Consider the following 57,671-nt stretch of genomic DNA (forward strand, 5'->3'; position numbering starts at 1 on the left):
CAAAAATGGTATAATAATTGACCCCGTAGGGGTCAAATTAAAGTTAATATAGACCAAAAATTGCTTAAAATTTGAAAAGGCATTTCGAATTAAGTTTATTCGGAATGCCTTTTGTCTACAATCTGAAACCTGTAATGAAACAGGTTTTTGTTTTAACATTATCCAATGAATTTATTTTTTATCAACCAGGCAGCACCTAAAACGCCTGCATCATTTCCCAATGTTGCAAGAGCAAGTTTAGTAGAATTTTTTACAGGAGGAAATGCGAACTTATCGAAATAGTCTTGAACGGAATCCAAAAGAATTTTACCAGCCTTTGAAACGCCGCCTCCAAGAACGATTTTTTCCGGATTCAGTGTATTTGCAATATTAGCTAAGGCCAATCCCAAATGGAAAGCCACCTCATTTAAAACTTTGACCGCTATTGGATCCCCTTTTCTAGCTGAATCAATTACATCCTTTGCCGTTATTTTTTTGTTTCGATTGAAAATATTTGTCAATTCCCCTTTTGAATTAGGTTTATTCATTTCTTCTACCGCTAAACGAACGATCCCCGTCGCAGAAGCAATCGTTTCTAGACAGCCTGTTTTTCCACAATTGCAAGGAGCCCCGCCAACTGGAAGGGTTGTAATATGACCAATTTCCCCAGCTGCACCATTTACTCCAGTGACAATGTTTCCATTTGCGATCACTCCCCCGCCAACGCCAGTGCCTAATGTGACACAAACAAGGTTTTTTGCACCATTTCCTGCTCCTTGCCACATTTCGCCCAATGCTGCACAATTAGCGTCATTTTCAACAGCTGCTGGTAGTGACAGTACTGACTCAAGGCTGTCCCTTAGTGGAAAATTATCACTCCATCCTAAGTTTACAGCATTTAAGATGACACCTGTTTCATAATCAATCGGACCAGGAGCTCCCATTCCGACGCCAGCTAAAACAGTCTTGGATTGACCTAATTCCTCTAATTTCTCCATGATAGATGTTGCAATATTAGATGTAATATACTGGCCTTCATTTGAATGATCAGTCGGTATTTCCCATTTATGAAGGATATCCCCATCCATTGAAATAAATGCGATTTTAGTGGTTGTACCGCCTAAATCTACCCCAGCAATCCATTGATTTGACATTCTCCTCACCCAATCTTTAAATTTTTCTCATTTCTTTTAGTGCTTGTATTTCTTGTCGTAAAATTAGCAATGCCGTTTGATAGTCCTTTGTTTCAATTAGCTGTGATTTGTATAATTCCTTTAACTCTTCCTCCATCAATTCAAGGTCAGCCACTCGGTCTCCAATATAAATAACCGTTCCGAATCTTTTTAATAATTGTTGGATATCATAAATCGTTTTCATTTTTTAATCCCCTTAATTCTATTAATGGAGAATGTAACTGATTACATCAAAAGTATAACGTATGCTAAAAACGTCCTCAAGGTAATCTTTTTTGTCAAAAAAAAACCATCTGTGGTATTACCATTCAGATGGTCCTCCAAAAACCGATTGCATCATTTTTCTCCTTATAACAGGAAATTTCATTACTGAACTAACTGCAAGACGGCGCATCCAAACAGATGCGAGCAACAGATTCAGTAAACGATATCTGTAACGGAATACCAAATATACTATTGAACCAATCATCATAATAGTAGTTAAGATTCGTGACATAATCATCCCTCCTAACTTTATTTTGTGATGATGGTCATTTTTTATCCAAAAAACAATGGATTTTACGATGGGATAACTAATATAGCAATGATAGACACTAGTAAGCCCGATAGAAAATTAACCATATCATTATCTATTAAGCAGAATCCTTTTATCCTCTTAGTGGGCCTTTGGCAATGCCACGTTTTTTCAGTTTCGAGCCCACATTGACTGCAACGATAAACCTGCTGAAAATAAGCACCAATAATGGTATCGATTAAATTACCAACATAACCAAAAAGAAATATCAATAAACCAACGATTATGTCTAGCCGAAAAAACCAAAAGCTCATTGCTGCCATAAGCAGTGATCCCATAAGAGCCGCTGTATTCCCTAATAAACTAACCGCACCTGAAGTACCTTTTTCAACCCGTTTAAATGTTCGAATAAATACTGGATTCTTTTTGCTTAGACTTCCAATTTCGGAGGCCCAAGTATCTGAATTGGCACTTGCTAGAGAACATGCAAAGCCAATTAACCAGGCGTTATCTTGGTAAAAATAAAATAGCAAACTAAAAAGACCAGCCGCTCCACCATTTGCTAGTACTTGGCGCCAATCCCTTGTTGCACCCTTTGCTAATTTCTTCTCTACTGATTGTTTGACTGATCTTTTATATGCAGACCAAAAGCTTGATGTAATAAAGAAAATACCTAACAGAAGTAAGCCCTTAATCCCTACTCCTATAAATACCGCTAAACCTACAGCTATCGCAGCTAGTGAACCAGAACTATTTAATAACTTAAATAAATAACCTACAAAGCCTGTAAGGAAGATCATTAATATTATGAAAATAGGTTCCATCATAAAGGTTTTATAACCTCATCAATCGTAATGATTTTTCCTACAGGATAATCGAATGGCTCGACAGGGAAATCGGGAATGATCTGCTCATTAAATGCGAGAGAAATAGTTTTCCCATGATAATTTGTTAAAAATCGATCATAATATCCACCACCAAACCCAATCCGATAACCAGCTTTTGTAAAGGCTAAACCCGGAACAATTAATAAATCAATCTCATTCGGACCTACCTCTTCTGTCTTTTCCACAATGGGCTCCAATAAGCCATAATAAACTGATTCCAACTGAGAAAATTCAGTTAATATCCGAAAAGATAATTTTTTCTCTTTTGGATAGCATTTTGGAACAACGACTTGTTTCCCTTGTTCCCATGCTTTACGAATAATTTGATATGTATCCACCTCTGGCATTCTTGAAACCGTAACACCCACAGTTTGTGCCTGTACCCATTCTTCCTCTTTATACAATTTAGAGGCAATTTTATAAGAATAATCTTCATAAAGAGGTTTAGAAATTTTGGAGAGTGTTTCCTTCATTTTGTTTCTGATAGAGTGTTTATCAAACATCGTTTTTTACCTCCTAATATACAAAAAAACAGCAGGAAAGCCCTGCTGTTTATTTTGTTTCACGGTGTAAAGTTGTGCGCTTTTCTCTTGGGCAATATTTCTTAAGCTCAAGACGATCTGGGTTATTGCGCTTATTTTTAGTTGAAATATAGTTACGCTCTCCACATTCAGTGCAAGCTAAAGTAATATTTACACGCATGTTTATTTCCCTCCAAACGATTAAGCTAGTTCGTTCATACGACTTTTCTATAATATCATTTTTCAAAAGGAAATGCTAGTGGGTTTTTTAAAAGAGCTTGCTCCATGGAGAGTAATTCATTTTTATTTGAACCACTGATGGCCCAACTATTCAATTTGCAAGTTTCTCTTGAATGTATAGTCATTTTTACAGCTAGTATACTGGCGGCTGGCCCTTTTGCCATGGGCTGATATTTAAGAGTTCCAGCTGGAACAGAGCTCCAAATTTGATCCGTATACGCACTCCATACCGGAACTGTTGTATACTCTTTTAGCAGCTCCCCTTTAAACTGTGCATTCACTAGAAATATATTATTTTTGCTAATATGAAAAATCTTTTTGCCAGTAGGTGAAATAAATGCTAAATGATCCTGATTTACATTAGAAAAATAATACATCCCCAAAACCTTTATCTCTTTTGGGTGCACTGAATGACTACTAACATAGATACTTGAAAAACGAATTTTTGAATGGATTAATTCGAGTTTCACTTTTATTATTAACTCTTCTTCGAATATAACTTTCTCCGAACTATTATGCATCCAATAATATTTTCCATTCACCCAAATACCTGGAACGAACTCGAGTTGATCAATTGCGGACTGGCGACTAAGAGGATATATATTTTGTGGTACTTTTAAATTCATCTTCATCCACCTTATTTTCAATGATTTGAACTAACGCTCTTTTATGCGGCTATTCAAAACTGTGTCTTCCATCACTCTACTCGTATCAGCTGCAATCCGATTCCATCTGTACAAACTTTCAACCATTTCCATTCCTTTAGCGCCTATTTGATTAGCGATATGTAGATGTTTACTTAAAAAATGGATTTGTTCCAATAAGCTTTTTTCATCGCCGGGATTCATCAACAAGCCAGTTTGTAAATGCTTTATAATACCTTTCAATCCTCCAGTATTTGCAACAATCGTCGGTTTTCCTTGAATCAATGTTTCGAGTGCCACAATACCAAATGGTTCATAAAGACTTGGAAAAACAGCCGCCATACATCCTGAAATCAGTGCATTTTTTTGCTCTTCTGTAATATAACCAATAAATGAAACATGATTTTCCAACCCTCTTTCTACTGTCACCCGACGAAATGTATCAAGCATTGGTCCCTTACCAGCGATGATGAACGTGTAGTCAAACCCTTGTTCTTTCGCCAAAGCTGCTGCTTCAATTATAGTTTCGAATCCCTTTTCCTTTACCATCCTCCCGATTGAAAAAATATACTTCTTATTTTTGAGTTTCGGAATCCAATCTTCTATTTTCAAAAACGTTTCCGGAGGTTCCACACCATTTGGAATAATGATGATATTTTCTTCAGTTGCCTGAAAAACGGTAAGAAGTTGTTCTTTCATATATTGACTACAAACAATAAGTTGATCTGAACCGATAATTAAATCTCGTTCTTTTTCATGAATAAATTTTTGCATTTCTGTATAGATCCCGTTATTTCTACCATGTTCAGTGGCATGAATAGTACTCAAAAGAGGAATGGATAAAACATCCTTCAATACTAAAGCCGCTGCCCCTACTAACCAATCATGGGCATGTATCAAGTCAAAAGTGAATTCCTTTACGAGACTTTCCGCTTTAAATGCCATTGCTAAGTTTAATCCACCAATCCACGATAAAAAACAATCATCTTGATAGTTAAGTGGAGTCACTCGATGAACCTTAACACCATTTATCTCTTCAAAAGATGGCAAATGTCGGTTTCCCGCAGTCAAAACATGAATTTCATGACCAAGCTTGGCCAATTGAACGGCTAAACTACTAACATGCTTAGAAAGACCACCAACAATATTAGGAGGATATTCCCAGCTAAGCATTAGAATTTTTAATTGCCATCCCTCCATAAGTTTTGACTGAGTATCAGCTTGATGAGCGACTAATTTAGGCATTGTTCTCCTCCGGCCTATTTTTTTCCACATAATAACTATAGGTGCTTACGTAATCTCTCCACTTAGGTGGTTCTTCTTCATAGCGCTTAAATTGCAAAACATCTTGATAGAGTTCATTAGAGAGGGGAATATCCGCTGAGGGCGTGTGAATACAGGTAGATCTAAATATTGGAAAAAATGATGTTTCAGAAACATATACCCCCAGTTCAGCGACATAACTTCTGTTAGCCGTCAATCCTTTAATAAACCAAAATCCTTGTTGATAAGAAATGGAAACCTCATAAAAATGATGAGCATTTTTTCCGTTAAAAATAATTTCGGTTACATCATAAATCCTTACAATAGGAACTAACTTATCGAAATTTAAATGAAAAAATGATTGAATAATCTTTTTTGGAATGTCCGAAGCATCCCAGTAGAGAAACATTTTTTGCGGTGTTACCAGTTTCGCCTTCAGTTCACCCTTTATTGGCATTTCTTGGATCATAACTTCCTCCCATTCTGCAAACAATCAGTATATGCTATAAAGAACAAATTATTCCACTAACTATTAATTTAATCGTACCATCAGATGATGATGTTCACAATAAACGCAAATTGTCGGATTTTGCTAATTACGATAGCATCATTGTTTAACTACAAATAAATTTTTTAAAGTCACTTATATCAAATTATTTATTACAGAAATCGACAATTGCCATGATACGAAAAAAAAGATGATCCAAAGTGGATCATTTTCTGAAAAAAATTGTCTAAGCATTTAAATTTTTTCGTTCACCAGTCTCAAGAAAAATAACATTTTCAGCAATATTCGTGGAATGGTCAGCAATTCTTTCAATGAATCTGCACACAAAAGCTAATTGAATGATCTGATTCATCCCGTTTGGGTCTTGTGGAGTATAACTAAGGAACTTCTGAACTAATTTCCCAAATGTTTGATCAACCTCATCATCCTTTTCAGCACATTGATAGGCAATGCTAATATCTTCCGTATAATAGGCTGTTAAAGCATCCCTAACCATATCTAAAGATAATTCCATCATCTTCAGAATATCCCCAAATTCTTTTACAGGCTTTTCCTTCCCGATCTGAATGACCGATTTTGCAATATTTACCGCCATATCCCCAATACGCTCGATTTCAGAAGAAACTTTGATGGCAACATTAATTTTGCGAAGATCTTTAGCCACAGGAGATTCTCTGGTTATGAGCTGAAGTGCTTTATTATGAATTTCCTGTTCCATTTCATCAATTTCATAATCACGGGCAATGACCTGTTTTGCCTTTTTCATATCCTGATTAAAAAATGAGAACATAGCCTCTTTAATCGCATTTTCGGACTGGGAAGCCATATCTACTAACATTTGTTTTAATTGGGCTAAATTTTTGTCAAAATGAGATCGTATAGACATACCCTCACCCCATTATCCAAATCTCCCTGTAATATAATCTTCTGTTCTCTTATCCTTAGGATTAGAAAATATTTTACTTGTTGGGGCAAATTCAATGACTTCGCCATTTAAAAAGAAAGCTGTTTTATTTGAAATACGGGCAGCTTGCTGCATGTTATGAGTTACAATAATAATGCTATATTCCTTCTTTAATTCCTTGACAAGCTCTTCTATTTTTAAGGTTGAAATTGGATCTAGTGCCGAAGTTGGTTCATCCATTAAAATCACATCCGGTTCAATCGCAAGACAGCGGGCAATGCATAGACGTTGCTGCTGTCCACCAGATAAACTATACGCATTTTGATTTAAACGATCTTTTACTTCATCCCAAAGAGCCGCACTTCTTAAGCTCTTTTCAACGATTTGCTCCAATACTTTTTTATCACGAATACCATGAATTTTAGGTCCGTAAGCCACGTTTTCATATATGGATTTTGGAAATGGATTAGGTTTTTGAAATACCATTCCAACCTTTGTACGCAGTTCTTCAACTTGATAAGATCGATCAAGGATATTTCTGTTACGGTAAAGAATTTCACCAGTGATTTTCACACCTTGAACTAATTCAATCATTCGATTTAATATTTTTAAATATGTCGATTTCCCACAGCCGGATGGCCCAATTATGGCTGTTACTTCATTTTCCAGAATATCGAGATTGATATTTTTTAGAGCATGTTTTTCACCATACCATAAATTTAATTGACTTGTTTGATACACAATATTTTTTTCTTGTATAGAATCCATTTTCATCACTTCTATCTGTGGAGAAACCAGAGTGATCGTCATATAAAGGCCTCCTTGTTGAGTAACAATTAATATCGCTTTTGAAATTTATTTCTTATTAATACCGCTAGGAAATTCATAAACAATAATAGAATCAGTAATACAATAATTCCTGCTGCCGCAAGTGAATGAAATTCTTCTTGCGGACGACCGGTCCAGTTATAAATTTGCATCGGTAAAACAGTAAACAAATCAAATATCGATTTTGGTAAATAGGCAAGAAATAATGGTAATCCAAGTACGACCAGTGGTGCCGTTTCACCAATTGCACGGGATAAGGCCAATATCCCTCCTGTCAAGATTCCAGGTATTGCTACAGGAAGCACAATTCTTACAATCGTTTGCCATTTAGTAGCCCCCATAGCATAGGATGCTTCCCTTAATGAAGCAGGTACAGCTTTTAGTGCTTCCTGAGCCGCAACAATAATAATAGGTAAAACTAGCAAACTCATTGTAAGACCCGCTGCAAGGACACTTGTCCCTAGTGCTAAAGCACGAACAAAAACGGTTAGCCCCAGTAAACCGAAAACAATGGATGGCACACCTGCTAAATTTGATATATTTACTTTAATAAATGCAGTGAAACGATTGTCCTTTGCATATTCTTCAAGATAAATGGCTGTTGCTACCCCCAACAATAACGAAACAGGTGCTACCACTGCCATTAACAAAACTGAACCTATCAAGGCCGTATATACACCTGCTTGCTCTGGCTTTCTAGAGGGAAGACTTTGTAAAAACTGTAAATCTAAGTAACCTATCCCCTGTGAAACAATTCGATATAATAGTACTCCTAAAATGAATAGTCCGAACATCATTGCCGCAAAAAATATAATTTTGGCAAATAAGTTAACTATTACTCTTATTTTCATTCGTGCATTTATTGACTTATGATCAAAAAAATTCATTCGTATTCCTCCCTAAACCGGCGAGAGATATATTGAGCAATCAAGTTCATAATTAGTGTAAAGATAAATAATGTCATCCCGACAGCATAGATGCTGTAATAAATAGTCGTCCCATAACCAGCATCCCCTTGACTAACTTGTACAATATAAGCAGTCATCGTTTGGATCGAGTTTGTTACATTCCAATCAACGTTTGGTGTAGACCCTCCAGCTATCGCTACAATCATTGTTTCACCAATTGCACGTGAAATGGCCAATACAATTGAAGAAATAATGCCAGAGATCGCAGCCGGAAGAACCACTTTTAAAGCTACTTCAAATTTTGTGGCTCCAAGGGCAAAAGCTCCTTCACGCATAGAATTTGGGACGGAAACTAACGCATCTTCAGAAAGTGACGCAATCATTGGTGTAATCATAATTCCAATAACAATTCCCGGGCTCAACGCATTAAATAATTCAAGTCCAGGTATGATTTCCCTTAATAATGGAGTTACAAATGTAAGAGCAAAAAAACCATAAACGATCGTTGGAATTCCAGCTAACACTTCCAATATTGGTTTAATTATCCTGCGAGTGCGTTCGGTAGCATACTCACTTAAATAGATAGCGGATGTCAATCCAATTGGAATGGATACAATTATTGCAATAAAAGTAACCTTCAATGTTCCTAAAACCAAGGGTAGGATGCCAAAAGTCCCTTCAGTCTCAGAAAATGGATACCATTTTTTTGTCGTTAAGAATTCCAGAATGGAAACCGTTTGAAAGAATGTGATTGTTTCAAAAATCAAAGTTAGAACAGTCCCAATTGTTGTTAATACAGATACCACTGCTGCCAATAATAAAATCATTGGTATAAATTTCTCAATAATGCCTGCAGTATTATGATTTTTCTTCTTCTCTTCAATTAATTTCTGGATGGAAAGAGAATTCACATTTTGAATAGCCAATTCAATAACCCCCATTCGAAAACATAACAATATGAGAAGCACGAATTGGCCTCTCATATTGTATCGGGTATGAACTCCAACTTATTATTTTAGCTCCTCTAATGTTTTCAGCTGTTTGTTGTATTCATCTTTAGGCAATTTCACGTAGCCCACATCCTCAGATAAATCTGCGCAATTTTCTAAAACAAATTTCACAAAATGATAAACTTCTTCTTTGTCTTTAACTGCTATATTTTTCACATAGGTGAATAATGGGCGTGAAAGTGGTGCATATTCACTAGATTCAATAGTTTTATTATTTGGCTCAACCGGACCATTTCCTCCATCAATAGGGACCACCTTTAGATTATTTTTATTTTCTAAATAATAAGCATATCCAAAGTAACCAATCGCATTCTTTTCTCCTTTTACGCCTTGAACTAAAATATTATCATCTTCAGAAAGAGCTGCTTTTTCTGCTAATGGTTTTCCTTCCAGAACTACTTCATCAAAATAGTCGTATGTTCCTGAATCTGTTCCAGGAGAGAAAAGCTTGATTTCCTCATCCGGCCATTCTGGTCGAATGTCAGACCATTTCTTCACAGTTCCATCTTCAACCCAAATTTTCTTTAATTCGTCAATCGTAAGGTAATCTACCCAATCATTTTCTTTATTTACAACAACAGTAAGCCCGTCAAATGCTAATTTTAATTCAGTATAATCAATGCCTTTTTCTTCAAGTTTGGCCTTTTCTTCATCTTTAATTGGCCTTGAAGCGTTGCTTAGGTCTGTTTCACCAGCAATAAATGCTTCAAATCCTCCACCTGTCCCAGAAGATGCTACAGACACCTTCACGCCAGGTTGCTCCATTCCATACTCTTCAACAACTGCCTCCATAATTGGGAATACTGTGGAAGAACCATCTATTTTAATTTCACCTTGCAACTGCTTTGTTTCTTCTTCTACTTTTTTACTATTATTGTTCTGGGTTTCTTGTGCATTGCAGGCTGTGGTGAATGCTAGCACTCCGACCATGATGGCTGTTAGTGCTAATTTCTTAAAGCTTTTCATTCCTTCATTCCCCCTAATAGCTCCGTTTTATTTGTTGGCATATTTGGCCTACAAGACTAAGAATAAAGTATGACTGTTAACCTTGTTTGAAACTAGTGTTAAACATTTGTAAATGGATGTTGAAAATTTGTAAATTTTTCATCGAACAGATAAAATTCTAATATTTTTAGCACAAAAAAACTTGCCTCATATTGAGACAAGTTTTTAAATGAACCATGGAATTGTATATATTGTTCTATATTTGAACTCTTTTAATTCTCAGTAGCAGTTTCAGTTGTATTTTCGCCACCCTTTTTTAATTCAAAATAAGCATCCATTACACGACGGCCAATTAAGTGATTGATACTTGGTCCACTATGCCCCTGGTAGGCCCACGGAACAACTACAGCCATTGCTATTTCCGGATTATCATATGGTGCATAGGCAACAAGACTTAAGTTCGTCACTTCGGTTCCACGTTTTGATTTGTCAGAACCATCGTAAAAAGCTTCAGCAGTCCCCGTTTTCCCTGCTGGATTATAAGAGGCGCTTTTCCAGTGACCCACACCAGTACCGTCACCAACCTGCATTACCATACGGAATCCTTCTTGTACCCGTTTAATCCATTCATCTTTCATATCAATACGATTTAAAACCTTTGGTTGCATTTCTTCAATAATAGGTCCTAATTCATTATTTTCCATTAACGGTTCTCGAATTTCCTTAACAATATGTGGCTGAACCCGATAACCGCCATTTGCAATTGTTGAAACATATTGAGCAACCTGGATTGGCGTATAGGTGTCATACTGGCCGATAGCCAAGTCCAAAAGCAAACCAGGAGTCTTTGCTGAACCTGGGAAACCGGTCATTTCATTTGGAAGATCAATTCCAGTTCGAATACCAAGTCCAAATTGACTATAGTATTTTCTTAGTGTGTCAAATGCTGAATAATCAATAGGAAGCCCTTTATTAGGGATATATTGTCCACCAGCCATTTTAATCACTGTTTTCCACATATAAACGTTAGATGATACTTGTAAAGCTCTTAAATCATTAATGGAGCCAAAGGTTTTCCATGAAGATTTAACTGGTGTACCTGCTATTCTTAATGGTTCATCCAATATAACTGTTCCTGGCGTTATGGCACCAGAATGGTATCCTGCCAAAATGGTTGCACCTTTAACAACGGAACCGACGTTATAGGAACTGGTAAAAGTACCTTGGGCATAGTCTCTCATTTCAAGTTTTCCTGTTTCTTTATCCTTGACCAATTGTCTGCCAGCCAGTGACAGGATTTCACCTGTTCGAGGATCCATTAAAACAACAAATGCTCGGTCTAAAAGACCGGTATTAGGGCTTTTTTTCGCATTCCACATTTCTTCCTCAATAATTTTTTCAACCTGGGACTGTAGCTCCATATCAATGGTTAAAACTAGATCTTTTCCTCTCTTACCTTCTGAAATAACTTCGGTAGATAATACTTTTCCTGATTTATCTGTAATGTTTTTTACCTTCGCCTTTTCTCCACGAAGGACATCTTCATATTTTAATTCAAGATAACTTTTTCCAACCCGATCATTTCGACTATAATCACGTGCCAGATATTTATCAAGCTGTTCCTTTGGTAAGCCTGATTCCGATGAAGATACATCCCCGAGGATAGACTTTAACGTTTTACCAAACACGTATTCCCGTTCCCAATCCGTTGTTGTATCAACACCTGGAAGATTCTCTAAATTTTCACTTACTGCTGCAAACTCTTCTGGAGTAACATCTTTATTTTTTACAATTTGCGGGGTTAATGCATAACCACTATTAAAAGTCATATAAATAGCCCATGTTTCCAAATCGTCATAGGTTAATCTGGCTAAATCCTTATCATTAATTCTTTCGAGTTGCAGCTTATATATATCTTTATCATCTAATTTTTTTTCTTTGAATAAAGCCCACTCTTTGTCCTTAATTTTTGCTTTCGCCTCTTCTGGATAGAGAGTAATCCAAAGGTCTTTTTTATCACGTTCACGAACTTTGGATATATCTTTATCAATCAATTTTGCTAATTTTTTGGCTGTATCAAGCATTTCTTTTTTCGTTGTATCTTTTGATTTTGTATAAATTATCGCGTTTAATGGAGTATTATCTACGATAACATTGCCGTTTCTATCAATGATTTTTCCTCGCGGTACAGGGTTACTTACCGTAATATCCTCTGTCCTTTCAATCTCACGTTTAAAATCCTCGCCAAATACAATCTGTAGTTCTCCCAGACGTAAAACGAGAATTGAAAATAATAAAAATACTACAAAAAATAACATATTTAGCCGAAACGGAAGCTGTGGCTTCTTCTTTTTATTTCGATTCATGGTAAAATCCACCTTCCCCTACACTTAACCTTTTCTATTTTAAAGGAATAAGATGTTTTTTTCCACGAGGAACTCTTGCCAGTTTCACAAAACTTGAACTCCCTAAATCTACATAGAAAAATGCGATGAGCAAAGATGCACATCGCATTATGTAACTGGCAGCTGCACTCTTTTTATAAATAAATATATCAATGTATGTCCGGCACCAAGTAGCAATAATAAGATTGGTATACTTTTTTCCTCATTAAATAATGTAACCGCCACTAAAAAGGCGAGGATCGAAACAATCCTTCCTGAATTTAAAAATATTTCCCGGACAACAATATACTCTATTCTCATTTCAGCAGCTTTCCAACCAATTCCAATTACATCATATGTAGTTGAATTATATGGGACGAGTAGGAGCGGGTAGGCGATAGCAATTGTTCCAGCATAAATTAACAGTTTAACATAACTTACATCCCAAACAATTAACAAAACAGCAGCGTAAAGTAAAATTCCACCAATAAGAATTGCTTTTTTTCGAAAAGATTTCTTAATATATCTTGAAGCAAAATAATAAGCGATGAACGATATTCCTGAATTTAATAATCCAAAGGTTCCTAAAGCCATTTCACTACCAGTTGCAATATATACAAATACAGAAATAACAAACAAAAACGTTCCTTCTCTAAGCCCTTGAAAAAAATGAGCATTTGTCACTAGACGCCAATTTTCATTTTGTTTTCTTTCTTCAATAATCCGCTTAAAACAATACTTTCCTTTTGCTGGCCTTCGCTTTAACGAAAAGCTTAACAATACGGCAAGTGCAAATAATCCTAGTGATAAACCAAAGATAATTGTATAACCAGTAAACTTTTCAAATTTTGTAATAATAATGCCAGCAGCAATTGGGCCAATCATTCCTCCAAAAGAAGAAAGAATCCCTAAAAAGCCATTAAAAAAATCTCTTGTCTCTGGCTCAGTTATTTCAAAAGTTAGGACATTATAGGCAAGCCAATAAAAACCGTAGCCTATTCCCAATAAACTTCCTAGGAGGAGTAAATAGGATGAGGCATTTGTTCCAGTTATGAGGACAGCAGCGTAAAACAGAGCTAAAAATATGACTCCAATCCTTAATACAATTACCCTATCGATTTTTTTAGCCCAGCGACCTGCTAAAATAAACGTTAACGGTTGCAGAACAACAATCGATAGGTTATAAAGCGCAAGATCAGTAAATTCACCCGTTTGTTTCCATAAATAAATGTTAACAAATGTGTTAGATAGGGCCACACTCAAAGAGTATAAACCGCCAATAATCAACAATAATGTTAAATCCTTTGTAATTTCAACGTCCCCTAAAAACTTAAATTTTTTCGCCATACAGAACTCCCCTTTTTCTTAAAAAGTAGTCTTCAACAAGAGAAGAGTTCTTATTCAATTTTAGAGGAAATAAAAGAGGGTATCCCTAAAGTAAAACTTTTAGAACACCCTTGTTGTTTAATTTTGTGTTATTCAAAAATAAAAAAGTAAAGTATGGTCTTCTACCTATATTTAATAAAAAACTAAAAAAAGGCTGATCCCCAAAAAGTCCTTTATAGACCTTTTGGGCAGCCTCTTTTTGTTTAAATTTTATAATTATTTTGCAGCGCTGTAACGCTTAGCCACTTCATCCCAATTAACTACATTCCAGAATGCAGCAATGTAATCTGGACGTTTATTTTGATATTTTAAATAGTAAGCATGCTCCCATACATCCAAACCAAGAATCGGAGTTTTACCTTCCATTAATGGAGAATCTTGATTTGGTGTGCTGGAAATCTCTAACTCACCATTGTTTACAGATAACCAAGCCCAGCCAGAGCCGAAGCGAGTAGTAGCGGCTTTTGTAAACTCTTCTTTAAATTTTTCAAAGCTACCAAATTTATTATTAATGGCTTCTGCTAATTCACCTGTTGGTTCACCGCCTCCGTTAGGAGAAAGAATTTGCCAGAACAATGAATGGTTCGCATGGCCACCACCATTATTACGAACGGCAGTACGAATTGCTTCAGGCACTGCATCCAAATTAGAAATTAGTTCTTCCACAGTTTTGGAAAGCAATTCTTCATTACCAGCAAGTGCATTATTTAAATTAGTAACATATGTGTTATGGTGTCTTGTGTGGTGAATATTCATTGTTTCTTTGTCAAAATGTGGTTCAAGAGCATCTTCTGCATAAGGTAATTTTGGTAATTCAAAAGCCATGAAAAATTCCTCCTATGTATTATTTTAATCACAGCTTTAGTAGCCTAAAAAACCCTTTTGGAGTTTTAGAAAATTCTAAAGCTTCTTCTTAAGATTACCAAAGACCGGTAATCGATTTCAAATAAAATGCTCCCATTAAACAAATTTAAAATCCCTCAAAATCCTATTTATTATACCAAGGAAGCATGAAGACTTCATCTCTTAATTACCACCATTCTAAGAACAATAGATGATTCTTGTGCAGAATTGCTTCAACAGATACAATAGAGTGATGAATACTATTTAAAGGTGGTTTTATATGAATATTTTTAAGCAATTTATGAAAAGCATTTATTCTCCAAAGGATATTGCTTTATTTCGGTTACAAGGAATCGGAAAAACCATTATGTATGTCTTCCTATTAACTCTCATTTCCATTATTCCTTCCATAATTTATTTTAGTTCAGCATTTACTACAGGACTTGAAATGACGAAAACATACATGAATAAAACACCTGACTTTTCTATTAGCAATGGGGAACTTACTGCGGACACGAAAGTACCGGTCATAATCAAAGAAAATTCATTAACATTCATACTGGACCCAACAGGAGCCATTTCCGATGCGGATATTGCCAATGAAGGAGATGCCATCGGACTTTTAAAAAATGAATTTGTTATTTCCGCAGGAGGGCAAACAAAAACCTCTTCTTATTCAATGATGCCAGGGCTTGAATTGTCTAAAGATGAAGTTAACAATCTTATTACCAATATCATAAGCCTAAAAAATATCATCATTCCCTTAACGGGAGCAATCATGTATTTAATGGCAATTGTATCCATGTTTATTGAGATAACTATTGTCGCTTTAATCGGCTTGGCATTAGCAAACATTTTAGGGAGAAAACTTAGTTATTCTCACCTTTGGAGAATGGCTACATACAGCGAAACTTTGCCAACATTATTTTTTACGATCATGGCTGCACTAAAAACAACCGTACCAAATGGTTTCATTATTAATTGGATTGTTGTATTAATCGTGTTATTATTAGCTATTAATGAAATACCGAAACAAAATCAAAGCAACTGATCATCTTTTCAAGATGTTCGTTGCTTTTTTTGTTCTACATATAGTTGGACAAGCATACGTATGAACTATCTTTAAGAATAGGGGGCTTATCCGATGAAGAAAATAGTAGGTTTGATTTTAGTAATCCTTACTATATATGTTATTTTTATTGACTTGACTGTTGGAACCATCCCATCCGTCTCGAAAACAACAGTGGAATCAACTATAGAGGATACTAAAGAACCTAAATCGGACATACCTTCTTTTCAAGCAAAAGTGAATCCAGGTGAAACGGTGATTACAATCGTGGAACATCATTTAAATCAACCTCTTCCAATCCCTATTTCTGATTTAATTCAAGACTTTCAGCAGTTAAATCCCGGAATAAAACCAGAAGAAATTCAAATTGGCTCTACATATCATTTTCCCGATTACTCAAAATAATGAGGCTAACCCTTATTCTTGTCAAAATCACAACTGGACTGATACAATTAAGTCGTATTGCTTTTAACCCATATTTTTCAATCCATTAAAGGAGAGAATTCCACGTGAGTGAAATAATACATCGAACAAAAACCCGTCCTGTTAAAGTGGGCAATTTAACAATTGGCGGAAACAACGAATTAATTATACAAAGTATGACAACAACAAAAACTCATGATGTAGAAGCAACTGTTTCAGAAATAAAACGACTAGAAGAAGCAGGTTGCCAAATTGTCCGTGTTGCTTGTCCAGATGAGCGAGCAGCAAATGCCATCCCAGAAATTAAGAAAAGAATTAATATTCCTCTAGTTGTTGATATACACTTTGATTATAGACTGGCTCTTAAAGCTATTGAAGGCGGAGCAGATAAAATCCGAATTAATCCGGGTAATATCGGAAAAAGAGAAAAGGTTGAAGCAGTTGTAAAAGCTGCGAAAGAAAAAGGTATACCAATTCGAATTGGAGTTAACGCTGGTTCTTTAGAAAAGAAAATACTTGATAAATATGGTTATCCAACCGCTGATGGTATGGTTGAAAGTGCACTCCATCATATCAAAATTCTTGAGGATTTAGATTTCCACGATATTATTGTTTCAATGAAAGCTTCAGATGTGAATCTGGCCATTGAGGCATATGAAAAAGCCGCTCGCACTTTTGACTATCCTTTACATTTAGGAATTACAGAGTCTGGTACATTATTTTCTGGAACCGTAAAAAGTGCGGCAGGACTTGGAGCAATCATTAGTAAGGGAATAGGAAACACTCTTCGGATCTCATTAAGTGCCGACCCTGTGGAAGAGGTAAAAGTTGCACGAGAACTGTTAAAGGTATTTGGTCTTTCTTCCAATGCTGCTACCTTAATATCCTGTCCAACTTGTGGCCGTATTGAAATTGACCTCATTAAGATTGCAAATGAGGTGGAAGAATATATACAAAATATAAAAGCACCAATAAAGGTTTCGGTCCTTGGCTGTGCAGTTAATGGACCTGGTGAAGCCCGTGAAGCGGATATTGGGATTGCCGGCGCTCGTGGGGAAGGACTGCTTTTTAGAAAAGGGAAAATTGTCCGTAAAGTCCCTGAAGCCGAAATGGTTGAAGAACTAAAAAAAGAAATCGACAAGTTAGCTGAAGAATATTTCCAGAAAAAAGCAGAAGAAGAAAAAGCATTTTAATAACAGTTAAAGAAACCCGGTACATAACCGGGTTTCTTTTTATGCTCCTATGTTAAAAAAACGGAAGAATAAAGATACCTACAATAATCGATACGGCTCCTATTCCAATAGCCCAAGCACCAAGACTTTCAGCACCTCTACGTCTTGCAACAAAACCTAATATAACCCCTGCTACACCAAATAGGATTGGCATAACAAATAATGATAATATAGAAAGGGCTAAGGCGATTGTTCCTAAACCTGTTCCTCCCATTGCCCTTGTTTCACCATCAGCTTCTACTCTTTCTCGATCCCTAATAAATGGTACGGGTGCTGCAATTTCAGCAGCAGTTTCTTCTCTGTCATTTTCTCTAGAACGATTTGGAACAGATGCTTTCTTCTTCGTTTCTCGGTCCTCTTTGTCAAGAGAAACCACCTTTGGACGATTGGAATCGAATTCCGAAGCGGTTTCTTCCTTAAAGTTGGAGGATTGGTTCGTTATAGGTGAAGCAATTTCAGAAGCTGTCTCCTCCCTAAATTCTGATGGAGAATTAGGGATATTTGAACCTATATTTAAACTTTGACGTGCTTCTTTCCCTTTCGTTTCTTGTTCATCTACCATCCAAATCCCTCACTTTCAATGATAGGAGCATTTATTATTGTGAACTGTTCACGCACTTTTACTATGCTAATGTTTGACTTAAATAGTTAGTTATTTCATAACACGAAAAATTTTTCTTCTTTATCGAGGAAAATGTTTGGTAAAATAAAATAAGACAAAGAAGCATTTGAAGGTGAACAGAAGGATGAAAAAAAGATTTGGCATCGATATTGATGGAACTGTAACTTGTCCAACATCGTTATTACCCTTTATTAATCAAGCTTTTAACATAAACCTTGCCTACGAAGATATTATTGAATATGATCTAACCCCTTTCGTAAATGTTCCTAAGGAAGAATTTGCAAAATGGTTTGCTCAAAATGAACCAATCATTTACGAAGGTTCTCCTCCTGCCAAAGGAGTAAAATCAGTGTTGAATAAATGGGAAAAGCAGCAGCATGAATTATATTTCATCAGCGCCCGTGGACCGCATTTATTGGAAGTTACAAAAAAATGGTTTATAGACCAAGGACTTACTTTTCATCATATTGAATTAATTGGTTCCCATGATAAAGTGGAAGCAGTTAATAAATATGGGATCGATCTATTTTTTGAGGATAAACATGATAATGCCGTTATTATTCATGAAGAATGCAAAATTCCTGTTATTTTATTTAATACTCCTTATAACCAAGACCCCATTCCAAAAGGGGTTATCCGTGTAAATACTTGGAATGAGGCGCAAATTTGGGTAGATCAATGGCTTAGACAACAGGAACAAGTGTATGAAACGAAACCATTAGTAATGTAATAAAACAAAAAACCAGCTCTAGAAGCTGGTTTTTTATTGAATACAATCTGGACAGCGACCATAAATTTCAAATTTATGACCTGAAATATCATATCCTTTTAAGTTTTCACTTAATCCATCCATCGGGCACGTATCAATTTCTTTTGATTTCCCACAGTCTAAACATATAAAATGGTGGTGGTGATGGTGGCGTGAGCACGTAAAGCGAAAGTGCTTTTCACCAGATAATTCTGTCATCTCTAAAATTCCCATCTTAGCAAATAAGGATAGATTTCGATAAATGGTATCAAAGCTTAGACCAGGATACTGATCCTTTAATTGATCTAGTACATCCTTTGCCGTTAAATATTTGTCACTATTTGCGAATAATTGAAGCATGTCTTCTCTTTTTCCTGTGAGCTTAAAACCATTCTCCTTTAAGCATTGAATGGCCTCATTTACATTCACATCACACACCCCCTGCCTTATATATTTTAACATTTATTTTTTTATAAAAAATAACCATTAAAAGGATAAAAATTGAAAGGATTACGATTGTTCCTCCCGGAGCTAAATCTAAATGATAGGCTGCAAATAATCCTCCTAAAACAGATATCTCTCCAAATAAAATTGAGAAAAAAATGGTTTGTTTAAAGCCTTTTGCAATACGAATACTAGCTGCAACCGGCAAAGTCATAAGAGAAGACACCAAAAGGATGCCAACAACCCTCATCGAGGCTGCAATCACAAGCGCAACCATTATGATAAATACAAAATGTATACTTTTAGCAGCTATCCCCGAGGCTTTTGCATATTCTTCATCAAAAGACAATAAAAACAATTCTTTATATAATAAAAGGACCGCTGCAACTACTATAATGCTAATAGCTAAAATGACCATTAAATCTGTTCGGCTTACAGCTGAGACGCTCCCAAATAAATAGCTAAACAAATCTGTATTGAATCCATTGGCTAGCGAAATAAAAATGACGCCAAGGCCAATTCCCCCGGAAAGAATAATTGGAATGGCTAATTCTTGATAATGGCTATATACACTTCTTAACTTTTCTATAAAAAGCGAACCACCAACAGAAAAAACCATCCCTAAATAGAGTGGATTTATGCCTGTCATCGCTGAAAAATATTTTTCCATAAGGAGGCTAGCCGCTATACCAGCTAATGTCACATGACTTAAAGCATCTGCTATAAGTGATAATCTTCTTACCACAATGAAAACGCCTAATAATGGGGCTAAAAAACCTATCATAATTCCTGTCAAAAAAGCATTTTGTAAAAATTCATACTGGAAAATACCCTGGATCATTGTCTAGCGCCTCCGTGTTCATGATGATGGGTAAGTAAATGTACATCATGACCATATACCTTGGACATTTCTTCCATTCTCATTTGCTCAAATTGATTCGTATCTCCATGAAAATGTAAATGTTTATTAAGACAAGCTACATGTGAAACTTTATCGGAGACAGTTCCAATATCATGTGTCACCATTAACAATGTGATGCCTTTATTTTTATTTAAATGCGCCAACATTTGATAAAAATTATTTACATTTTCCACATCTACACCAACAGTCGGTTCATCTAGGATCAATAGCTCTGGTTCACTTACAAGCGCACGTGCGATAAAAACTCTTTGCTGCTGTCCCCCAGATAGCTCCCCTATATTTCGATGAATAAAATCTCTCATTCCAACTGCCTCTACGGCCTCAACCACCTGAGCAGAATGTTCCTTTTTAAAAACCTTGAATATCCCCATTTTCTTGGTTAATCCACTAGCCACAACTTCAAACACAGTGGCTGGAAAGCCGGTATTAAACGAATTCGCTTTTTGGGATACATAGCCGATTTTCTGCCAATCTTTAAATTTACCTTGTTCCTGACCAAACAAATAGATTTTTCCTGTTTGCACTTTTAGCAAGCCCAAAATTAATTTAAGTAAAGTGGACTTCCCTGAGCCATTGGGACCAACGATCGCTAAAAATGCTCCCTTTGGAATAGATAAACTGATGTTTTCAAGAACATAATCCTTTTCATATTGGTAATATACATTTTTTATTTCAATAATAGATTCCATTTAATCTTTCACCTTTTAATTTTAAGAATCATTACGATTTAACTTTAGTAGTATACAATAGCTATATAAGAATGTAAAGGAAGGAATTTTTGAATTACGTTAGGCATATTTGTCACCAACCAGCCTCATCTTCATACATTAGCAAGGAGGAGTGGTTCGAGTGAGAATTTTTGAAAGTATCATTAATCATAAGATAAACAATATCTCTGCTGAGGAACTGTTAAAATACGCAGAACAGTTTCATATTTCAGTGACCCCACAGCAGGCGAAAAAAATAGCTACCTATTTAAAAGGAAAAAATATCAATATTTTTAATGACAGGGAACGTACCCAATTAATTAAAGAAATTGCTAAAACTGCTGGACCGGAAACAGCAAGAGAAGTAAATAAACTATTCTTAGAATTAATAAAAAAATAACCGTATAAAAGCTGTGCAAATTCTGCACAGCTTTTTACGGCTCTTATGATTTCATAATCTTATCAAGTAATTCTTCATCAAACTGCTGGCTCCGAAGCATAGCAATTTCATATTTATAAGGAGCCTTTTTATTTTTTTTATCATCACCGACAAACGGGGTTTCCAATATTTTTGGAATGTCTGTTAATTGTGGATGATGGACAATATAATTTAAAGCTTTAAAGCCAATATGACCAAAGCCAATATTTTCATGACGGTCTTTTCGTGTCCCCACTGCGTTTTTACTATCATTTATATGGAGTACCTTTAAACGATCAATACCAATAATTTTATCGAATTCATTTAATACACCATCAAAGTCTTCAACAATATTGTAACCAGCATCATGGGTATGGCATGTGTCAAAACATATGGAAAGTTTATCATTAAATTTAACACCATCAATGATCTTCGCTAGTTCTTCAAAAGACTTGCCACATTCTGAACCTTTTCCCGCCATCGTTTCTAGAGCAATTTGTACTTGTTCTTGACCGGTTAACACTTCATTTAATCCCTCAATAATCTTCTTGATCCCTGCCTCTTCTCCAGCACCAACATGAGCTCCCGGATGAAGGACAATTTGTTTTGCCCCTATTGCTTCCGTACGTTCAATTTCTGAACGAAGGAAACGAACGCCTAACTCAAAGGTATCAGGATTTGAAGTATTACCAATATTGATAATATATGGAGCATGTACAACAATTTCTGAGATTCCATGCTCCTCCATATGTTTTCTTCCTGCTTCAATATTAAGATCTTCTATTTTTTTTCTTCTTGTATTTTGGGGAGCACCTGTATAAATCATAAATGTGTTTGCCCCGTATGAAACAGCTTCTTTACTCGCAGCTAAGAGCATTTCTTTCCCGCTCATAGATACGTGTGAACCAATTTTCAGCATCATATTCTCTCCCATCTATATGATTATTTCTTCTTTTTTAATCTTCGCTGTCTTTTTTTCATTTTCTCTATTTCATACTGCATTTTCTTTTTATAACCCGGTTTTACTTTTTTCGGTTTTTTTATCACAGCTCTTACCAACTGATCTGTCTCATCCTCTGGCTTTACACGAGTTTTACGGCGATTTCGATGCTCTATCTCAATAAACTCTCCATTCTTCAAATCAACATTTTTAAACCGAATTCCCATCTTTTCCAAACGGTTTAATGCATCCTCATCTGATAAATCATAAATGGTTAATGCAATCCCAGCATTACCTGCCCTTGCCGTTCTGCCAACTCTGTGAATATAAAAATCCAAATCGGAAGGTAACTCATAGTTAATGACATGACTAATCCCTTCTATGTCGATACCCCTAGAAGCAAGGTCGGTTGCAACGATATATTGGTACTCCAAATCTCGGATTTGCTTCATCATTTTTTTTCTTTCTCTTGGAGTTAAATCACCATGGACACGCCCTACTTTTAAGCCCTTTTCATATAAGAACTGGGCCACTTCTTCTGCCATTTTTTTCGTATTCACAAATACAATGGCCAAATAAGGGTTGTAGGCAAGGAGAGCATCATGGACAAGTTCCTTTTTATCACGATGTCTTGATGGCAGGAGATAATGCTCTAAATTCGCTTGGGACTTTCTTTTCGGATCAATATGAATCGTTTTCGGATTTTCCATATATTTTTTTAAAAATGGTTTAAGTTTTTCTGGAATCGTTGCTGAAAAAACGAACATTTGTAGGTTTTCTGGCATTTTCGCTGCAACCCTGTCCACATCTTCGATAAATCCCATATCAAGCATCATATCTGCTTCATCAACAACCAAAATATTAGAGGTATGTACAAACAAAGCCTGTTCATTCACTAGATCATTAATTCGACCAGGAGTCCCAACAACAATATGCGGTTGTACCTTTAATTTTTCTATCGTCCTCTGCTTGTCCGTTCCCCCGACAAACAATCTGGTCATAATGGATTGTTCCGGTTGACAATGATCTGTAACTCTTAAGATTTGGTCATAAATTTGAGAGGCTAGTTCCCTTGTCGGAGCTGTAATAACAGCCTGAACTTCTTTTTTATCCGGATTTATTTTTTCTAATATAGGCAGAACATAAGCAAATGTTTTACCAGTTCCCGTTTGGGATTGACCAATCGCACTTTCTCCCTTAATGATCAATGGAATCATACGTTCTTGAATTTCTGTTGGTTCATAAAAACCTAAACTATTTAACGCCTCCATAATGAATGGCTGAAAATGAAACCGTTCAAATTTATTCATGACTTTCATTTCAATTCTCCTTAAAAAATTCTTATTAATGATAGGATGATTTCATTTATACAGATATCTACTATTTATTCCATCAAGTTATTATAGTAAAGTTCTTAATAAATCTCCAGTTATTATCATCTTCTACAATCTATCCGCTTTTGAAACACAGAAAATTATCTAGTCATATGTCGATTACCTAAACCAAATTAGGTATATTGCATATTTTAAACCAAGAGGTTATCAATGAAATTTTGGACTTCTCAAGCGACTTCCTTACTTAATCATAAGTGGAATTCACATTTCTGCCCGTAGGCAATATTCGGAGAGGAGGATACGTATGCAGCAAAGAACTATGTTTCCCATACAAAGAGGGATGGGGCCAAGTGCATTTACAGGAAGAAACCCAATGATGCGGTTTGGCACCAATTCATTTGCTAACGGAAGACCAATGATGGGGCCAGGATTTATTGGCGTAAGAAGGCCGATGATGGGACCACGGGCTACCCCCTTTGGCGGCATGATGGGAAGACAGCACATGGGTGGTGGCGGATTATTATCCAGTCTTTTTGGCAGGAAAAACTCCATGGGTAGCGGATTTATGGGAATGCCTGGTGCAGGTGGAGCACAAAGAACTGGTGGCCTACTTCAATCATTGACATCACCAGGTGGTCTTAATAATTTCTTAAATAATACACAACAAGTATTAAAAACTGCTCAAACTCTTGGACCAATGATACAACAATATGGTCCGCTTGTAAAAAATCTGCCGGCATTGTGGAAGCTATACCGAGGATTAAAAAATGCCGATACAAATGAAACGACTAATACTGAAAAAACGGAACCAATAAAGGATGAATCCACTTCTTTTGAGTTATCAGATAAAAAGAAAAAAAAGAAGAGTGCCTCTGACTCAAACACACGTCCCCAAAATACAGTTCCAAAAGGAACTTCAGTCCCAAAATTATATGTTTGATCAAGAATGCCGTAATAAACGGCATTTTTTTATGGAATAGACTTTGGAAATTGGACTCTTTGTATAATTCCTATTCATTATATATAATAAACATATAATCTAGTAAACAGCCATTCCTAGGAGGATTTTTTTATATGAAAGTTATCAAGATTTCACCGCGTGGCTATTGTTATGGTGTCGTTGATGCCATGGTCATTGCTAGAAATGCGGCTTTAGATAAATCATTACCTCGTCCCATTTATATATTGGGAATGATCGTGCATAACAAACATGTAACTGACGCATTTGCCGAAGAAGGAATTATCACATTAGATGGAAAGAACCGCTTAGATATTTTAAAAAAAGTAGACAAAGGTACTGTCATTTTTACTGCCCACGGAATATCACCTGAAGTAAGAGAGCTGGCAAAAAAGAAGGGGCTTGTTACCATTGATGCAACTTGTCCTGATGTAACAAGAACACATGAACTTATTTATGAGAAGGCAAAGGAAGGTTTTCATACGATTTATATCGGTAAAAAAGGACATCCGGAACCTGAAGGTGCACTTGGTGTTGCCCCTGGAATGGTCCATCTTGTGGAAACACCAGAAGATGTAGAAACCTTGGAACTAAACTATGATAAACTGATTGTCACAAACCAAACTACCATGAGCCAATGGGATGTTGCTGAGACAATGAAAAAAGTACAAGAAAAATACCCTCATGTTGAGGTCCATAATGAAATTTGTCATGCAACACAAATTCGACAAGAAGCCGTTGCAACACAGGCAAAGGAAGCAGATGTGACAATTGTTGTCGGTGATCCGAAGAGTAATAATTCAAATCGGCTTGCTCAAGTTTCTGAGGAAATAGCAGGAACAAAGGCTTACCGAATTGCTGATATTACTGAATTAGAAATTGATTGGATAAAAGATGCAGAAACAGTTGCTGTCACTGCTGGTGCTTCCACCCCAACACCAATAACGAAGGAAGTCATCACCTTCCTTGAGCAATTCGACCCGAATAATAAAGCTACTTGGGAGCGTAGAAAAAAAGTCCCATTAAATAAAATTTTACCAAAAGTAAAAACGAATTAAGTAATGGCAAGTACCCTAGCAGTACTACGATAAGTTAACATCGATTTGCCTTCGGCTTATTATGTTTTATCATATCCTTGTTGGAGCACACTGGGATATAGGCCGAAAATGCAAAATTATTTCTTGTATCAAAAAACCGGTCAGTTGACCGGTTTTTTACTTAAATTGAAATGGATCAGTATTAATTTCTGAAGGGAAAATCTCTACTTCGTAACCGGCTTCGTCACAAAGTTTAAGTAGTATGTTTGTTAGTCCCTTTTTCATGATTTTTTCAACATTATGTCCTGGGTCTATCATATTTAATCCTTCCATCATTGCATCATGAGCAGTGTGGTAATATATATCCCCCGTTACATATACATCTGCACCTTTAAATTTCGCATGCTGCCAATATTTATTACCGTCTCCACCTAATACTGCTGCCTTCGTTACTTTCGTATTCAAATCGCCTACTACGCGAACCTGTTTTACATCAAGAGCTGTTTTTACCTTTTCAGCAAATTCACCAAGAGTCATTTCATCAATTTTTCCAACTCTACCAAGCCCCAATACCTCACCTTTGTTTTCGAGAGGGTAAACATCATAAGCAACTTCTTCATAAGGGTGGGCTTTAATCATTGCTGAAATGACTTTCTTTAGAAGCTTATCTGGGACAATCGTTTCAATTCGAACTTCATCCACTGCTTCTATTTTTCCAGCACTTCCAATATAAGGATTTGTATTTTCACCTGGCATAAATCGGCCTGTTCCACCAGTAGAAAATGAACAATGACTGTAATTTCCAATATAACCAGCACCAGCATCCCCAAGAACACGGAGGAGCTCGTCTGCATGACTCTCAGGAACAAATACCACCAACTTCTTGAGTCCTGTCTCAAATGTCGGAACCAATACTTCCACTTCTTTTAAGTCTAAGGCATCTGCCAGCAAGTCATTGACCCCACCTTTTGCTACATCAAGATTCGTATGAGCAGCATAAACGGCAATATCATGCTTAATCAATTTCTCAATCATTCTTCCCTGTACTGTATCGGTAATAATGTTTTTTAATGGACGAAAAATAGGTGGATGGTGAGCAATGATTAGCTGAACGTCTTTTTCTATTGCCTCATCAATCACATTTTCCAGAACATCAAGTGCAATCATGACACGATTAACTTTCTGGTTTAAACGGCCGATTTGTAGACCTATTTTATCGCCCTCCATCGCTAAGTTTTTCGGTGAAAACTTTTCAAAAAGCTGAATGATTTCATGACCGTTCGGTTTCTTCAAGGTGCAATCCCTCCTTAACCAGTTTGATTTTGTATTCCAATTCCCGTCTTTTTTCAATGGTTTCACGTTTTTGTGCGGCATGTTCAAGCTGTTTGTTAATGCGCTGCCAATTTTTCAGTTCAAGCAACCATTTTTTCTTAAATACCTCGTCTTGTTTTTTAAGAAGAAAAGGCCCCATTAATAATTGTAAATCAATTGTATTATCGTAAGGTCTTTTTGGATCTCCTTTTTCAGCAACCAAAATTTCATAAATTTTTCCGTCTTCCTCAAGAATTTCTTCATTAATAAGTTCCCATCCATTTTCCAATAACCATTTCCGAATGGAAATCGCACTAATATTTGGTTGAAGTATTAAGCGATTAACAGTGCTGAGTTTTTCCTTTCCATTATCTAAAATGTTTGCAATCAAAGTACCACCCATACCGGCAATCGTTATGCAATCCACTTCCCCCGCATGGATAACTTCCAGGCCGTCCCCCATTCTAACTTTAATCATTTCTGTTAATCCTTCGGCCTTTACATTTCGTACTGCTGACTGGTATGGACCTTCTACCACTTCTCCAGCAATAGCAAATTCAATCTGTTGATGTTTTGCTAAATAACAAGGTAAGTAAGCATGATCCGAGCCGATATCTGCAATCCTTGCCCCATTAGGAACATATTTAGCTACAGTTTTCAGACGGACTGATAATTTATTTGAATTCAATTAACACACCACTCTCTAATTAACATTATGTATTCCTAACAAGTATGAATAAATGCCCAAGCACCTATCAGCAGAGTATACCCTGAAGTCTCCAATTAAGTGAAAGGAATTTCGTAGAGCCCGAAGCGATTTGATGTTGATGGATCAAAGGGAGGAGAGTAAAGGCGCCTCACCGCTAGGGCGCTTGTACTAGACCATAATTAAAATAAAAAAATCTTTTCTTCTCTTATAAAAAAGGTCCCTTACATATGCAAAGGACCTAATGTAACCATTTATTATTTAAGCTTCATTAACCAATCAGCCATGGCTGCAGCCTGGTCTTGCTGAACGAGGCCTGCAGGCATTGTGCCTTTACCTTTTGTGACAATTTCCATAATTTCTTCTTTAGAATATTTGTCACCTACACCCTTTAATGGAGGACCAACTGCTCCTTGATATTGATCACCATGGCATCCAACACAAGATTGCTTATAAATATCTTCTGGCTTGGATGCAGCCACTTCTGTTTTCTCTTCTCCTCCACCCTCTTGTTCTTTAGCTAGCTCTTCCGAATCACCAAGGCCTTTGAATGACAACAAAAACATGAGTCCAATTCCAAAAACCATGATCAAGATGTAAGGAATAACCGGATTACGTTTCATGATACAACCTCCCTTATGTATAACCCTCTGTTATAAAAATAATCCAATACAAACAACTATTATTTTACTTTAAAATGTACAGAAGGAAAAGCCCTAAACTTATTTTGTCACTATAATCTTTATATAATGACCCATTTTCTAATAATAAGATCTCTTGGACGATAAATGAAAGGAAGCCGAATCTCTTATTCAGCCTCCTTTTATATTTTCCAATATTATTATTTACATCCAATTAATCTTGAAATCACCATTCTTTGAACCTCAGACGTACCTTCACCAATTTCAAGAAGTTTTGCATCCCGCATCATTCTTTCGACATGGTACTCCTTCATATAACCATAACCACCATGAATTTGTACCGCTTGGTTAGTAACCTCCATACATATTTCCGATGCATATAATTTACACATCGCAGCCTCCTTAGTGAATGGCCTTCCTTGATCCTTCAACCAAGCAGCCTTATAGACCATATTTCTAGCTAACTCAATTTTCATCGCCATATCAGCAAGCTTAAATTGAATCGCTTGGAAAGAAGAAATAGACTTGCCAAATTGCTTTCTTTCTTTTGCATAGGCGAGTGCTTTCTCAAATGCTCCTTGAGCGATCCCTACTGCCATAGCTCCAATCCCTATACGTCCTCCGTCTAAAGTAATTAAAAATTGTTTAAACCCTTCCCCTCGCTTACCTAAAAGATTTTCCACTGGAACTCTTACATCTTCTAACACAAGTTCGGTAGTATTAGAAGAATTTAATCCCATTTTTTCATAATTGTCGATAATCGTAAACCCAGGTGCATCTGTAGGAACAATAATAGCACTAATTTCCTTCTTTCCACCTTTTTCATTCGTGACAGCTGTAAGTGCTAAATGTTTGGCATAGCTGGCATTAGTAATAAAGCATTTATTTCCATTGATAATAAATTCCCCATTTTCTTCTTTGGCAGTCGTCATAGTACCGCCAGCATCTGAACCAGCATTTGGTTCAGTTAACCCAAAGGCCCCGAATGTTTCACCTGTACATATTGGAGTTAAATATTTTTGTTTTTGCTCTTCTGTCCCAAATAAATAAATGGGAGCCCCTCCCAAAGATATATGGGCAGAATATGTGATTCCTGTTGAACCACAAACCCTGCTAAGCTCCTCCACAACTATGGCAAAACTGACGGTATCAGCTCCACCGCCCCCATATTTCTCCGGGAATGGTAGCCCCATCATCCCTAATTCAGCTAATTTCTGAAAAATTTCAAGAGGAAACTGTTTTGTACGATCTCTTTCTATGGCACTTGGAGCTACCACTTCCTCAGCAAACTGACGAATCGTTTTCTTTATCATTTCTTGTTCAGTAGTTAAATCAAAATTCATCTCCATCTCCCCTAACCGACATTTGTATACGCTTTCTTTTTCTATTATAAAAGGAAATGATTGTAATTCTCAAGATTTAAAAATTTCTAAAAATAAAATATTATCTGTATATAATAATATGGTAAGAATTAACAGCGTTTAATTTTTAAATGTTTACTTTGATGCTAGGATCAAATTCCTTTTCTTTTTGCTTTGCCAGCAAAATAAATTTTGAAAAATTTTAAAAAGATAGCCATAAGTCCATTTGCAAAATGAGAGACAATTCAGTAAAATGATTAGCAAGGAAGTGCTTACATTTTTTTTCTAAACTTAAAGCCAAGGATCCAAGTTAGGGGCGTATGGACAATCTAAGGTGAGTCATTTTTGACTAAACATAGGGTGTAAAATTGAAGACGTCTTGAAGCTAACACTAGAAAATTCTCAAAAGCGTAAAGTAATTTTGGTAAAAAAAAGTTTACTCCCCGAAAGGAGTAAACCATTTGATTGAATTATTCTAAGAAATCCTTTAAACGCTTGCTACGGCTCGGATGTCTTAACTTTCTTAGTGCCTTTGCTTCGATTTGACGGATACGCTCACGAGTAACACCAAAAACCTTGCCTACCTCTTCTAGTGTACGAGTCCGTCCATCATCTAAGCCAAAACGTAAACGAAGAACATTTTCTTCTCTGTCAGTCAGAGTATCGAGAACATCTTCTAGCTGCTCTTTTAATAATTCGTAAGCAGCATGTTCTGATGGTGAAGTGGCATCTTGGTCTTCAATAAAATCTCCTAAATGTGAATCATCTTCTTCACCAATTGGAGTTTCAAGTGAAACAGGTTCTTGAGCAATTTTTAAAATTTCCCTAACTTTGTCAGGAGTCAAATCCATATCTTCTGCGATTTCTTCTGGTGTTGGTTCGCGGCCGAGATCTTGAAGTAATTGACGCTGTACACGAATCAATTTATTAATGGTTTCAACCATATGAACCGGAATTCGAATCGTTCTTGCTTGGTCGGCAATCGCACGTGTAATTGCTTGGCGAATCCACCAAGTGGCATAAGTACTAAATTTAAAACCTTTACGGTAATCAAATTTTTCTACTGCTTTAATTAGCCCCATATTACCTTCCTGAATGAGATCAAGAAACAGCATTCCACGGCCAACATAACGTTTAGCAATACTTACAACAAGACGTAAGTTTGCTTCTGCAAGTCGACGTTTTGCTTCTTCATCGCCTTGTTCAATGCGGTGAGCTAATTCGATCTCTTCTTCTGCAGATAATAAGTCCACTCGGCCAATTTCCTTCAAATACATTCGAACCGGATCATTGATCTTCACGCCAGGAGGAACGCTTAGATCATTTAAATCAAACTCATCGTCGTCCTCTTTTGATAATTCCTTGAGGCTTGGATCTTCCTCATCATCACTTTCGCCAACTAATTCAATTCCTTGATCTCCAAGGAATTCGTAAAATTCATCCATTTGGTCAGATTCTAAATCAAAATTAGACATTTTTTCGGCAATATCATCATAGGCAAGGACGCCGACTTTTTTACCCATTTCGGTTAACTGATCTTTTACTTGTTCAAGGGTTAATTCATTCTCAACCTCATTTGAACGGGCTGATTTTTCAGCAGCCATATGGGGGTCTCCTCCTTCCAAAAATCAAAGACACAATTTATAAGACTATAAAGAATTACGCAATTGTTTTATTTCCTCTAAAATGGAAATTGCTTTTTTAAAATCCGTTCTTTCGGCTTCCTTCAGTTCCAACTCTTTTTCCTTTATTTTTAACAATTTTTTATGATTCAACACCTGTTTGATATAATCATGTAGCTCTTGCTCATTTAACTCATCATTTATAGGCATCATTTCAATAGTCGCGACCATTTTCCTAAGATTATCATCTTGTAAATAGGATAAAAATGCACTCACATTAGGTTCTAAATGATCCTCATAATATCCTAACAGGTAAGTTATTATTGCTTGATGTTCATCAATATTAAACGTGTTACCTTGCAATAATTCTTGAATTTTATAGGCTGTATCACGATTTTTTAACATGTGGGCAATTAAACGCCTTTCAGCAGTGTAGTAGGCGGGTTTTAATTCACTGACTTGGTTTTGAATATACAGAGGTTTTCTATTTTTTGTAGCTTTACTCTTTTCTTTCCTTTTTTCGGTAAAGTATATTTGTTTTTCCTGCTGTTTTAATGAATCAAGTGACAGTGAAAACTCTGTTGCCAATTGGCGTAAATAATGATCCTTTTCTACCGCTTTGGTTAACTTACTAATTTCTTTAATAATTTGTTCGATATAGGAAAGTCTATCTCCTTCATTTTGAAGATTTTTTCCTCTTCGAAAGTAAAGAAATTTAAAACCCATCCAGGTGTAACTTGCATCAATTACATCTTTTCTAAATTTCTCTGGACCAAAAGTCTTAATATATTCGTCTGGATCAAACCCATCTGGCATAATCGCTACTTTTACTTGAAAGCCTGCATCATCTAGAAGGTTTCCTGCACGAAATGCAGCCTCAATTCCAGCATTATCAGAATCATAGCAAATGGTGATGGAATGAACGTTTTGGCGCAATATGGCAATATGCTCATCTGTTAAAGAGGTTCCCATAGTCGCAATGCCATTTTCTACACCAGCACGATCGGCCGCAATGCAATCAGCAAATCCTTCAAATAAAACTGCATGTTGTAATTTTTTTATAATAGGTTTGGCAAGATGAAAATTATATAAAATTTTACTTTTATTAAAGATTGCTGTTTCGGGACTATTTAAATACTTTGGCTCATCAGCCCCTAATGATCTCCCAGAAAAAGCAATCGTTTGGCCATGACGGTCAAATATAGGAAACATAATTCGATCCCTAAACCGGTCAAAAAATGTTCCATCTTTTTCTCGCTTTATGATGAGTCCGGCCTTTTCCATCCACTCTGGTGAGAAATCCCTCTTGGCAAGAAATTTAACAACAAAATCCCATGAATTTAAAGAGTAGCCAATTTGAAATTTATCAATAGATTCTTTTGTAAAACCTCTTTCCAAAAGATATTCCAATGCATGCTGGCCTTCTTTTGTATTTACCAATAAATGATGGTAAAATTTCCTTAATAGTTCATGAGCGTCTTTAGCTGCTTGGATTTCCTTAGATGCCTTTTTCTCACCAAGATTAGAGGTGACATTTATTTCAAGTTCGATATTCGCTCGTTCAGCTAGTTTAACAACAGCTTCTTGAAATGAAATTCCCTCTATATCCATGATAAACGAAAAGACATTACCACCAGCTCCACAGCCAAAGCAGTGAAAAATTTGTTTATCAGATGATACTGAAAATGATGGGGTGTTCTCTCCATGGAAAGGACATAATCCGAAGTAATTTCTCCCCTGCTTTTTCAGCCCGACATAATCGCTTACGACTTCGACAATATCGAGTGCCTGACGTATTTGGTCAATTTTCTCTTCGGGAATACGGTCTGCCATGAAAACAACTCCAATAAAAATACAGGTATTCTCCAAGGACCTACAATATCTCTGTAAAATTTGACAAAATTCTTGTTAATTCTGTCTTGAATCTTTGTCGATCCTTTTCTTGGAAAGGTTTAGGGCCTTTACCGAATACTCCTCTTCTTCTTGCCTTCGCATGTAAGAATCGAATATCCAAGGCAGTTTGAATCTCCTCTTCTCGAAACATAAAACCTTTAGGAGATAACACTTGAACACCCGTAGGAAGCAGCGTAGAGGCAAGACCAATATCTTGCGTAACTACAATATCTCCTTGACCTGCATGATTCATTATAAACAAGTCGACTGCTTCTTTCCCTGCATCAACATATTTCCAGCGAGCATATGTATACTCTTCTTTCAAGTAATGATCGTACGAAGCTACTAAGATAACAGCCGCTGAAAACAAAGAAGCAATTTCGACAATCTCCGATTTCACCGGACATGAATCTGCATCGACAAAAATTGTCGGAAAGACTTTTTCATTTTTATTAATTCTACATCACTCCACATATTCCTTCTTTAACCTATAATTTTGTTCAGAAAACTCGCTAGGAATAGGCAGAATCAAACAATTTAGCAAGTTAACTTAATAAAGTAAGATAGCAAGAAAAAATATTAATATTAAGGTAAAAAAGGAATTATGTCGAATTTTTTCGCAGGTTAACCTTGACATCTCACAATAAATAGTTTATTCGTTCAACTGCAAGTCTAAACCTAAAAAGAGATATTTTTATCACAATTTTTTATTATAGTATAAATATTATCATTTTGCCATAATTTTTTCTGATTATTTTTTTCCTTTCTTTCGAAAGAAATAGCACATAACCGAACGATTATGTGCTAAGACCTGCTCTTTTGAAAATAATTAATAATCACATTTGCTGTTTCTTCTACGGCTTTGTTTGTGACATCAATAACCGGACAACCTATTTTATTTACGACCTTTTCAAAAAAATCTAATTCTTCTTTTATACGATTAATATTTGCATAACTTGCCTGATCATTTAAGCCTAATGATATGAGACGTTCACGTCTTATATGATTTAATTTTTCTGGACTAATTTTCAATCCGAAGCATTTTTCCTTCGGTACCTTAAACAGTTCCTCTGGTGGATCTACTTCAGGAACAAGCGGGACATTGGCAACCTTTAACCGCTTATGTGCAAGATACTGGGATAATGGTGTTTTAGAGGTTCTGGAAACCCCAATTAATACTATATCTGCTTTTAATATTCCCCGAGGATCACGCCCATCATCATATTTCACGGCAAATTCAATCGCCTCAACTTTTTTGAAATAATCCTCATCCAATTTTCGAACTAGTCCTGGTTCACATAATGGAATTTTTCCAGTAAATTCTTGAATCTTATCCATAATTGGACCCATCAAATCGACAGCAGGTATCCCTTCTTTTTCTGCTCGTTCTTTCATGAATGTACGCATTTCAGGTTTAACAAGAGTATATGCAATCATCCCATTATCCAAGGAAACGAGTGATATAACCTCTTCAATATGTTCTTTATCTTCCACATACGGGAATCTTTTTAATGTCATACCTGATCCATTAAATTGACTAATTGCTGCTTTCGTAACCAGTTCAGCTGTTTCTCCTACTGAATCTGATACGACATATATTATGGGCGAATTCATCCTCCCAGATCATCTCCCTTATTTTAACTATTTTAAACCTTCTTCCCCTAGGGCAACAAAGGCTTTAGTAATATTCGTTTTAGTGACCCTGCCAATAACCTCATAGCCCTTTTCAGATTTTCTGACTACCGGCAAAGCATCTATTTGTTTTTCAATCAACTTTTTAGCAATCTCTATTAAAAGATCATCCCGTTCACACATCGTAATATTCGGCATTCTTGTCATAATAATATGAACAGGAATTGTAGTCAGTTCTTGTTTACCAATACTAGCACGCAACAAATCTTTTCTCGATAAAACACCAACTAATAATGAATTTTGGTCTACTACAAATAATGTTCCAACGTCCTCAAGGAACATCGTACAAATGGCATCATAGACAGATACATTCTCATTTACTACTACAGGAATCGATTGATAATCTTTCACATATATTTTCTGGAGATTTTCCGTTAATAGCTGTGTACCGGATTTACCAGTATAAAAGTAACCTACACGCGGTCTTGCATCTAAATAACCTGCCATGGTCAATATTGCCAAATCCGGTCTAAGGGTAGCTCTTGTTAGATTCAATTGGTCAGCAATTTGCTCTCCAGTAATTGGACCATTTTCCTTAACTATCTCTAATATTTGTTCCTGGCGTTTAGTTAATTCGATCGTTCTCACCACCTACAGCTATAATTTTCAGGTTATACATTAATAGAAATATTATATACTAATTGCCCTTCTATTGAAATAAATTGTGATCAATCAAATAAAAGGTGCGGTTTTAAGCCGCACCTTTTATCAGAATGAAATTTTTTCTTGTAAAAAACTTACAAGTTGGTCAATTGGTATTCTTGTCTGTTCCATCGTATCCCGATCCCTTACTGTCACCATATGATCTTCCTGTGAATCAAAATCATAGGTGATACAGAAAGGTGTACCAATTTCATCATGACGACGATACCTCTTACCGATTGAGCCAGCCTCATCATAATCCACATTGAAATGCTTAGATAATGTTGAAAATACCTCTCTTGCCCCATCTGATAATTTTTTCGACAATGGTAATACAGCTGCCTTAAATGGTGCAATGGCAGGGTGAAAATGCATGACAGTCCGAGATGTTCCGTCCTCCAGCTGTTCCTCATCATACGCATCAATTAAAAACGCAAGGGCTACCCGGTCTGCTCCAAGAGAAGGCTCGATACAATAAGGAATGTATCGTTCATTCGTTTCTGGATCAATGTAATTGAAATCTTCACCTGAGAATTGCATATGTTGTTTTAAATCATAATCTGTTCTTGAAGCAATCCCCCATAGTTCACCCCATCCGAACGGAAACTTATATTCAAAGTCAGTAGTCGCATTACTGTAATGAGACAATTCATCCTCAGAATGATCGCGAAGTCTTAAATTTTCTTTATTTAAACCTAATGACAACAGCCATTCTTCTGCAAACTGCTTCCAATAATCAAACCATTTCAACTCCTCTCCAGGTCGACAGAAAAACTCAAGCTCCATTTGCTCAAACTCTCTTGTACGGAAGGTAAAGTTACCTGGAGTAATTTCATTACGGAAGCTTTTTCCTATTTGCGCAATTCCAAAAGGAAGTTTTTTACGCATAGTACGCTGAACATTTTTAAAGTTAACAAAAATACCTTGAGCTGTTTCTGGACGGAGAAAAATTTCATTGGCACTTGACTCTGTAACACCTTGGAACGTTTTAAACATTAAATTAAATTGACGAATACCTGTAAAATCATGACTGCCGCAATCTGGGCAAGCAATATGATGTTCGTTTATTAACTCTTCCATTTTATCAAACGGAAGGCCATCTACAACCATTTCAATCCCTTTTTCTTCAAGCGCCTTTTCGATTAATTTATCTGCACGGTGGCGTGCCTTACAATTTTTACAATCAATCATAGGATCATTAAAGTTACCAATATGTCCAGATGCTTCCCAAGTCCGTGGATTCATCAAAATACTTGCATCTAAGCCTACATTATATGGAGATTCTTGAACAAATTTTTTCCACCAAGCGGCTTTAATATTATTTTTAAGTTCAACTCCTAATGGGCCGTAATCCCATGTATTAGCTAGACCCCCATAAATTTCTGAACCAGGAAAGATAAAACCTCTGTGTTTAGCATGTGAAACAATTTGTTCCATTGATACACTCATTGCTTTAACTCCTTTTTTCAAATAATAAATAAAAAACTCTCGACCCTATGCTTAAATAAAGCATAGGGACGAGAGTATACCCGCGGTTCCACCCTATTTGCCGCTAATAAAAAGCAGCCACTTTAAAAAATGTATACATCATTGCTCAGGAACGCCCTTCCTTAACACTCTATACCCTAGCTTCCACCATCCTAGGTTCGCTTTTATAGAGGATGTTAAGTACTCCTTTCCTTCAACGCAATTATTAATTTTAATGTTAATAATAACCAAAATAATATGGAATGTCAATAAGTGCTATAAAAGATTTCGAAACTCTTCCATTGAATTAAGAAATTTTTTCGTTTTAAAATGTAGACCTGAGTATTCTTCATAGTAGGCTGAAATCACTTTTTTTAGTTCCTCTTTTGTTTCATTCCTAACTGATATAGTACCTAATCTTGATAAATCAAAATAGTAAAACAACCTTAATAATTTAACAGTAGCTGGTGAAATTTTGAGATGATATGGGTCTTTGTCTAAACAGCGATGGCATAAAAATCCACCTTCACGAATTGAAAAAGAAAAATGTCCGTCAGTACTGGCACAAACGGAACATTGATTTAAAATTGGATATAATCCTAAAACATTTAGCATTTTCATCTCATAAATGTTCATTAAAATATCTGGGTCATTGCCTTCATTCAAATAGTGAAGCGTTTGAAATAATAACTCAAAATGAAAAGGATTTGGCTTTTTTTCCTCGGTACATTTGTCAGTTAATTCAACAATATAACTAGCATATGCAGTTAAAAAAATATCTTCTCCGATTGCTCGCATGGAGCTAATGATTTCTCCCTGCTGTAAATTTCCTAATCCCTTTCCTTTTTGAATTAAGAAATAACCATAAGTAAAAAGTTGGGTAATGGAAGAAAGACGGCTATTGGGCTTTTTAGCCCCTTTCGCCATTACGCCAATCTTTCCCCATTCCCTAGTATATATTGTTATAATTTTATTCGTTTCTCCATAATCCGTAGTTCTAATTATGATGCCTTCACATCTTTGAAACAAGACTTTCACCATCCAAGGGCGTACGACTTGCTAGATTGGATAATCGATTTGTGCTAGCTCTTCATCTAGTTTATTGGGTGTTTCGATTTCTTGTTTTTCTTTCTCCAATTCTTTAAAGAGGAGATATGTGTCAATATTACCTGTTTGGCTAAATATTTTCCACGTAAAATCCAACACGAAAACCCCACCTTTCAATATTTGACTAGCAATAATACAATCAAACCTTACATTTATCTTAGCCAGCCTACGCACTAATCATAATACGTAAATATTGTAAATTCTTTTTAGGCATATATTTCAGATGGTTATAATAACTTAGTTAAAGCGAATCCCTAATATTCGTCTTCATTAAAACCATATTCCCTGAGCTGCGACATTTTATTTCGCCAATCCTTTTGGACTTTAACCCAAAGCTCAAGGAAAACTTTTGAACCTAGGAGATTTTCGATATCTACTCTTGCGCGTTTTCCGATTTCTTTCAGCATGCTCCCTTGTTTGCCAATAATAATCCCTTTTTGGGAATCACGCTCAACAATAATAGTGGCCATAACATGAATAATGTTTTTACCTTCTTTGCGCTCCATTTTATCCATTACAACAGCCAGTGAGTGAGGAACTTCTTCCCTTGTTAAATGCAGAGCCTTTTCTCTTATCAATTCCGTAATAATAAACCTTTCAGGATGGTCAGTTACTTGATCTGCAGGATAGTATTGCGGTCCCTCAGGTAATATATCTTTAATTTGAGAAAGTAATCGCTCTACATTATTCCCCTCTAGAGCAGATATAGGAACAATTTCCTTAAAAGGATACTTTTCTTTATATGTTTCAATAATCGGCAACAATTCATCAGGGTGAATTTGATCAATTTTGTTTATAACAAGGAATACTGGTGTGTTAATGGATTGGAATTTTTCAAGAATATATTCTTCTCCACGGCCAAACCCTTCTTCCGCATTGACCATAAATAAAATTAAATCTACTTCTTTTAGAGTATTTTGAGCGACCTTCATCATAAAGTCGCCTAATTTATGTTTTGGTTTGTGAATACCTGGCGTATCGATAAATACCATTTGTACATCAGGAAGGGTTAATACTCCTTGAATTTTGTTTCGGGTTGTTTGCGGCTTGTCACTCATTATAGCAATTTTCTGTCCAATGACCCGATTTAAAAATGTTGATTTACCGACATTTGGTCTACCTATTATAGATATAAATCCTGACTTAAAGCTATTTTTTTCATGTATATTACTTAGCATGTAAATCCTCCGGTGAAAAAGCTCCTGGTAATAATTCTTCAACAGTAAGTTCTTGAATATCCCCTTTTAGATTCGTTAATACAACCTTCATGTCACGTGGACATAATTCTGAAATTACTTGCCGGCAAGCACCGCATGGAGAGCAAGGGCGTTCGGTATCAGCCACAACGGCCATTGCTTTGAACTCTCGATCCCCTTCTGAAAACGCTTTAAAAAGCGCAGTCCGTTCTGCACAATTACACATACTATAAGCTGCATTTTCAATATTACAGCCACCATATATTTTTCCATCTTTGGTTAAGAGAGCTGCTCCCACGGCAAATTTTGAGTAAGGAACATAGGCATTTTCTCTTGCTGCTTTTGCTTCTTCAATTAGTTGATTTATGTTCACTAGTCAATCTTCCTTTCCAGCAATTTACTGCTGTTTCTTTATTTTACATCAATTTGAAACCAAAATCATTAATTGTAAAGAAAAAATATCAAAAATTTTAAATTGTTGAAATATTCTCTAAAATAGAATTGATGATTCATTGGTTTAGTCATTTTATCGAATTTCTTAACTAATTTCAATTGTTCTTAATAGCTTAAACACATAAGGTATAAAAATGAATGCACCAATTATGATTGAAACAACCGCATAAACCAATACCGCACCTGCCGCCACATCTTTCGCCTGCTTTGCTAATGGTTTATACTCCAATGTAACGAGATCAACCACTCTCTCGATCGCGGTGTTTACCATTTCAAGACAAAACATCCCACTAATAAGTATCAGAACGATAAGCCATTCCATTTTATCAATAGAAAAATAAAATGACATCAATAATACAATACATGAACTTAGCAAATGAAATCTCATATTTCTTTCTTGCTTAACGACGGTTACAATTCCTTCAATTGCATATATGAAGGAATACCAAAATGGTTTATCCCTATGCTTCTCTTGTAAGCCCATACGCCTCTAAGATTTCCTTTTGTAGAGTGAACATTTCCTTTTCTTCTTCGTCAGTCATATGATCATAACCTAAAAGATGCAAAAAACCGTGAATTGCTAAAAAACCCAGCTCGCGTAAAAAGGAGTGACCATATTCTTCTGCCTGCTCCCTTGCTTTCGGTACAGAGATAATGAGGTCTCCTAAAATACGAGGCATATCTACACCAACTAATTCCATTTCACCTTCCCCAAGCTCTTCCATTGCAAAAGAAATTACGTCAGTTGGTGCATCCTTTCCCCGATAATCGCGGTTTATTTCACGAATTTTTTCATTAGTTACATAAGTAACGGAAACTTCACTATGTTTCTCAACCTTTAGTTTATTTGCAGCAAAATTTAACAATCTTTCTATTTCAAGTATTTGCTGTTCTGTTAATTCCTTTGTTTCATCTGTGCTATCAATCAGTAATGTCATGCTTGCTTCACCTTCTTTGTTAGTTCAGGGTATTCAATCCTTGAATGGAAGATTCCCTTTAATGTTTCACATAAAGTATAAGATACTGTTTCAATTTCCTTCATAGTGAGGTCGCATTCATTCAATTGCCCATCCTGTATACGGTCAGCAATGATTTTCTTTACAAGAGACTCAATCAACTCAGGTGTTGGATTAGGAATGGAACGCACTGCTGCCTCAACACTATCCGCAATTCCTATTACGGCACACTCCTTAGACTGGGCTTTAGGACCTGGGTAACGAAAATCCTCTTCTTTAATTTTAGAATGAGGATTCATTTGAAGTTCTTTATGGTAAAAAAATTGCAATAAGCTTGTTCCATGATGCTGCTCGGCAATATCAACGATTTCTTTAGGCATTTGGTATTTGCGTAAAATATTGGCCCCATCAACGGCATGAGCAATTATAATACTCGCACTTTTATCCGGTGTCAATCGATCATGAGGATTATCCTGATTCATTTGATTTTCTATAAAAAAGTGTGGCCGCTTTGTTTTTCCAATATCGTGGTAATAGCTACCTACTCTAGCAAGAAGACCATTTGCCCCTATTGCTTCACAAGCCGATTCCGCTAAATTTGCCACCATGACACTATGATGATATGTTCCTGGAGCTTCCATTAAAATCTTCCTCAATAAAGGATGATTTGGATTGGACAATTCAATCAGCCTCATGGTAGACAGTATTCCAAAGCTCGCTTCAAAAAATGGTAATAATCCTATCGTTAATACGGCAGATATGAGCCCGGAAACAAGAGCAGCAATAAAGTAATATCCATATTCAATCCCGGAAAAATGTCCATTGGGTAAAAACATCACTGCCAATAAGGTCATAAGATTTACCATTGCAGCAAATAATCCTGCTTGTAGGATTCTTGACCTTCGATTTTGATTACTTAAATAAAGGATACCTGCCAAGGAACTAAATAGTATATAAAATCCTACTGAGAAATTTAGTGTTCCAGACACTCCTTCATTAAATAAAATACTACCGCATAGTGAAAGGATTACGGATGTCAAAATAGCCAGTTTCTCATCAATTAAAATTTTTAACAGCATACCAGCTAATGCAGCAGGAAACAAATATCCTATCCAAGGATAATTATAAAATTGCAATAGACTAATAATCTTCATGAGAAAAATTGACAAAATAAAAATTAAACCAAACAACAAAAGATAAGTTTGTTTTTTTTCTGGCAAAGAAGATTTCATTAGATAAAAATTATAATATATAGCTGAAAGCATAATTACAATAAGTATGATTAAGCCAATAAACGGTTTATAAGTTTTTTCATTCTGAAGAAGGCCAACAAGCTTTAATTGACGATATATTTCTTGATCAATTAATTCCCCTTCTTCTACAATGACTTGTCCTTGAAGAATTTTAACCGGCTCTACGCTTTCAGCAGCCTTTTGACGAAGTTCTTCTGTAGCGGTAGGGTCATAAAATTCATTTTGTATGACTGCATATCTTCCCAGTTCAATAGCAGCCATTCTCAAATGATCATTCAAGGCTGTATACTTTAATTCTTCTTCCAGACTTTTTTTGGCATTCTCAACTTCATCCGCAGGGATTCTTTTCGTCATTACATTATTGATAGCAGTCACCGTTAAATCTTTAGCAATCGATAATTCATCATTACTAGCTTGTACTAAGGCCGTAAATACTTGGTTCGATAAATCCTTAGTCACTGTAGGTGTCAACTTTCCAGTTAACATCGTAATTTTTTCTGCCGTACTTGGTTCAGAGGTTGGTAAATGATCTTCAGCAGTTTCCTCCTCCGATTCCTTCATGTTTTCACTTATCTCATCATTAACTTCAGAGGCCGCATTAAATATAGAGGAAATGAGGTCTACTCGATTTTGGGCATATTCATTTTTTAATGTATAGACAGGTTGAACTTGATTGCGAGCCTCGGCCCGTTTTCTTTCTGTACTTTTTTTATCTTCAACAGTCCCGGGAGAGCGTATCGTCTTTTCTGCCACAGAAAAAAGATCAACATCCAACTTTTCAGGTTTTACATTCGTATACATTGCTGTATACAAAACAAGACCTAACACAATGAAAAAAAGGATTCGAAAAAAAGAAATATCCAAAAGTTTTCTAATTCGAATGAAATGCTGCTGCAGTTTTTCCAACAATATCCCTCCAACTACGGCTTAAAAAATTAAATGAAACATGTTTTGTCAAAAGTATTTTAGATAAAAACGAACTTTATGTAAAATGATAACAGTTTTTTGGATATATTTCACTATATTCCATATTGATTCACAGAAAAGTTATATTATTAAATCAAATAAGTAGGTTCCACAAAAGTCTTTATACCCTTCTTTTTGTAATTTAAACCGTAAACAGGGATGTTATTTGTTTTACACACAATTTGCGAGATTTAGAAATATCATTATTCAAAAATTTAAATAAAAAAGCTGATCCCAAAAAGTCATTAATAAGGACATTTGGGTCAGCTTCTCGAATTCTTTATTTATTTTCCTTTTTTATCATAGGCTTCAATAATTCTGCCTACTAGAGGATGACGTACTACATCACTTTGCTCCAAATAGACAAATGAAATGCCATTCACATTTTTCAATATTTCTTCTGCCTCAACTAATCCAGACTTTACCCCTTTAGGCAAATCAATTTGAGTGTGATCACCGGTAATCACCATTTTCGATCCAAATCCCAGTCTTGTCAGAAACATCTTCATTTGAGCATGGGTCGTATTTTGTGCTTCATCTAATATAACAAAGGCATCGTCAAGCGTTCGCCCTCTCATATAGGCAAGTGGAGCAATTTCAATCGTTCCGCGTTCAATTAATCGGCCTGTATGCTCTACCCCCAAAATATCGTGCAAGGCATCATACAATGGCCTTAAATATGGGTCAACCTTCTCCTTTAAATCTCCAGGAAGGAACCCTAGACTCTCCCCTGCTTCCACAGCAGGTCTAGTCAGAATAATACGATTTACTTGACCGTTTTTCAAAGCATTTACTGCCATTACAACAGCTAAATAAGTTTTACCAGTACCGGCTGGACCTATGCCGAATACTAAGTCACTTTTGTTAATGGCCATAATATATTGCCTTTGACCAAGTGTTTTAACCCGGATCGTTTTTCCTTTAATATTTTTGCCAATAACTTCATCGTATAAATTCACAAAATAATCGAGTGTTCCTTTTTCTGCCATCTGAATGGCATAAAGCACATCTCTTGGGCCTACATGAATACCTTTACGAATCACTAGCATTAATTTGTCTATAATCTGTCTAGCGACAGCAACTTGTGTTTCATCACCTGACAAGCTGACCGATTCGCCTCTTGTAATCATTTTGACGCCAAGCTCTTCTTCAATGATTTTTAAATTTTGATCTGAGTTACCAAGTAAAGCAATGGCCTCTGCCGGATTTTCAAGCTGTACATCAATAACTGTTAACTTCTCTGTCATTCACGAGTCTCCTTGGAAATCGGTTGTTCTACTGCGATGTTTTCAATCATTTTAAAATGTATATCCAGTATAACTTTACCATTTTTTACTTCCTTGTGTAAAATCTTTTCATCTTTAAACATAGCATCTTCATCCAATCGACTTTTTATTTCTTTTTTAGCCCTTTCTAAAGCAATTTGTTCCGCCTGTTCTTTCGTATAAGATCGGATAATATCTTCACTTTCACGAATAGTGGTTTGAATATAGGAAACTGGAAGCACCCATTTTAAAAAATGAAGTTTATAAATGGTCTTTTCCATTTCAAATTGCTTGTATTCTGGGTCTTTAAATCCCCAAATAGGTAACTCAAACTTTCCAAACGCAAGTGCATGTCTTTGTTTTTCATTTCCGTTTAATACTTTAAACTTCGTATCAAGCGGCTGCTCCACATGACTTTTATACCAAGTTTCCCCCCACACTTTTCCCTTGGCAGGGACGAGTTTCACGTTTTCCCCATCTTGTCCGATTTCACCGGATACAAGTAATTGTCCTTTTTGTACATAGTCATGAATATCAACGACCTTTTTGCCTTCTTCCACAAATGTTTTTACAATGATTGCCTTCTTTTTCGCCACAAGGTTTTGTGGGGATAGTTCCTTTTGTTTTTCTGGTTCGTTTTTTTCGACTACTTGTAAATGATAGGTTGTCCCCTTTAATTCCACACCAACCCATGTAAGATTTCCGACATTGTTAGTTAACTCTCTTTGTATTCCCTCTACATTTTTCACAAAAAATTGTAGTTTTCCAATTTTTACGCCCATCCTATCCAGTTCTTTGCGGATTTGATACTCAGTATCCGGTTTTGCACCTTTGATTTCTATACCCCAAATGACGTTTGAAAGAAGAAATATGATTAAAAGAAAGATAACCGCACCAGTAAGAAAACCGCTGTTTTTTAAGAGTCTCCTAAATAAAAACGGGACTCCTTTTCTTTTTAAAAATGTGATTTGACAATCAGTATGTCTAGCAAAATATCTGATGTTTTTGGCATCCTCAAGCTTCATTTGAAAAGTAATCGTTTCTGTACCATGCCGTTTTACATTCCAAATAATTATTTCATTCCTTGTGAGGACATTAATAAATCGCTCGATTCCTTTCCCGGTAATTTTAACCGTAACCATACCAAATAAAAAATCAATCCATTGGTTCTTCATTTTGTTCCTCCCGAATTTTCATTTATATACAAGACTTGATCAATTTTTCCTTCAAGTAAAATTTCTTCGGGTAGAATCGTCTTTATGACAAAAGATTTCCCCTTCACTAATAACTGTCCTTGTTTTAATAACAGTCGGAGTTCTTTATCTGTAAACGCTAGAAGCCCTCGATGATTTTCAATGTAAATATGAATTTGTCCGATCATGGTGATTCGTGGTAAATCCATCATGACATCTTGAGGAAGATCCATTTTTTTAGCCATCCAATTTCGAACCCGCTGGCCCCATTTTTTTGCCATAAAAAAAGAACCCCCTTTCATCTCATGTTTATGAAATGAAAAGAGGTTCTAGCACACCTTTTTCCAATTGAGCATCATGGAAATATCCTTACTCACAATGGTATTCTAAGAAACTTGAGCTTAAGAAATCAAGAGTGATGTAGACATCTCAATGTAATCCCTTTTTTTACCATGCTGTAGGCTTCTAACTGAGATCCAGGAATTACACTGAACTATAAAAGAGATTCACTAAGTCAAAGATATACTTACTTATTTTATTTAAGTAAAAAGACCACAGGTTTCCCTGTGGTCTTTTTGAGTCAGAATACTATGAAAGGTGTTGTTGTACAAATTTATTTACAAGCGCTCCATCGGCTTTACCTTTTACTTTAGGCATAATTGCTGACATTACTTTTCCCATATCAGCTTTTGATGTAGCGCCAACTTCAAGAATCGTTTGTTTGACGATCTCGGTCAGCTCTTCTTCAGAAAGCTGTTTAGGCAAATACAGCTCGACAATTGCGATTTCTGTACGAAGTTTTTCAACCAGATCTTGACGTCCGGCTTTATCAAACTCATGGAGGGAGTCTTTGCGTTGCTTTAATTCGCGAGAAAGGACTGTTAACTCTTGCTCTTCGGAAAGTTCTTTCACACCAAGCTTAATTGCCTCATTTTGCAAGGAAGCTTTTATCATCCGAATTACAGAGAGTTTGTCTTTTTCTTTGTTTTTCATCGCTTGTTTCATGTCATTATTTAAACGCTCGAGAAGACTCATGTATTACACCCTCTTAATACTTACGTTTTCTTGCTGCTTCAGACTTTTTCTTACGTCTTACACTAGGTTTTTCGTAGAATTCGCGCTTTCTTGCCTCTTGCAAAGTACCAGTTTTTGATACAGAACGTTTGAAGCGACGAAGAGCATCTTCAAGCGATTCGTTTTTACGAACGATAGTTTTAGACATTCTCTTTCCCTCCCTCCGAAACACAACACACTTACATCAATCCATTTACTTTGCAATTATAATATAACCTTTAAACAAGGTCAACTGAAATTCGCCAGTTTAAAACAAGTATGCACAATTTTTATACTTATTTTTTCACTTCGTTTTTATTTTCCTAAAAAAGTGGCATGTCCCCTCCTAAGTAGCCATACAATGAAAGGAGAGGTGAAGACATGCTATATATTGTATTATTTATCATATTTATTTTATTATTTATTTTCGGGATGACCATTATTAGGTTTGGATTGTTTAATTTATCAGCAAATAAATTAAAGGGTTGGTTGATCAAATTAACTGGAACCCCATTAAAAGGTTTGATCACCGGAACTTTTATCACCGCTCTACTACAAAGCAGTTCAGCAGTTATGGTTATTACCATCGGGCTCATTTCCGCTAGAATTATGACATTCCCACAATCAATTGGAATTATTTTAGGAACGAATATCGGAACTACTTTTAAAACGGAACTGATCACCTTTAATCTAGACCGTATACTTGTTCCTTTAGCGATTATAGGGGCGATCCTTATCCTATTTAATCATATTAAAATAAGAAGTATCGGTATGCTCTTCTTTGGTATTGCCTCTGTTTTCACTGCTATGAAAGGATTCGAATTATTAGCCCATCCATTAACAGAACTTTCAATGATCAAAGAATTTATTATTTCGATTAATGATAATATTATACTTAGTCTCTTAACAGGAGCCGTGATTACTGCGATTATTCAATCCAGTACTGCTATGACCGGAATTACAATGGGATTTTTAACAGCTGGGCTACTACAGCTTGATGCAGGAATCGCCATTGTTTTCGGAGCCAACATCGGAACATGTATTACCGCCTTAATCGCCTCCATTGGCGGAGGAAAAGAATCAAAATTAGCTGCGTATGCTCATATATGGCTCAATGTTTTTGGTGTCTTATTATTTACCCCTTTTATCCCATTGCTTACTGAATATGCACCTTATTTAGCAAGTAATAAGATGGTACAATTGGCTCATATTAGCGTTTTATTTAATGTTATCTCATCTTTGCTCGTATTGCCATTTGCTACTAAATTCGGAGAAATGATATTGTTTTTACATGATAGAAAACCAAATTCTCCAGTTATAAAGTAAAAGGACCGCACACGGTCCTTATTAAATAGCTGCTTCTTTTCTTGTAAATATTTCTTCCTTTACCTCAGCCCGATCTTCAACAACACGGACAAATTGACCTTCATTGTATGGATAACCGGCTTTTGTAATTTTTACCTTAACGATTTTCCCGATCATATCTTCTGTAGCAGGGAATACAACCTTTAAGTAGTTATCAGTGTAGCCAACATAAAGACCGGAATTCGCTTGCTCTTTAAACTCCTCTTCTGGAATCACTTCAAGAACTTCACCTTCAAATTGGGATGCATATTCTTTTGCAAGTTGATCAGATAAAGTTATCAAGCGATGAACACGTTCGTTTTTAATTTCTTCATCAATTTGATCTTCCATTCTAGCCGCAGGTGTCCCTGTACGTTTGGAATAAGGAAAAACATGAAGCTCAGAGAATTTATGTTTTTTAATAAAATTATACGTTTCCATAAATTCCTCTTCCGTTTCACCTGGGAATCCAACAATAACGTCAGAAGTAACGGCAAGTCCCGGAAGAACCTCTTTCAACCGATTTAATCGTTCAGCAAAGAATTCCATTGTATATTTACGACGCATTCTTTTTAATACTGTATTAGAACCTGATTGTAATGGAATATGCAAATGACGAACAACAATTTTTGAATGCTTAATTACCTCTATCACTTCATCCGTAATTTGGCTAGCTTCAATTGAAGAAATACGCAAACGCTCTAAACCTTTAACTTCTGCTTCTAAATCACGAAGTAGCATAGCGAGGTTGTAATCTTTCATGTCTTCTCCATAACCGCCAGTATGGATTCCTGTTAAAACAATTTCTTTATAACCTGCATCAACTAACTGCTGAGCTTGGCGAATAACTTCTTTCGGATCACGAGATCTCATAAGGCCGCGAGCCCACGGAATAATACAGAATGTACAGAAATTGTTACAACCTTCCTGAATTTTTAAAGAAGCGCGTGTTCTGTCGGTAAAGGATGGAACGTCAAGTTCTTCATACACACGATTCTTCATGATATTGCTCACACCGTTAATAGGCTGGCGTTCCTTCTTATACTGTTCAATATAATCAAGCATTTTCACACGGTCCTGAGTACCAATAACAATATCAACGCCAGGAATCGCCATAATTTCTGCTGGAGAAGTTTGAGCATAACATCCTGTAACACAAATAACTGCATCTGGATTTTTCCTAACTGCTCTTCGTATCACCTGACGGCTTTTTTTATCACCCGTATTTGTTACCGTACATGTATTAATTACATAAACATCTGCTATGGATTCAAATTCAACTCTCTCATAGCCTTCTTGTTTAAAAAGCTGCCAAATGGCTTCTGTTTCATAGTGGTTTACCTTGCAACCTAGTGTATGAAATGCAACTGTTGGCATAATTCTCACCTCAATAATTCAAAATGATAGGAAATAGCCGCTAGTGAATATAATGGGGCTGTTTCCGCACGTAAAATTCGTGGACCAAGTCCACAAAGACCAAAACCATTATTTTTTAATTGTTCAACTTCTTCAGCTGCCAGACCACCTTCTGGTCCAAACACAATAAGAAGTGATTTTCCAGGCTGCATCTGTTTTAAAACAGCAGAAAAAACGGAGGTTTCCCCGTTCCGACTTTCATCTTCAAATGCAACCAATTTATAGTCAAATTCCTTGCTTTTTTCCAGCAAATCTTTTAATCTCACAGGCGTTGATATCTTTGGCACCCTCACACGGTGAGATTGTTCTGCAGCTTCTTTAGCAATTTTTTGCCATCTCTCTACTTTTTTGGCTGCCTTTTTATCATCCCATTTAACAACAGATCTCGCTGCAGTAAATGGGATAAATTGATGAGCCCCTAACTCAGTCCCTTTTTGAATAATCCATTCCAGCTTGTCTCCTTTTGGAAGACCGCTTGCAATGGCAACTGAGATAGGAAGTTCGGAATCCTCTTCTTTCCATTGTACAACGTCTGCAACGACTCTTTCATCGGTAATTTCTGCAAGCTTGCATAAAGCTTGTCGTCCATCTGGATCAACACAAATAATTTGATCGCCTATTTCCATCCGCATCACTTTAACGATATGATGACGGTCATTTTCGTCTATGAAAAAGCGATCTTCTTTTGCTCGATGTTTAACAAAGTAGCGTTGCAATCCGAAGCACCCTCTCTAACACATAATACGATATATTTTACTAAAATTTATCAAAAATATAAAGAAAAAATAAAAGGGGACATAGCATCCCCCTACCATCAGCATTATAGCCTTTTTGAAATGATTGCAACCCAATCTTCCATTAAAATGGTTTCTACAATTTCAAATCCAGAATTCATTAAAGCTTCTTTTACTGAATCTTTTTTCTGTTGAATAATACCGGAAGTAATAAAATATCCTCCAGGCTTTACTACACGCGCAGCATCATCAGTAAACCTTAGAATTACTTCGGCTAAAATATTTGCCACAATAACATCTGCCGAGTTCTCTTCTACCCCATCTAGAAGATTGTTTTGAGAAACTGTCACAATATTGTTTACTTTATTAAGCTTAATATTTAATTTAGCTTGTGTTACAGCCACATCATCTAGGTCGTATGCTCTCACGTCTTCTGCCCCCAACATGGCAGCGGCAATACTTAAAACACCAGACCCGGTTCCAACATCAATCACTCTATCTCCAGGGCGGACCGTTCTTTCAATTGCTTGAATACACATGACCGTTGTAGGATGGGTACCAGTGCCAAAAGCCATCCCGGGATCTAATTCAATAATTAATTCATCACTGCTAACCGGGTGATAAATCTCCCATGTAGGAACAATGGTGAATTTTTCAGAAATCTTCACTGGATTATAATATTTCTTCCAGGCTGTTGCCCATTCCTCTTCATTTACTTCACTAATCGTAATTTTATTTTTTCCAACATCTATATCATAAATAATCAGATTATTGATCGACTCTTTAATAGCCTCTACAGTTTCTCCAAGAAAACTATTAACTGGCAAATACGCTTTAACAATGACCCCTTCCTCAGGGTAATCGTCCGGATTGAGTTGGTAAATTTCCCCGAATTGATCTTCCCTTTCTTTTGTCAATTCAAATGGATCCTCTATAACTACGCCGCTCGCCCCGGCCTCATGCAAAATATGTGATATAGGTTCGATCGCCTCATTGGTTGTGTGGATACTAATTTCAGACCACTTCATATTACCAACTCCAATACTTACTCGCCTTTAAAGGCCCGTTTTACTTTTGAAAAAAAGCTTTCTTCATGTCCACCAAATGGAGCATTTCCACTCGCTTCATCAAATTCACGAAGAAGTTGTTTTTGTTTTTCACTTAATTTTGTTGGGGTTATGATACGAACAAGAATATGTTGGTCCCCAACACCATATCCTCGAACGTTTGGAATCCCTTTTCCTTTTAAACGGAATTTCGTTCCCGTTTGAGTTCCCGCAGGGACTTTTAGTTTTACTTTACCGTGTAATGTTGGCACTTCAATTTCTGCCCCTAATGCAGCTTGAACGAAAGTAATTGGCATTTCACAATAAATATCATCGCCATCTCTTTCAAAGAATTCATGTGGACGAACATGGAAAACCACATACAAATCTCCAGGAGGGCCTCCATTAATACCTGCTTCACCTTGTCCAGCCATTCTTAATTGTTGTCCATCATCAATACCTGCAGGGATTTTCACATGGATTTTTTTCCGTTTTTTCACCTTTCCAGATCCACCGCAAGTTGAACATTTTTGTTTAATTTCTTTCCCAGTACCATTACAATAATGACAAGTTCTGCGATTAACAATACGTCCAAATGGTGTATTTTGTTCAATACTTATTTGACCTGAACCATGACAATGCCTACAAGTTTCTGGCTTCGTTCCAGGCTTAGCTCCTGAGCCATGACACGTTCCACATTCTTCTTCACGAGGAATTTCAATATCGGTTTCTTTTCCAAACGCTGCTTCCTCAAAAGAAATCGTCATTGTATATTGAAGATCCGCACCTTGTCTTGGCGCATTCGGATCTCGTCTACGTGAGCCGCCTCCGCCAAAAAAAGTATTAAAAATATCTTCAAAACCGCCAAAACCGCCAAAATCACTACCACCAAAACCACCGAAGCCTTGGTTTGGATCGGTATGGCCAAATTGATCATAATGTGCTCTTTTTTGGTCATCACTCAATACTTCATAAGCTTCTTTAATTTCTTTAAATTTATCCGCTGCATCCGGCTCTTTATTAATATCTGGGTGATATTTTTTGGACAATTTCCGATAAGCTTTTTTGATCTCGTCCTTTGTGGCATTTTTGCCTATACCCAGTACCTCATAGTAATCCCTTTTACTCATGATTACCACCACTCCCGAATCTGTCACATAAAAATTATTCTAACACCCCTAGAAAAGGATATCAATAAAAAAGCCAAAGCCGCTCATATAGACTTTGACTTTTTTACATTTACATCATTACTTATCGTCTTTTACTTCTTCAAACTCTGCATCAACAACATTGTCATCTTTTTTCGCAGTGGTACCTGCATCTTGAGCTCCTTGTTGAGCCTGAGCTTGTTGTTGAGCTTGCTCATACAACTTAACGGTTAATGCTTGAACAATTTCTTGTAAAGCATCTTTTTTGGCCCGAATTTCATTGATATCATTTTTCTCAATCGCCTGTTTTAATGCATCCTTCGCTTCATTTGCTTTGGAAACTTCGGAAGCATCTACCTTGCCTTCTAGTTCTTTTAAAGTCTTTTCAGTTGTAAATACAAGCTGATCGGCTTCATTACGAAGCTCAGCTTCTTCCTTACGTTTTTTATCTGCCTCAGCATTTTCTTCTGCTTCTCTTACCATTTTTTGGATTTCCTCATCTGATAAGCCAGTAGAAGATTTAATAGTAATTTGCTGTTCTTTATTCGTACCAAGGTCTTTAGCACGAACATTAACAATACCGTTTTTATCAATGTCAAATGTTACTTCAATTTGCGGAACTCCACGTGGAGCAGGTGGGATATCAGTTAATTGGAAACGTCCCAATGTTTTATTATCCGCTGCCATTGGACGCTCCCCTTGCAGTACATGAATATCTACGGCTGTTTGGTTATCTGCAGCAGTAGAGAATATTTGTGATTTAGATGTTGGAATAGTTGTATTACGTTCGATTAACTTTGTAAATACTCCACCCATTGTTTCAATTCCAAGTGATAGAGGAGTAACATCAAGTAATACAACATCTTTTACATCACCAGTGATAACACCACCTTGAATAGCAGCACCCATTGCTACTACTTCATCAGGGTTTACACCACGATGCGGTTCTTTTCCAATCTCTTTTTTGATTGCTTCTTGTACGGCAGGAATACGAGTAGAACCACCAACAAGAATTACTTTGTCAATATCTGCAGGAGTCATATCTGCATCACTTAAAGCCTGACGAACTGGTCCCATTGTACGTTCAACAAGGTGTGCAGTTAATTCGTCAAATTTAGCTCTTGTTAATGTCACTTCCAAATGAAGTGGGCCTGCAGGACCTGCCGTAATAAATGGTAGTGACACTTGTGTTGAAGTTACACCAGAAAGGTCTTTCTTGGCTTTTTCTGCAGCGTCTTTTAAACGTTGTAAAGCCATTTTATCTTGTGAAAGGTCAATACCATGTTCTTTTTTGAATTGGTCAACTAAATAATCAATAATCGCTTGGTCAAAATCGTCACCACCAAGACGATTATCACCAGCAGTTGCTTTAACTTCAAATACACCGTCACCTAGTTCAAGGATCGATACGTCAAAAGTACCGCCACCAAGGTCATAAACAAGAATCGTCTGATCTTGATCTGTTTTATCCAAACCATATGCTAAAGCAGCTGCTGTTGGCTCATTTATAATACGTTCCACTTCTAAACCAGCAATTTTACCAGCATCTTTTGTAGCCTGACGTTCCGCATCATTAAAATATGCTGGCACGGTAATAACCGCTTTTGTCACAGGCTCACCAAGATAATCTTCTGCATAAGATTTTAAATATTGAAGAATAATAGCTGAAATTTCTTGAGGTGTGTATTGCTTCCCTTCAATTTCCACTTTATGGGATGTACCCATATGACGTTTAATAGAAATAATTGTATTTGGGTTTGTAATTGCCTGGCGTTTCGCCACTTCACCTACTTGACGTTCACCATTTTTAAAAGCAACTACAGATGGAGTGGTACGATTGCCTTCAGGGTTTGGAATTACTTTAGGTTCGCCGCCTTCAAGTACAGCAACACAGGAGTTTGTTGTACCAAGGTCAATACCAATGATTTTGCTCATATACCATTTTCCTCCTTCAAATTTGTTATGTAGACTATTGATTTACTTTTACCATTGATGGTCGGATTACTCGATCCTTTAAAAGATATCCTTTTTGTAATTCTTCAATCACAATATTAGAGCCATAGTTTTCATCATTACCTTGCATTACTGCATGGTGATAATTAGGGTCAAATTCTTGACCAACCGCCTCAATAGGCTCTACACCTTCTTTTTTCAATGCATCTAATAGAGTGCGATAAACCATTTCCATTCCCTGGAGCAATGATTTTGTTTGATCATTATCTGCTTCAATTTGCAGTGCTCTTTCAAAGTTGTCTAATACAGGAAGTAAATCTGTCGCTAACTTTTGAGCTCTATATTTTTCGCTCGCCTCTTGATCTAATCTCGTGCGGCGTTTAAAGTTTTCAAAATCCGCCTGAAGTCGTAGGTAACGGTTGTCCGCTGCTTCAAGCTTTTCTTTTAACTCTTCAATTTCTTTTAAAAGCTCTTCACTGTTATCAGTAGCAGACTGTTCAGTTGTTTCCTTTTCCGTTTCTATTGACTGCTCATTCACTTCATCCTCAACAGCGGGTTTTGTTTCTTCATTGGTAAGTTCTGAATTAGTATTTTCTAAGTTTTCAGCTTCTTGTTCAACTGTCTTATTTTCGTTCGTCAACTTACTCACCTCCCTTAAAGAATCAAACACATATTACACCCATTTATCTTCACAATAAGAGGGGTGAAATGTTTTACTTTCACCCTTCTCAATATTACCATCATTATTACTCTTGATACAGCTTTGTAAACACCTCTGTCAAATCTCTGCTTATTATTTTTAGTAAGCTGATGACACGGGAGTACTCCATTCTGGTCGGTCCGAGGATGGCTATAGAGCCCAATTTTTCAGACCCCGCCGAATACGTAGCTGTAATTAAACTGCAATTATCCATAACCCGATCCTGATTTTCACTTCCAATTTTCACACTGATTCCAGCTGTATTACTACGAATCAAATTCGTAATCCATTCTTCTTGATCAATCATCGTTAAAAGATTTCGGATTTTTGTAATGTCATTGAATTCCGGCTGACTCAGCATGTTCGCCTTTCCGGCAAAGAAAAGTTTTTCATGGATCGGCATTTTTAGTGTTTCTGCAATTTGATGCAGCATTAAATCATAGTTATTTATATGCTGTTTTAACAGCGTCGCCACTTCTTTATAAATCTTATTATGCAAGTCCTCTAATGGAACTCCAGTTAATCTTTCATTTAAAATATTTACCATTTTTTCAATATCACTTGGGTCTACGGATACCGGAAGAGGAAATGTTCGATTTTCAACATGCCCGGTGTCTGTAACCAATATAGCAACGGCTGTTTCTTTATTTAACGGAATGATTTGGAGCCTTTTTAATTTATTCACACTTACCGCCGGTCCTAATACAATCGAAGTATAATTCGTTAACTCTGATAATATCTTCGCAGATTTTTGAATAACCTTTTCAAATTCAAAAATTTTCTCAGCGAAAATCGACTGGATAACGGAAATATCTTGTTGATTCAAAGCTTGAGGCGATAGTAAATGATCGACGTAGTATCGATAACCTTTTTCAGATGGAACTCGACCGGAAGATGTGTGAGTTTTTTCTATATATCCCATTTCTTCTAGGTCTGCCATTTCATTCCTGATAGTTGCCGAACTTAATGAGATTCCCTCTTTTTTCGACAAGGTTCTAGAGCCGACAGGTTGCGCAGATCGAATAAAATCATCAACAATTATCTGGAGAATCAACAATTGACGATCTGTTAACAACATTCATCACCTCTGTTAGCACTCCTAATCAACGAGTGCTAATTATATTAATAAATTATCAAAAAGGGGGAATGGTGTCAATGATTAAGCGCTAAGTTAAATCGTTCCTAAGAAAGCTTGAAATACTTCATTTCCCAACAGTTTTCCGGTTCTTGTTAAATAAATATAATCATTTTTCACTTCAATCCATTTTTTATCGACTAGTTCATTAATTTCCTTATTAAATAGTGTTAATGGATTTTGATTATATTTTTGATAAAACTGTGAGATAGAAACTCCTTCTGTTTTGCGCAGCCCTAAAAACATTTCCTCCTCCATTTGTTCAGTTGATGTAACAAAATGGTCTTCATAAATAGGAAATTCATTATTGCTGATTCTGTCGATATACTTTTTTATTGGACCAATATTAGAACGTCGAATTCCATTGATGTAACTATGGGCACCGGCTCCAAAACCGTAATAATGGTTATTATTCCAATAGGTTAAATTGTGCCGGCTTTCATATCCAGGAATGGAAAAATTGCTGATTTCATATTGCCGAACACCGTGTTTATCCATTTCATCCATTAACATCTCATACATTTGTGCTTCAATATCTTCCCCTGGTGTAGGGAGTTTGCCCTTTTTCATTAAATTATAAAACACAGTTTTTGGCTCGATAATCAACGAATAAGCAGAATAATGAGGAATATCTAATGAAAATGCCTTCTCTAATGATGCTTTAAAATCTTTTATTGTTTGATTAGGCAAGCTATAAATAAGATCAATACTTATATTGGAGAAACCCAATGATTTTGCTAAATCAATCGTTCGATAAACATCCTTTGCCCGATGTACACGGCCGATCCTTTCTAGCAATTCATCATTAAAAGTTTGGACGCCAAGACTTAAACGGTTAACACCTGCATTCTTTAATATTTGTAATTTATCTTTTGATAAATCACCCGGATTTGCTTCAAATGTAAACTCTATATTTGAGCTTTTTGGAAGGTTATTATTTATACTTTCACAAAGTACGTATAACTGCTTCTCATTTAAGGAAGTAGGGGTTCCTCCACCGACAAAAATCGTATCTAGCTCATTTGTTGGAAATTCTTGAAGAGTCATCTTTATCTCAAGATCTAAGGCATTTAGATAATTATCTACAGGCTGACCTTTTAAAAATACTTTATTAAAGTCACAATAATGACAAATATGTTCGCAAAAAGGGATATGGATATATGCCGCTTTTATCAATTTTTCAACCTCAATTCTACGAAACAAAAAGAGGCAGGAATCGCCTGACAAAAGGCTTGTCCTACCCTCCTTGTTTGTTATTGTTTACTATTGGAATCATCCATTTTTAATACTGCCATGAAGGCTTCTTGCGGAACTTCAACAGATCCAACCTGTTTCATCCGTTTTTTACCTTCTTTTTGCTTCTCCAATAGTTTTCGTTTCCGGGAAATATCTCCACCATAACATTTAGCTAATACGTTTTTCCGCATCGCTTTAATAGTTGAACGTGCTACAATCTTTTGTCCAATTGCTGCCTGAACTGGAACTTCAAATTGTTGTCTAGGGATTAGTTCTTTTAGCTTCTCAACGATGACTTTTCCACGTTCATAAGCGAAATCTTTATGAACGATAAAGCTTAATGCATCAACCTTTTCTCCATTTAATAATAT

62 protein-coding genes and 1 other annotated feature (1 of these 63 running past the window's edge) are annotated in these 57,671 nt (G+C 36.2%); of the genes, 8 read left to right on the forward strand and 54 right to left on the reverse strand.

Annotation, left to right across the window (positions count from 1 at the left end; all coding sequences use genetic code 11):
* Positions 1-158: 158 nt before the first annotated feature.
* From G4Z05_RS12505 to G4Z05_RS12585, 17 genes are all read right to left on the reverse strand, one after another.
* The gene (locus G4Z05_RS12505; protein ID WP_163252188.1) at positions 159-1,133 is read right to left on the reverse strand and encodes an ROK family glucokinase; all 975 of its coding nucleotides are present in this window, start codon (positions 1,131-1,133) and stop codon (positions 159-161) included.
* Positions 1,134-1,149: 16 nt separating this feature from the next.
* Entirely contained in the window at positions 1,150-1,356 is a 207-nt protein-coding gene (locus tag G4Z05_RS12510) for a YqgQ family protein (protein ID WP_038536137.1), read from the reverse strand.
* A gap of 117 nt (positions 1,357-1,473) precedes the next feature.
* Positions 1,474-1,668, reverse strand: a complete 195-nt coding sequence (locus G4Z05_RS12515) for a hypothetical protein (RefSeq protein ID WP_038536140.1) — start codon at positions 1,666-1,668, stop codon at positions 1,474-1,476.
* Between the two features lie 62 nt (positions 1,669-1,730).
* Positions 1,731-2,513, reverse strand: coding sequence for a DUF92 domain-containing protein (locus G4Z05_RS12520; RefSeq protein WP_163252189.1), 783 nt, complete (start codon positions 2,511-2,513; stop codon positions 1,731-1,733).
* Complete coding sequence (locus tag G4Z05_RS12525) at positions 2,510-3,076, reverse strand: 5-formyltetrahydrofolate cyclo-ligase (protein ID WP_038536145.1); 567 nt, start codon at positions 3,074-3,076, stop codon at positions 2,510-2,512. The genes G4Z05_RS12520 and G4Z05_RS12525 overlap by 4 nt, the downstream gene beginning before the upstream one ends.
* Before the next feature lie 49 nt (positions 3,077-3,125).
* Positions 3,126-3,275 carry a 50S ribosomal protein L33 gene (rpmG, locus tag G4Z05_RS12530; RefSeq protein WP_038536147.1) on the reverse strand — a complete coding sequence of 50 codons (150 nt, stop codon included), beginning with the start codon at positions 3,273-3,275 and terminating at the stop codon, positions 3,126-3,128.
* A 55-nt stretch (positions 3,276-3,330) separates the two neighbouring features.
* Positions 3,331-3,960, reverse strand: coding sequence for a hypothetical protein (locus G4Z05_RS12535; protein ID WP_163252190.1), 630 nt, complete (start codon positions 3,958-3,960; stop codon positions 3,331-3,333).
* A gap of 30 nt (positions 3,961-3,990) precedes the next feature.
* Positions 3,991-5,223, reverse strand: coding sequence for a glycosyltransferase family 4 protein (locus G4Z05_RS12540; RefSeq protein ID WP_163252191.1), 1,233 nt, complete (start codon positions 5,221-5,223; stop codon positions 3,991-3,993).
* Positions 5,216-5,710: a DUF4912 domain-containing protein gene (locus G4Z05_RS12545; protein ID WP_163183271.1), complete on the reverse strand. Its 495-nt coding sequence runs from the start codon at positions 5,708-5,710 to the stop codon at positions 5,216-5,218. The genes G4Z05_RS12540 and G4Z05_RS12545 overlap by 8 nt, the downstream gene beginning before the upstream one ends.
* Before the next feature lie 265 nt (positions 5,711-5,975).
* Positions 5,976-6,635 carry a phosphate signaling complex protein PhoU gene (gene phoU, locus G4Z05_RS12550; protein WP_038536154.1) on the reverse strand — a complete coding sequence of 220 codons (660 nt, stop codon included), beginning with the start codon at positions 6,633-6,635 and terminating at the stop codon, positions 5,976-5,978.
* Between the two features lie 12 nt (positions 6,636-6,647).
* Positions 6,648-7,427 (reverse strand): phosphate ABC transporter ATP-binding protein PstB, encoded by a 780-nt coding sequence (pstB, locus tag G4Z05_RS12555; protein ID WP_420872905.1) that lies wholly within the window; start codon positions 7,425-7,427, stop codon positions 6,648-6,650.
* Between the two features lie 62 nt (positions 7,428-7,489).
* On the reverse strand, positions 7,490-8,332 hold the full coding sequence (pstA, locus tag G4Z05_RS12560) for a phosphate ABC transporter permease PstA (protein ID WP_420872906.1): 843 nt from the start codon (positions 8,330-8,332) through the stop codon (positions 7,490-7,492).
* A 32-nt stretch (positions 8,333-8,364) separates the two neighbouring features.
* Positions 8,365-9,330, reverse strand: a complete 966-nt coding sequence (gene pstC, locus G4Z05_RS12565) for a phosphate ABC transporter permease subunit PstC (protein ID WP_163252237.1) — start codon at positions 9,328-9,330, stop codon at positions 8,365-8,367.
* A gap of 69 nt (positions 9,331-9,399) precedes the next feature.
* Positions 9,400-10,365 carry a PstS family phosphate ABC transporter substrate-binding protein gene (locus G4Z05_RS12570; RefSeq protein WP_163252194.1) on the reverse strand — a complete coding sequence of 322 codons (966 nt, stop codon included), beginning with the start codon at positions 10,363-10,365 and terminating at the stop codon, positions 9,400-9,402.
* Positions 10,366-10,616: 251 nt separating this feature from the next.
* Complete coding sequence (locus G4Z05_RS12575) at positions 10,617-12,710, reverse strand: peptidoglycan D,D-transpeptidase FtsI family protein (protein ID WP_163252195.1); 2,094 nt, start codon at positions 12,708-12,710, stop codon at positions 10,617-10,619.
* Between the two features lie 147 nt (positions 12,711-12,857).
* Positions 12,858-14,075: an MFS transporter gene (locus G4Z05_RS12580; protein ID WP_163252196.1), complete on the reverse strand. Its 1,218-nt coding sequence runs from the start codon at positions 14,073-14,075 to the stop codon at positions 12,858-12,860.
* Between the two features lie 255 nt (positions 14,076-14,330).
* Positions 14,331-14,939, reverse strand: coding sequence for a superoxide dismutase (locus G4Z05_RS12585; protein ID WP_038536170.1), 609 nt, complete (start codon positions 14,937-14,939; stop codon positions 14,331-14,333).
* Between the two features lie 298 nt (positions 14,940-15,237).
* Here G4Z05_RS12585 and G4Z05_RS12590 point away from each other — a divergent pair, with 298 nt between their 5' ends.
* From G4Z05_RS12590 to ispG, 3 genes are all read left to right on the forward strand, one after another.
* On the forward strand, positions 15,238-16,008 hold the full coding sequence (locus G4Z05_RS12590) for a DUF1189 domain-containing protein (protein ID WP_163252197.1): 771 nt from the start codon (positions 15,238-15,240) through the stop codon (positions 16,006-16,008).
* Between the two features lie 93 nt (positions 16,009-16,101).
* Entirely contained in the window at positions 16,102-16,431 is a 330-nt protein-coding gene (locus G4Z05_RS12595) for a hypothetical protein (RefSeq protein WP_163252198.1), read from the forward strand.
* Between the two features lie 113 nt (positions 16,432-16,544).
* The gene (ispG, locus tag G4Z05_RS12600; protein WP_327990076.1) at positions 16,545-17,642 is read left to right on the forward strand and encodes a flavodoxin-dependent (E)-4-hydroxy-3-methylbut-2-enyl-diphosphate synthase; all 1,098 of its coding nucleotides are present in this window, start codon (positions 16,545-16,547) and stop codon (positions 17,640-17,642) included.
* 52 nt (positions 17,643-17,694) lie between these two features.
* Here the strand turns inward: ispG and G4Z05_RS12605 are convergent, their stop codons facing one another.
* The gene (locus G4Z05_RS12605; protein WP_163252238.1) at positions 17,695-18,057 is read right to left on the reverse strand and encodes a hypothetical protein; all 363 of its coding nucleotides are present in this window, start codon (positions 18,055-18,057) and stop codon (positions 17,695-17,697) included.
* Between the two features lie 370 nt (positions 18,058-18,427).
* Here G4Z05_RS12605 and G4Z05_RS12610 point away from each other — a divergent pair, with 370 nt between their 5' ends.
* Positions 18,428-19,033 (forward strand): 5' nucleotidase, NT5C type, encoded by a 606-nt coding sequence (locus tag G4Z05_RS12610; RefSeq protein ID WP_163252200.1) that lies wholly within the window; start codon positions 18,428-18,430, stop codon positions 19,031-19,033.
* A 33-nt stretch (positions 19,034-19,066) separates the two neighbouring features.
* On the opposite strand, the gene zur is transcribed toward G4Z05_RS12610, so the two are convergent.
* Genes zur through G4Z05_RS12625 form a run of 3 tightly spaced genes read right to left on the reverse strand, consistent with a single transcriptional unit; the run spans position 19,067 to position 21,106 of the window.
* Positions 19,067-19,480, reverse strand: coding sequence for a zinc uptake transcriptional repressor Zur (zur, locus tag G4Z05_RS12615; protein WP_163252201.1), 414 nt, complete (start codon positions 19,478-19,480; stop codon positions 19,067-19,069).
* A gap of 1 nt (position 19,481) precedes the next feature.
* Positions 19,482-20,336 (reverse strand): metal ABC transporter permease, encoded by an 855-nt coding sequence (locus tag G4Z05_RS12620; RefSeq protein WP_163252202.1) that lies wholly within the window; start codon positions 20,334-20,336, stop codon positions 19,482-19,484.
* Positions 20,333-21,106 carry a metal ABC transporter ATP-binding protein gene (locus tag G4Z05_RS12625; protein ID WP_163252203.1) on the reverse strand — a complete coding sequence of 258 codons (774 nt, stop codon included), beginning with the start codon at positions 21,104-21,106 and terminating at the stop codon, positions 20,333-20,335. Before G4Z05_RS12625 ends, G4Z05_RS12620 begins: the two co-directional genes overlap by 4 nt.
* A 160-nt stretch (positions 21,107-21,266) precedes the next feature.
* On the opposite strand from G4Z05_RS12625, the gene G4Z05_RS12630 reads away from it, so the two are divergent.
* The gene (locus tag G4Z05_RS12630; RefSeq protein WP_163252204.1) at positions 21,267-21,524 is read left to right on the forward strand and encodes a DUF2624 domain-containing protein; all 258 of its coding nucleotides are present in this window, start codon (positions 21,267-21,269) and stop codon (positions 21,522-21,524) included.
* A gap of 43 nt (positions 21,525-21,567) precedes the next feature.
* Here the strand turns inward: G4Z05_RS12630 and G4Z05_RS12635 are convergent, their stop codons facing one another.
* Positions 21,568-22,461: a deoxyribonuclease IV gene (locus tag G4Z05_RS12635; protein ID WP_163252205.1), complete on the reverse strand. Its 894-nt coding sequence runs from the start codon at positions 22,459-22,461 to the stop codon at positions 21,568-21,570.
* 23 nt (positions 22,462-22,484) lie between these two features.
* Positions 22,485-23,801, reverse strand: a complete 1,317-nt coding sequence (locus G4Z05_RS12640) for a DEAD/DEAH box helicase (RefSeq protein WP_163252206.1) — start codon at positions 23,799-23,801, stop codon at positions 22,485-22,487.
* Positions 23,802-24,120: 319 nt separating this feature from the next.
* Here G4Z05_RS12640 and G4Z05_RS12645 point away from each other — a divergent pair, with 319 nt between their 5' ends.
* Together G4Z05_RS12645 and G4Z05_RS12650 are read left to right on the forward strand one after the other, a co-directional pair.
* Entirely contained in the window at positions 24,121-24,756 is a 636-nt protein-coding gene (locus tag G4Z05_RS12645) for a YqfQ family protein (RefSeq protein ID WP_240465382.1), read from the forward strand.
* 134 nt (positions 24,757-24,890) lie between these two features.
* Entirely contained in the window at positions 24,891-25,832 is a 942-nt protein-coding gene (locus tag G4Z05_RS12650; protein ID WP_163252207.1) for a 4-hydroxy-3-methylbut-2-enyl diphosphate reductase, read from the forward strand.
* A gap of 156 nt (positions 25,833-25,988) precedes the next feature.
* Here the strand turns inward: G4Z05_RS12650 and G4Z05_RS12655 are convergent, their stop codons facing one another.
* The 22 genes from G4Z05_RS12655 to rpsU form a co-directional block, all read right to left on the reverse strand.
* A complete protein-coding gene (locus G4Z05_RS12655) occupies positions 25,989-27,104 on the reverse strand; it encodes a Nif3-like dinuclear metal center hexameric protein (RefSeq protein WP_163252208.1) in 1,116 nt (371 codons plus the stop codon).
* Complete coding sequence (locus tag G4Z05_RS12660) at positions 27,082-27,810, reverse strand: tRNA (adenine(22)-N(1))-methyltransferase (protein ID WP_163252209.1); 729 nt, start codon at positions 27,808-27,810, stop codon at positions 27,082-27,084. The genes G4Z05_RS12655 and G4Z05_RS12660 overlap by 23 nt, the downstream gene beginning before the upstream one ends.
* 275 nt (positions 27,811-28,085) lie before the next feature.
* Complete coding sequence (gene cccA, locus G4Z05_RS12665; protein ID WP_163252210.1) at positions 28,086-28,451, reverse strand: cytochrome c550; 366 nt, start codon at positions 28,449-28,451, stop codon at positions 28,086-28,088.
* Positions 28,452-28,669: 218 nt separating this feature from the next.
* Positions 28,670-29,812, reverse strand: coding sequence for an acyl-CoA dehydrogenase (locus G4Z05_RS12670; RefSeq protein ID WP_163252211.1), 1,143 nt, complete (start codon positions 29,810-29,812; stop codon positions 28,670-28,672).
* Between the two features lie 488 nt (positions 29,813-30,300).
* Entirely contained in the window at positions 30,301-31,434 is a 1,134-nt protein-coding gene (rpoD, locus tag G4Z05_RS12675) for an RNA polymerase sigma factor RpoD (protein WP_163252212.1), read from the reverse strand.
* A gap of 45 nt (positions 31,435-31,479) precedes the next feature.
* Positions 31,480-33,285, reverse strand: coding sequence for a DNA primase (gene dnaG, locus G4Z05_RS12680; protein ID WP_163252213.1), 1,806 nt, complete (start codon positions 33,283-33,285; stop codon positions 31,480-31,482).
* A 40-nt stretch (positions 33,286-33,325) separates the two neighbouring features.
* Positions 33,326-33,802 carry a YaiI/YqxD family protein gene (locus tag G4Z05_RS12685; protein WP_163252240.1) on the reverse strand — a complete coding sequence of 159 codons (477 nt, stop codon included), beginning with the start codon at positions 33,800-33,802 and terminating at the stop codon, positions 33,326-33,328.
* Between the two features lie 347 nt (positions 33,803-34,149).
* A complete protein-coding gene (locus tag G4Z05_RS12690) occupies positions 34,150-34,959 on the reverse strand; it encodes a pyruvate, water dikinase regulatory protein (RefSeq protein WP_163252214.1) in 810 nt (269 codons plus the stop codon).
* A 27-nt stretch (positions 34,960-34,986) separates the two neighbouring features.
* Positions 34,987-35,628 carry a transcriptional regulator CcpN gene (ccpN, locus tag G4Z05_RS12695; RefSeq protein WP_038536218.1) on the reverse strand — a complete coding sequence of 214 codons (642 nt, stop codon included), beginning with the start codon at positions 35,626-35,628 and terminating at the stop codon, positions 34,987-34,989.
* Between the two features lie 117 nt (positions 35,629-35,745).
* On the reverse strand, positions 35,746-37,128 hold the full coding sequence (locus tag G4Z05_RS12700) for a glycine--tRNA ligase (RefSeq protein WP_163252215.1): 1,383 nt from the start codon (positions 37,126-37,128) through the stop codon (positions 35,746-35,748).
* 61 nt (positions 37,129-37,189) lie between these two features.
* Positions 37,190-37,373, reverse strand: a binding site (T-box leader).
* Between the two features lie 49 nt (positions 37,374-37,422).
* Positions 37,423-38,175: a DNA repair protein RecO gene (gene recO / locus G4Z05_RS12705; protein WP_163252216.1), complete on the reverse strand. Its 753-nt coding sequence runs from the start codon at positions 38,173-38,175 to the stop codon at positions 37,423-37,425.
* 30 nt (positions 38,176-38,205) lie between these two features.
* Positions 38,206-38,352, reverse strand: a complete 147-nt coding sequence (locus G4Z05_RS12710) for a YqzL family protein (RefSeq protein WP_163252217.1) — start codon at positions 38,350-38,352, stop codon at positions 38,206-38,208.
* Positions 38,353-38,507: 155 nt separating this feature from the next.
* Positions 38,508-39,431, reverse strand: a complete 924-nt coding sequence (era, locus tag G4Z05_RS12715) for a GTPase Era (protein WP_038536230.1) — start codon at positions 39,429-39,431, stop codon at positions 38,508-38,510.
* Complete coding sequence (locus tag G4Z05_RS12720) at positions 39,421-39,822, reverse strand: cytidine deaminase (RefSeq protein WP_163252218.1); 402 nt, start codon at positions 39,820-39,822, stop codon at positions 39,421-39,423. The genes era and G4Z05_RS12720 overlap by 11 nt, the downstream gene beginning before the upstream one ends.
* A 165-nt stretch (positions 39,823-39,987) precedes the next feature.
* On the reverse strand, positions 39,988-40,386 hold the full coding sequence (locus G4Z05_RS12725) for a diacylglycerol kinase family protein (protein WP_163252219.1): 399 nt from the start codon (positions 40,384-40,386) through the stop codon (positions 39,988-39,990).
* Positions 40,364-40,840 carry an rRNA maturation RNase YbeY gene (ybeY, locus tag G4Z05_RS12730; RefSeq protein ID WP_163252220.1) on the reverse strand — a complete coding sequence of 159 codons (477 nt, stop codon included), beginning with the start codon at positions 40,838-40,840 and terminating at the stop codon, positions 40,364-40,366. Before ybeY ends, G4Z05_RS12725 begins: the two co-directional genes overlap by 23 nt.
* The gene (locus G4Z05_RS12735) at positions 40,837-43,017 is read right to left on the reverse strand and encodes an HD family phosphohydrolase (RefSeq protein WP_163252221.1); all 2,181 of its coding nucleotides are present in this window, start codon (positions 43,015-43,017) and stop codon (positions 40,837-40,839) included. Before G4Z05_RS12735 ends, ybeY begins: the two co-directional genes overlap by 4 nt.
* Positions 43,018-43,361: 344 nt before the next feature.
* Positions 43,362-44,324, reverse strand: coding sequence for a PhoH family protein (locus tag G4Z05_RS12740; RefSeq protein WP_163252222.1), 963 nt, complete (start codon positions 44,322-44,324; stop codon positions 43,362-43,364).
* Positions 44,321-45,517 (reverse strand): sporulation protein YqfD, encoded by a 1,197-nt coding sequence (gene yqfD, locus G4Z05_RS12745; protein WP_163252223.1) that lies wholly within the window; start codon positions 45,515-45,517, stop codon positions 44,321-44,323. Before yqfD ends, G4Z05_RS12740 begins: the two co-directional genes overlap by 4 nt.
* Positions 45,514-45,816, reverse strand: coding sequence for a sporulation protein YqfC (gene yqfC, locus G4Z05_RS12750; RefSeq protein WP_038536250.1), 303 nt, complete (start codon positions 45,814-45,816; stop codon positions 45,514-45,516). The genes yqfD and yqfC overlap by 4 nt, the downstream gene beginning before the upstream one ends.
* 307 nt (positions 45,817-46,123) lie before the next feature.
* Positions 46,124-46,570: a GatB/YqeY domain-containing protein gene (locus G4Z05_RS12755; protein WP_038536252.1), complete on the reverse strand. Its 447-nt coding sequence runs from the start codon at positions 46,568-46,570 to the stop codon at positions 46,124-46,126.
* 13 nt (positions 46,571-46,583) lie between these two features.
* Positions 46,584-46,757, reverse strand: a complete 174-nt coding sequence (gene rpsU, locus G4Z05_RS12760) for a 30S ribosomal protein S21 (protein WP_163252224.1) — start codon at positions 46,755-46,757, stop codon at positions 46,584-46,586.
* A 212-nt stretch (positions 46,758-46,969) separates the two neighbouring features.
* On the opposite strand from rpsU, the gene G4Z05_RS12765 reads away from it, so the two are divergent.
* Positions 46,970-47,914 (forward strand): Na/Pi symporter, encoded by a 945-nt coding sequence (locus tag G4Z05_RS12765; protein ID WP_163252225.1) that lies wholly within the window; start codon positions 46,970-46,972, stop codon positions 47,912-47,914.
* 21 nt (positions 47,915-47,935) lie between these two features.
* Here G4Z05_RS12765 and mtaB read toward each other — a convergent pair whose 3' ends face one another.
* The 9 genes from mtaB to lepA all read right to left on the reverse strand — a co-directional run.
* The gene (gene mtaB, locus G4Z05_RS12770; RefSeq protein WP_163252226.1) at positions 47,936-49,309 is read right to left on the reverse strand and encodes a tRNA (N(6)-L-threonylcarbamoyladenosine(37)-C(2))-methylthiotransferase MtaB; all 1,374 of its coding nucleotides are present in this window, start codon (positions 49,307-49,309) and stop codon (positions 47,936-47,938) included.
* Between the two features lie 5 nt (positions 49,310-49,314).
* Complete coding sequence (locus tag G4Z05_RS12775; protein WP_163252227.1) at positions 49,315-50,064, reverse strand: 16S rRNA (uracil(1498)-N(3))-methyltransferase; 750 nt, start codon at positions 50,062-50,064, stop codon at positions 49,315-49,317.
* 104 nt (positions 50,065-50,168) lie between these two features.
* On the reverse strand, positions 50,169-51,110 hold the full coding sequence (gene prmA / locus G4Z05_RS12780) for a 50S ribosomal protein L11 methyltransferase (RefSeq protein WP_163252228.1): 942 nt from the start codon (positions 51,108-51,110) through the stop codon (positions 50,169-50,171).
* A 17-nt stretch (positions 51,111-51,127) separates the two neighbouring features.
* Positions 51,128-52,258 carry a molecular chaperone DnaJ gene (gene dnaJ / locus G4Z05_RS12785; protein WP_163252229.1) on the reverse strand — a complete coding sequence of 377 codons (1,131 nt, stop codon included), beginning with the start codon at positions 52,256-52,258 and terminating at the stop codon, positions 51,128-51,130.
* Positions 52,259-52,375: 117 nt separating this feature from the next.
* A complete protein-coding gene (dnaK, locus tag G4Z05_RS12790) occupies positions 52,376-54,211 on the reverse strand; it encodes a molecular chaperone DnaK (RefSeq protein ID WP_163252230.1) in 1,836 nt (611 codons plus the stop codon).
* 34 nt (positions 54,212-54,245) lie between these two features.
* Complete coding sequence (gene grpE / locus G4Z05_RS12795; protein WP_163252231.1) at positions 54,246-54,869, reverse strand: nucleotide exchange factor GrpE; 624 nt, start codon at positions 54,867-54,869, stop codon at positions 54,246-54,248.
* Positions 54,870-54,975: 106 nt separating this feature from the next.
* Complete coding sequence (gene hrcA / locus G4Z05_RS12800) at positions 54,976-56,004, reverse strand: heat-inducible transcriptional repressor HrcA (RefSeq protein WP_163252232.1); 1,029 nt, start codon at positions 56,002-56,004, stop codon at positions 54,976-54,978.
* Between the two features lie 96 nt (positions 56,005-56,100).
* Positions 56,101-57,240, reverse strand: a complete 1,140-nt coding sequence (hemW, locus tag G4Z05_RS12805) for a radical SAM family heme chaperone HemW (RefSeq protein ID WP_163252233.1) — start codon at positions 57,238-57,240, stop codon at positions 56,101-56,103.
* 77 nt (positions 57,241-57,317) lie between these two features.
* Positions 57,318-57,671 carry the final stretch of a translation elongation factor 4 gene (gene lepA / locus G4Z05_RS12810; RefSeq protein WP_163183914.1) on the reverse strand. The gene runs 1,482 nt beyond the window's last position, so 354 of the gene's 1,836 nt are visible here — the last part of the coding sequence; its start codon lies off the right edge, out of view; the stop codon is at positions 57,318-57,320.

The sequence above is a fragment of the Neobacillus thermocopriae genome (assembly GCF_010975035.1).
GTDB classification, from domain to species: Bacteria; Bacillota; Bacilli; order Bacillales; family Cytobacillaceae; genus Neobacillus; species Neobacillus thermocopriae.

What these genes read in the sequence shown, in the direction of transcription:
- G4Z05_RS12505 (WP_163252188.1), bottom strand. Translation starts at nt 1,133, where the DNA reads ATGTCAAATCAATGGATTGCTGGGGTAGATTTAGGCGGTACAACCACT.
- G4Z05_RS12510 (WP_038536137.1), bottom strand. Translation starts at nt 1,356, where the DNA reads ATGAAAACGATTTATGATATCCAACAATTATTAAAAAGATTCGGAACG.
- G4Z05_RS12515 (WP_038536140.1), bottom strand. Translation starts at nt 1,668, where the DNA reads ATGTCACGAATCTTAACTACTATTATGATGATTGGTTCAATAGTATAT.
- G4Z05_RS12520 (WP_163252189.1), bottom strand. Translation starts at nt 2,513, where the DNA reads ATGATGGAACCTATTTTCATAATATTAATGATCTTCCTTACAGGCTTT.
- G4Z05_RS12525 (WP_038536145.1), bottom strand. Translation starts at nt 3,076, where the DNA reads ATGTTTGATAAACACTCTATCAGAAACAAAATGAAGGAAACACTCTCC.
- rpmG (WP_038536147.1), bottom strand. Translation starts at nt 3,275, where the DNA reads ATGCGTGTAAATATTACTTTAGCTTGCACTGAATGTGGAGAGCGTAAC.
- G4Z05_RS12535 (WP_163252190.1), bottom strand. Translation starts at nt 3,960, where the DNA reads ATGAATTTAAAAGTACCACAAAATATATATCCTCTTAGTCGCCAGTCC.
- G4Z05_RS12540 (WP_163252191.1), bottom strand. Translation starts at nt 5,223, where the DNA reads ATGCCTAAATTAGTCGCTCATCAAGCTGATACTCAGTCAAAACTTATG.
- G4Z05_RS12545 (WP_163183271.1), bottom strand. Translation starts at nt 5,710, where the DNA reads ATGATCCAAGAAATGCCAATAAAGGGTGAACTGAAGGCGAAACTGGTA.
- phoU (WP_038536154.1), bottom strand. Translation starts at nt 6,635, where the DNA reads ATGTCTATACGATCTCATTTTGACAAAAATTTAGCCCAATTAAAACAA.
- pstB (WP_420872905.1), bottom strand. Translation starts at nt 7,427, where the DNA reads ATGAAAATGGATTCTATACAAGAAAAAAATATTGTGTATCAAACAAGT.
- pstA (WP_420872906.1), bottom strand. Translation starts at nt 8,332, where the DNA reads ATGAAAATAAGAGTAATAGTTAACTTATTTGCCAAAATTATATTTTTT.
- pstC (WP_163252237.1), bottom strand. Translation starts at nt 9,330, where the DNA reads ATGGGGGTTATTGAATTGGCTATTCAAAATGTGAATTCTCTTTCCATC.
- G4Z05_RS12570 (WP_163252194.1), bottom strand. Translation starts at nt 10,365, where the DNA reads ATGAAAAGCTTTAAGAAATTAGCACTAACAGCCATCATGGTCGGAGTG.
- G4Z05_RS12575 (WP_163252195.1), bottom strand. Translation starts at nt 12,710, where the DNA reads ATGAATCGAAATAAAAAGAAGAAGCCACAGCTTCCGTTTCGGCTAAAT.
- G4Z05_RS12580 (WP_163252196.1), bottom strand. Translation starts at nt 14,075, where the DNA reads ATGGCGAAAAAATTTAAGTTTTTAGGGGACGTTGAAATTACAAAGGAT.
- G4Z05_RS12585 (WP_038536170.1), bottom strand. Translation starts at nt 14,939, where the DNA reads ATGGCTTTTGAATTACCAAAATTACCTTATGCAGAAGATGCTCTTGAA.
- G4Z05_RS12590 (WP_163252197.1), top strand. Translation starts at nt 15,238, where the DNA reads ATGAATATTTTTAAGCAATTTATGAAAAGCATTTATTCTCCAAAGGAT.
- G4Z05_RS12595 (WP_163252198.1), top strand. Translation starts at nt 16,102, where the DNA reads ATGAAGAAAATAGTAGGTTTGATTTTAGTAATCCTTACTATATATGTT.
- G4Z05_RS12610 (WP_163252200.1), top strand. Translation starts at nt 18,428, where the DNA reads ATGAAAAAAAGATTTGGCATCGATATTGATGGAACTGTAACTTGTCCA.
- G4Z05_RS12620 (WP_163252202.1), bottom strand. Translation starts at nt 20,336, where the DNA reads ATGATCCAGGGTATTTTCCAGTATGAATTTTTACAAAATGCTTTTTTG.
- G4Z05_RS12625 (WP_163252203.1), bottom strand. Translation starts at nt 21,106, where the DNA reads ATGGAATCTATTATTGAAATAAAAAATGTATATTACCAATATGAAAAG.
- G4Z05_RS12635 (WP_163252205.1), bottom strand. Translation starts at nt 22,461, where the DNA reads ATGCTGAAAATTGGTTCACACGTATCTATGAGCGGGAAAGAAATGCTC.
- G4Z05_RS12640 (WP_163252206.1), bottom strand. Translation starts at nt 23,801, where the DNA reads ATGAAAGTCATGAATAAATTTGAACGGTTTCATTTTCAGCCATTCATT.
- G4Z05_RS12645 (WP_240465382.1), top strand. Translation starts at nt 24,121, where the DNA reads ATGCAGCAAAGAACTATGTTTCCCATACAAAGAGGGATGGGGCCAAGT.
- G4Z05_RS12650 (WP_163252207.1), top strand. Translation starts at nt 24,891, where the DNA reads ATGAAAGTTATCAAGATTTCACCGCGTGGCTATTGTTATGGTGTCGTT.
- cccA (WP_163252210.1), bottom strand. Translation starts at nt 28,451, where the DNA reads ATGAAACGTAATCCGGTTATTCCTTACATCTTGATCATGGTTTTTGGA.
- G4Z05_RS12670 (WP_163252211.1), bottom strand. Translation starts at nt 29,812, where the DNA reads ATGAATTTTGATTTAACTACTGAACAAGAAATGATAAAGAAAACGATT.
- rpoD (WP_163252212.1), bottom strand. Translation starts at nt 31,434, where the DNA reads ATGGCTGCTGAAAAATCAGCCCGTTCAAATGAGGTTGAGAATGAATTA.
- dnaG (WP_163252213.1), bottom strand. Translation starts at nt 33,285, where the DNA reads ATGGCAGACCGTATTCCCGAAGAGAAAATTGACCAAATACGTCAGGCA.
- G4Z05_RS12690 (WP_163252214.1), bottom strand. Translation starts at nt 34,959, where the DNA reads ATGAATTCGCCCATAATATATGTCGTATCAGATTCAGTAGGAGAAACA.
- G4Z05_RS12700 (WP_163252215.1), bottom strand. Translation starts at nt 37,128, where the DNA reads ATGAGTGTATCAATGGAACAAATTGTTTCACATGCTAAACACAGAGGT.
- era (WP_038536230.1), bottom strand. Translation starts at nt 39,431, where the DNA reads ATGCTAAGTAATATACATGAAAAAAATAGCTTTAAGTCAGGATTTATA.
- G4Z05_RS12725 (WP_163252219.1), bottom strand. Translation starts at nt 40,386, where the DNA reads ATGGGCTTACAAGAGAAGCATAGGGATAAACCATTTTGGTATTCCTTC.
- ybeY (WP_163252220.1), bottom strand. Translation starts at nt 40,840, where the DNA reads ATGACATTACTGATTGATAGCACAGATGAAACAAAGGAATTAACAGAA.
- G4Z05_RS12740 (WP_163252222.1), bottom strand. Translation starts at nt 44,324, where the DNA reads ATGACAGAGAAGTTAACAGTTATTGATGTACAGCTTGAAAATCCGGCA.
- yqfD (WP_163252223.1), bottom strand. Translation starts at nt 45,517, where the DNA reads ATGAAGAACCAATGGATTGATTTTTTATTTGGTATGGTTACGGTTAAA.
- yqfC (WP_038536250.1), bottom strand. Translation starts at nt 45,816, where the DNA reads ATGGCAAAAAAATGGGGCCAGCGGGTTCGAAATTGGATGGCTAAAAAA.
- G4Z05_RS12755 (WP_038536252.1), bottom strand. Translation starts at nt 46,570, where the DNA reads ATGAGTCTTCTCGAGCGTTTAAATAATGACATGAAACAAGCGATGAAA.
- rpsU (WP_163252224.1), bottom strand. Translation starts at nt 46,757, where the DNA reads ATGTCTAAAACTATCGTTCGTAAAAACGAATCGCTTGAAGATGCTCTT.
- G4Z05_RS12765 (WP_163252225.1), top strand. Translation starts at nt 46,970, where the DNA reads ATGCTATATATTGTATTATTTATCATATTTATTTTATTATTTATTTTC.
- mtaB (WP_163252226.1), bottom strand. Translation starts at nt 49,309, where the DNA reads ATGCCAACAGTTGCATTTCATACACTAGGTTGCAAGGTAAACCACTAT.
- prmA (WP_163252228.1), bottom strand. Translation starts at nt 51,110, where the DNA reads ATGAAGTGGTCTGAAATTAGTATCCACACAACCAATGAGGCGATCGAA.
- dnaJ (WP_163252229.1), bottom strand. Translation starts at nt 52,258, where the DNA reads ATGAGTAAAAGGGATTACTATGAGGTACTGGGTATAGGCAAAAATGCC.
- dnaK (WP_163252230.1), bottom strand. Translation starts at nt 54,211, where the DNA reads ATGAGCAAAATCATTGGTATTGACCTTGGTACAACAAACTCCTGTGTT.